Origin of the sequence: Gymnodinialimonas ulvae, assembly GCF_037543845.1 — a bacterium.
Taxonomy (GTDB): Bacteria; Pseudomonadota; Alphaproteobacteria; order Rhodobacterales; family Rhodobacteraceae; genus Gymnodinialimonas; species Gymnodinialimonas ulvae.
The window spans coordinates 503839-560083 of the sequence record NZ_JBBIFX010000002.1 but is presented as its reverse complement, the minus strand read 5'-3'; the positions used below and the strand labels follow the sequence as shown (position 1 = coordinate 560083).

The following is a 56245-nucleotide window of genomic DNA, read 5'->3' as shown; positions in this document are numbered from 1 at the left end:
GGATGCAGGCAAGGGAGCGATTGCGGTCGTCGCGGGGCGGATTTTGTTGGGCGAGGATGCGGCACAAGTGGCGGGCGTGGCGGCGTTTCTGGGCCATTGCTACCCTGTGTTCCTGCGCTTTCACGGCGGCAAGGGTGTGGCGACGTTTCTGGGCACATTGCTGGCGCTGGCCTGGCCGATCGGTCTTGCGGCCTGCGCGATCTGGGCGGTGACGGCGGGTGTGTTCCGGATCTCGTCACTGGCGGCACTTGTGGCGGCCGCACTCAGCCCGGCCGCAGCGCTTGCCCTCGGCCACGGGACGGCAACGTTGTTATGCCTTGCGCTGGCCGGGCTGATCTTCCTGCGTCACAAGCCCAATATCGCGCGGTTGTTGAGCGGGGACGAGCCGCGGATCGGTTCAAAAAGCTGACTGCATCCCGGGCGTAGGAGCGGCGTCGTCCGGGGCGACGGCGCGGATGCAATACCAATGGCACAGGACGCGCCGGGCGTCCCGCACACTTCGTTAATTTCGTTGATTTTGAAAAGATCGCACGCAAGGGTGCGGGGTAACGGGGCGCGCTCACGCCGTGCAGATCCGCGAATGCGCGCCGCGTCAAAAGCTCTATGACCGGATTTCAGAAAGGACACCGACCATGGATTTCATGACCGCCGTGAGGCATGTCTTCGCCAATTACGCCAACTTTTCGGGCCGCGCGCGCCGTTCGGAATTCTGGTGGTGGACCCTGTTCGCCTTCATCCTTGCCATTGTCGCGCAGATCATCGACGCGGCCATCGGTATTCCGATCCTGTACGTCGTGGTCAGCCTTGGCCTGTTGATCCCGAACATCGCGGTATCCGTGCGCCGGATGCACGACATTGGCCGCTCGGGGTGGTGGGTTTTGATCTTCCTGATCCCGATTGTGAACATCATCATGCTGCTGGTGTGGTTCACACAACGTGGCACCGTCGGCCCGAATGAATTTGGCGGGGATCCCTATGACGCCCCTGTTGGCGTCTGATCCACGGCACCTGTCATGATATATCAGACGGTCCGCCTTTGGGTGGGCCGTTTTTCAATCTCCGTCCCGGCGTCCCAGAGTTTGCCAAACCCGTGCCGCAAGATCGGCACAATGGCCGTGCACATAAGCTGAAATCTAACCCGGCACAATGTGAGGGACACGAGAGCTATGGGGCCAGTCAGAGCAATCGGTCGCGCCTATGCGCGCATGTTCAACTATTCCGCGCGCGCCAGCCGCAGCGAGTTCTGGTGGTTTTTCTTGTTCCAAACGCTCGTCAGCACGGGTCTGTCCTTTGCCTTTGGGCGGGCCATCCTGGACGATCCGGCCTTTCAAGCGGCGCTTGCCGATCCGGTGCTGATAGAGGCGTACATCTCCGGTTTGGAGACTCGCCTGGTGAATGACCCAGACGTCCTGGAATATGTCGGCTATGGAGCGCTCGCCTCCTTCTTCCTGTTCTTCTTGCCCTACCTGTCCCTGACCGTGCGGCGCCTGCATGACACAGACCGGCGCGGTTGGTTCATTTTCATGCCCCTCCTTGTCGCGATTGGGTCCGGCTTTGTCGGCGGCATCACTGCAGCTGCCTCTGGCGGGGCCGCCGGCGGTCTTATTGCGCTGACCACAACGCTCGTCATTCCGCTGCTGGCGCAGTTCTGGTTCTTCGTCGTGCTTTGCACGTCTGGAACGCGCGGACCCAATCGGTTCGGAGGCGATCCTTTGGACGGCACCAAATCCAGAGAACCCGCGCATCCGGCCTTCGCCCCCGCCATGGATGGGGAGGCCACCGACCGGTCAGAGGTCGCGCGCAAGGCTGCGGCAAGCGATTACTACAAACGCCACGTTCTGCCGAGCATTCAGAAGCCGCAGGCTCAGTAAGAGAAATCCGCGTAGATGCGACTGAGATCGCCTGCCCAATCGCCGTTGTAATGGGCGAGAAGTTCATCGGCGGGCACCATTCCGGTTTCGACCGAATCTTTGAGCGCGTTGAGGAAGTGCGTTTCGTCGGGCACCAACCCGCCGGCCCCCGGCATCGCACGCGCCTTCAGGCCAGCCTCGGCAATCGCCAGCGCCTCGCGCGCAAGGTCGCGCATCTTCACGCCGCCCACCTCGGCGGCGAGCCCGTCAACCGACGCCGCCACGCGCATCTCCTCGCGCGTTTGCGCATCGAACCCTTTGGCGAGGTCCCATGCGGCGTCCAGCGCGCCTTGATCATACATCAGCCCGACCCAGAACGCCGGAAGCGCACAGAGCCTGCGCCAAGGCCCGCCATCGGCGCCGCGCATTTCGATGAATTTCTTCACACGCGCCTCGGGGAACAATGTCGTCAGGTGATCGGCCCAATCGCTGAGCGTGGGAATTTCCCCTGGCAGCGCAGGCAATTCACCCTTCAGGAAATCGCGGAAACTCTGGCCAAGCGCGTCGACATATGCGCCGTCGCGATAGACGAAATACATCGGCACATCGAGGGCGTATTCGACCCAAGCCTCGAACCCGAAGCCCTCGTCAAAGACAAACGGCACCATGCCTGTCCGATCCGCGTCCAGATCGCGCCAGACCCGGCTGCGCCAGCTTTTGTGGCCATTCGGCGCACCGTCGAGAAACGGGGAATTTGCAAATAGCGCGGTCGCCACGGGTTGCAGCGCGATGGCCACGCGCATCTTCTGCACCATGTCCGCTTCGGATGAGAAATCGAGGTTGACCTGCACCGTGCAGGTGCGCCGCATCATGGTCCGGCCCATCGTGCCGACCTTCTGCATATACGCATCCATCAGCTTATAGCGCCCTTTCGGCATCAAAGGCATGTCCTCATGCCGCCAGACCGGCGCCGCGCCAAGGCCGATAAAGTCCACGCCGATGATGTCGGCCACTTCGCGGACCTGTCGCAGGTGTTCGTTGACCTCGTCGCAGGTCTGGTGGATTGACTCCAGCGGCGCGCCGGACAGTTCCAGCTGACCGCCGGGCTCAAGCGAGATATTCGCGCCATCCTTCGTCAGCCCGATGATGTTACCGCCTTCTTCCACCGGCTCCCAATCGAAGCTCTGGCTCAGCCCATCAAGCACGGCCTTGACCGAACGTTCCCCGGCGTAGGGGATCGGCTGTTGCGTGTCGCGGCAGAAGCCGAATTTCTCATGCTCCGTCCCGATGCGCCAATCGGCCTTGGGTTTGCAGCCCTCCGCGAGGTATTCTGCCAATTGCGCGTGCCGTTCGATCGGCCCGCCGCCTTGCTGGGGAATGGACATGCGTGTCTGCCTTTGCCGTCTGGGGCGCGATCCGAACCGGGACACTGGGTTTCGGAAGGGACGCCTGAAATCCGGATACAGGCGTGGCCCGACGCGGTCAGGGTGTCAAGGCCACCGGACGTTCGCGCGACCATACCTTTTGCGAGCCCTTTGTGCGGGACTGCACAGCCCGGATAAGCCTTTCGACATTCAGCCCCGGCAAGGCCGCGAACGCATCAAACAATGCATCGGCCCCCGCTGCATCGACCGGGATCACGAGAAGTTGCGCTTCATCCGCCAAGACCCAGGTCACCTGATCGTCGCCATCGCGCCGCACCGAGAGCACCCGCACATCATCCAGTGCCATCGTTCCCCCCGTCACCGGCCCCATGTACAGGATACGCCCTTCGTCCACCTGCACGGCCCCGGGACCGTCTTTGCCTGCGAAGAACCGCGCGCGGCGCAGGGCGGGCACCATGAACGCCGTCCCGAGCGCGATCAGCACGTAGCCAAAGCCCGTCACGATTACACCGCCCGGTCGCAGCGCGATCCATACGCCGATCAGGATCACCGCCGTCGCCATGCCCACCTCGCGCCAGCGGCCGAGCACAGCCATGGCCTCGGGACGAAAAAAACCGCTCATGTCCAATCTCCCGCATATGTCTGCCACAACGTCAACGCCGCCACCGCCGCCGTATCGGCCCGCAGTATTCTTGGCCCCAGCGCCATGGGTGTCACGCAATCCATGCCGCTGAGCCGCGTACGTTCGGCCTCGGAAAACCCGCCTTCCGGCCCGATCAGTATGGCTGCCGGGGCCGTCACGTCGGCGACGACAGCCGACAGGCTGGAGGAGGCACTGGCCAGCGCCTCGTCGGCGAACAAAATCGACCGGGTGTCCCAGCCGTCCAGCACCTTCGCAAGGGGTCGCAGGTCCGCCAGTTCGGGCACAAAAACCGCGCCACATTGTTCCGCCGCCTCGACCGCGTGCGCCTGTAGCCGGTCCTGTCGGATCCGCTCCGCATTGGTGAACGCCGTTTGTACCGGCACGATCCGACGCACGCCCAGCTCGACCGCCTTCTCCACGATGAAATGCGTGCGAGCCTTCTTGATCGGCGCGAACAGGAGCCACAGGTCGGGTGGGGTCACCTGCCCGGCGACCTGCGCCTGGCAGTCCAGCGCGCCGCCGCGTTTGCCTGCCGACGCGACCTCCGCGCGCCATTCGCCCGCCGTGCCGTTGAAAAGCGCCACCTCGGCCCCTTCGCGCAGGCGCATCACGTTGAACAGGTAATTGGCCTGCTCCCGCGACAGGGCGACACGCTCGCCCTCCTGCAACGGGTGGTCTACAAAGAGGCGGATTTTCGGGCGCAACGACATGGAGCGGACCCTATGAGCGAGACCGGGCAGGGACAAGTCGCTGACGCCGTGCGCGGCAATTGGGTGGATCGCCTCGCGCCCGCGGCCACGCGTCCCTACCTGCGGCTGAGCCGGGCGGACCGCCCCATCGGCACATGGCTGCTTCTTCTGCCCTGTTGGTGGGGCCTGTTGCTGGCGCTGTCGTCGACCGGGCGCGCGCCGACGTGGTATGATTCCTGGATATTCGTGGGCTGCGCCATCGGCGCGTTCCTGATGCGCGGTGCGGGATGTACATGGAATGACATCACCGACCGCGATTTCGACGGATCGGTGGCGCGCACTGCCTCGCGCCCGATCCCGTCAGGTCAGGTGAGCGTCAAACAGGCGCTGGCCTGGGCTGTCGTGCAATCGCTCCTGGCGTTTCTTATCCTGATCACGTTCAACTGGGCGGCCATCTTACTTGGCGTGATCGCCTTGATCCCGGTCGCGATCTACCCCTTTGCCAAGCGCATCACTTGGTGGCCGCAGGTGTTTTTGGGCATCGCCTTCAACTGGGGCGCGCTTCTGGCCTGGACCGCCCATACCGGCAGCCTCTCGCTCGCGCCCATCCTGCTGTATCTCGGCGGGATCGCCTGGACCTTGTTTTATGACACGATCTACGCCCACCAGGACCGCGAAGACGATGCGTTGATCGGCATCAAATCCACCGCTCGGTTGTTCGGCGAAGCCACCAAGACCTGGCTGCGCGGCTTTCTGGCTGCAACAATTGGCCTGATCGGCACCGCACTTCTTGTGGCCCTTGTGCCAGCCGAGAATTTCCTTGCGCTGATCATCGCACTGGCCGGGGTTTGGGCAATGGGGTGGCATTTGTCTTGGCAATTGGTGCGGCTCAAGATCGACGATCCGGATCTCTGCCTGAGACTTTTTCGTTCGAACCGCGATGCAGGTCTGATCCCCGTGCTGTTTTTCGCCGTCGCGCTGTTCGCCTGATTGAAAGCGCGCGCCGGACAGGCTAGGGCTAAGGGATAAAGGCCCCGAGCAGGGAAAACGGGTAACAACGCCCATGTCGACATCCGAACGCATATCCGCACTGGTCGGTCCAGCGTCCTTCGTGGTCGCGGGCCTGTTGTCGATCGCCGTCGCGATTTTCGCGGCGCTTGTGATCGAGCAGCGCACAACCGAAGACATTGGCACCGCGCTTGAAGCGGATGGCATCGAATGGGTCGAGGTTTCGGCCAATGGCCTGCAGGTGTTCCTCGACGGGACAGCGCCGGATGAGGCCGCGCGCTTTCGGGCGCAGACGCAGGCTTCCGCCTTGATCGACGCGGATCGCGTCATCAATCGCCTTGACGTCGCCGCGCAGGACTTTTCCACACCACCACGCTTCTCGCTCGACATGTTGCGCAACGGCGATGGAATCCAGCTGATCGGGTTGATCCCCGCGCCCGAGGGCGACGAAGCCTTCGCTGTGGCCGAAACCATTGCCGATATCGCCGGTGAAGCCGATGTCGTGAACATGATCGAAACCGCCGAACTGGCCGCGCCCGACACCTGGGACGCCGCACTGGCTTACGGGTTGCGCGCGCTTGAAACGCTGCCGCGCTCGAAAGTGACGGTTCTGGCGGACCGGGTCGAAATCGAAGCCGTCGGCGACACCCGCGAAGAACGTGCCGAATTCGTCGCGCGCCTGCAGCAGAACCAGCCTGAAGGTGTGCGTGTGATCCTTGATATCTCGGCGCCACGGCCGGTGATCACCCCCTATGCGCTCCGGTTCGTGCGGGACGATAGCGGCGGGCGGTTCGAGACCTGTACCGCCGATACGGTCGACGCCCGTGAGCAGATCGTGGCGGCGGGACGTGCGGCGGGCGCCAGCGGAGTTATCCCATGCACCATCGGCCTCGGCGTGCCGTCCCCATCCTGGGGCGACGCGGTGGAAATTGCCTTGGGCGCTCTGGCCGAACTGGGCTCGGGCAGCGTCACATTTTCCGACGCGGACGTGACCTTGATCGCGTCCGAAAACACCGAACAGGATGAATTCGACAATGTGGTCGGCGAATTGGATGCCGCCCTGCCCGACCTCTTTTCGCTTCAGGCCGTGCTGCAGGAGCCTGAAACCCTGGCCAGCGCCGGGCCAGCGCGTTTCACCGCCATCCTCGACCCGGACACCGGTGTGCGCCTGCGCGGGCGGCTACCGGATGGGGCGATCGGGGCCTCGGTTCAGACCTTTGCCGTCGCGCTTTACGGGGCCGAGCGCACCGATGTCGCGACGCGGTCAGTGACGGATTTGCCGCAAGGGTGGTCCGTGCGGGTGATGGCCGGGCTGCGTGCCCTGGCGGAATTGTCCTCGGGCCAATTGACGGTCGAGCCGGATACGCTGCGCCTGACCGGGGAGACGGGCGATCAGGACCTGGTGTCGCGCATCACCCGGATGCTCTCCGAGGATCTGGGGCAAGGTGCGGATTTCCAGCTTGATGTGCGCTACAACGACACTCTCGATCCGGTCGCCTCGCAACCTACCGACGAGGAATGCGTTGCCCGGATCCGCGCCATCCAGGACGACACCAAGATCACATTCGACCCTGCCTCGACCGAGATCAACGAGGCCGCTGGTGCGGTGTTGGACCAGATCGCAGAAGTGCTGCCCGATTGCCTGCAGGTCCGCATCGAGATTGGCGGCCATACCGATGCGCAGGGCGGTGAGACGATGAACCTCAACCTCAGCCAGGCGCGCGCGGATGCGGTGCTCAACGGCTTGCTGGCGCGCGGCATCCTGACCACCAACCTGACCGCGCAGGGCTATGGCGAAAGCCAACCCATTGCCGACAACGAGACCGAAAGTGGGCGCGAAGAGAACCGCCGGATCGAATTCCGGCTGCTGGCCTCGGCCGAGGTGGCCGGATTGGCCGCCAGCGCCGATGATCAACCCCGCACGCGCGGCGGCATTCTTGCGGAGGGGGCGATTGCCGATTGGCCGTTTGAAGCGCGCCCGCTTCCGCGCCCTGATGTGAACTAGACGATCCGACCGAACGACCCCGACCTAGGACGAAAGCAGACGCTCCATGAACCGCCTGGAATTCATCATCGCCATTGCCATCATTCTATTTGTGGCCTTCGTCCTGGGTTGGATCGCGCATTGGCTTGTGGCGCGGTTCAACCAGGTATCTTCCGCCGATCTCGGCGAGATGGAGAACCTTGCGCGAGCGCTTCACGATGCCGAAGAAACCCGTGATCAGGCGATTGCCTACCTGCAGCAGCGCGAAGGCGAGCTGACCAATCAGCTTAGTCAAGCGGAGGCCGAATTACGCGCCGCCATGGAAGGGTTGCGCGACGCACGGACCGAAGCGGAAGAGCTGCGCAGCTACGTGGAAAGCGTTAATCAAGGTACCTGAACCGGCCCGTTCAAGATGTTCGCGCTCGCTACCAGCGGCTGAGCGCGGTTTCGTCTTCGTCCTTGGCCGCCACCCAATCCGCACCACGCTCGGTGATTTCGCGTTTCCAGAACGGAGCCCGGGATTTCAGATAATCCATCAGGAAATCGGCGGCGTCAAAGGCATTGCGGCGATGCGGGGCAGCGGTGGCGACCATCATGATCGTCTCGCCCGGCGCAAGGCGGCCATGGCGATGGATGATCAGCGCGTCGGTCAAGGCAAAACGGTCCATGGCTTGCGCGCGGATCTCGGCCAGGGCGCGCTCGGTCATGCCGGGATAATGCTCGATCTCCATCGCCTTGAGATCGCCTTCGGCCACGTCGCGGGTGATGCCGGTGAAACTGACCACGGCGCCTGCACCGGGCGCGGTGGCCGTAAAGGCATTGAGTTCGGCACCCGGATCGAACGGCGCTTCGCGGACATGGATCGCCATGGCCTAGCCCCCGGTCATGGGCGGGAAGAACGCCACTTCAGTCGCGTCTTTCACGGGCGCATCGAACGTCACGAGGTCCTGATCAACGGCGGCGCGCAGGGCCGCGGTGTCGGAGAAGGCAAACGCGTGGGCGTCGGAGCGGGTCTTGAGCTCTTCTATCAGCTCGGCGACTGTTTCTGCGTCAGTCTCGACCTGTTCGTGGGCGATGCCAATGCGTTCACGGAGCCAAGCGAAATAGCGGATGTCCATCAGGTCGGCTCCTTGAGATAGGGGCGGGCCTTGTTGAAATAGTCCCAGCCGGTGATTGCTGTCAAAAGGGCGGAGAGCCACAGGAGCGCGATGCCCAGAAGCTCGCTCCATTGGTAGCCGAAAAGGATCCAGCGCAGGTTGAACTCGTCTTCGACGGTGCCGGCCATGACGGCTTCGATGAGGCTGGCGTCCATGCCGATGCTGAGCGCCCAAAGGTAGTGGGCGAACAGGCCCCAGCAGAACAGCAGGCCGATGGCGCACATCTGGACGGTGGTTTTCCACTTGGCGAGCTTGGTCACCTTGAGCTCTTTCGCCGAAGCGCCGAGGAATTCGCGCAGGCCGGAGACGAATATCTCTCGGAACAGGATCAGCAGGATCGGGATCAGGAAGATGGGCTTCAGCGCGAGGCTGCCGGAGGCGAAATCGACGCCGTAAAGCGCCAGAAGGACGGCGAGCGCGATCACGACCATGGCCTTGTCGGCGATGGGATCGAGCATGGCGCCGAACTTGGTCTCCTGCTTCCAGGCGCGGGCGAGCGCGCCGTCGACGTAGTCGGTGAAGGCGGCGGTCATGAAGAGGATCAGGGCGACCCAATCGGCGAAGGGGCGCGGCAGGAACAGGAAGACAAGCCCCACCATCGGCGCTGCGATGAGGCGCACGAGGGTCAGGACATTGGGCAGGTTCAGCCGCATGGGCCCTTGTTAGCCGGGATGCGGGGCCGGGGCCAGAGGGGGTGGTGTTTGGGGCGGGTTATCACGCGTGAGCAATGGGGTTAAGGGTTTGAAAGAGAACGGAATTGTGGATTCTGTTAAGGTTTTGTTAAGGGGTTGGGAGGGCTTAGGGCCAAAAAAACCCGAGATGGCCCGAGTGGGTTTGGCAGCCATATAGGACGATGGGTTGAATCCGCCCGACGCACGGGCGCGAACCGAAAGAGTCGGGCGAGAGGGGCTTTAGTCGGAAACGGCCCCGGGCCAAGGCCCGGTCTACCGCGTCGCGAGCGGAGGCGGTGAAGGCCGTTCGAACGGCCTTTCCGCGCGTTCGAACGCGCGGAGGACCCGTTTTCGAAAACGGGTTTGGGTGGGTTGGAGCCGCGCTAGGCTTGATAGGTCATGAGCGAAGGGTTCATTCGTTCAACGTGACGCACCTATGGAACGTCAGGTCCTTGGACTTTATCTTTGCTGCGTCGATCGCTTGCTTCAAAGGGTCGCTGAAAAACATGTGTCCGTCGAGGTTTCTGTAGCCCCATAAGTCTACACCGCCTGCATCCGATGCCGAAATCGCGATTGCGTCCCCCTCGGAAGGCCCACGGAATACCCACGGCCCATTCGGCAGCGGCTCACCAGTGAGTGGATTATTCATACGTGTGGCCCCTTTGGACTCTTCCGGGCGGAAGCCGTCCTTTGTCTCACACACGTGCAGCATAAAGTGAGGCGGCAGGTCCGTCGGCGTGCGATGCTCATCCCGATAGATGGGCAGCTCAATCAGTTGCGTCGCACCAAGGTTGAAACGGGTCAGAATGTCCCTGAGTTTCTGGGATACGATTATAAATCCACCTCCGATCTTCATCGCGTCAGCTACGCCAGATGCGGGCGGCTTGCCTTGAGTTCCCAAGGAAAGGAAGGCCGGTTCCTCCCCAGCTGGAACAGGCTCGAATAGTCTACGTGCGTTGGATAGCTGTGCCGTTACGTGTGATCCATCGGCCATGCGTGCGTCAATGAATTGGTGGTGCTTTGATCCAGTCGGGATCGGGGAACGCCAAAATACATCGCGTTGCGCTTCCATCGATTCACCCGCCCTCGTGGAAATGATCGTAGATCTTCTGCGCCAGCCCCTCGCTGACTCCCTCCACCGCTTTCAGGTCCGCGAGGTTCGCGCGCGTCACCGCCTTCGCTGAGCCGAAATGCGCGAGAAGTGCGCGTTTGCGGGACGCTCCGACACCCGGCACATCGTCCAGCGGCGTGGCGCTGACGGCCTTGGCGCGTTTGTTGCGGTGCGCGCCGATGGCGAAGCGGTGCGCCTCGTCGCGCATGCGTTGGATGAAGTAGAGCACCGGATCATTGCGTTTGAGCGCGAAGGCCTGCGCGCCGGGGCGGTGAAATTCTTCCTTGCCCTGATCGCGGTCGATGCCTTTGGCGACGCCGATAAAGGGCACGTCTTCGACGCCGAGGTCGTCCATGATTTCCTTCACGGCGCTGATCTGGCCCGCGCCGCCGTCGATCAGGAGAAGGTCGGGCCAGGCCTCGGTCTCACGATCAGGGTCTTCTTTCAGCAGGCGTTTGAAGCGGCGGTTCAGGACCTCTTTCATCATGCCGAAATCGTCGCCGGGGGTGAGGTCGTCACCGCGGATGTTGAATTTGCGGTATTGGCTTTTCATAAAGCCGTCGGGGCCCGCGACGATCATGCCGCCGACGGCATTCGTGCCCTGAATGTGGGAATTGTCGTAGACCTCGATCCGTTTGGGGGGCGCGTCGAGGTCGAAGGCGTCGGCGAGCCCGCGCAGGAGTTTGCCCTGCGCTTGGCTTTCGGCCATTTGGCGGCCCAGGCTTTCGCGGGCATTGCGCCGCGCGCCTTCGACGAGTTCGAGTTTCTCGCCGCGCTGGGGGACCAGGATTTCGACCTTTGTGCCACGCTTTTGGGAGAGCGCGTCGGCCATAAGGTCCATGTTTTCAACGGGATGGGACAGGATCACCTGCCGGGGCACGTCTTTGGTGTCGTAGAATTGGCCCACGAAGGCCTCCAGCACCTCGGGTTCGTCGATGTCGAGGCCGACGCGGGGGTAGTAATCCTTGTTGCCCCAGTTCTGGTTGGCGCGGATGAAGAACACCTGCACACAGGCCTGCCCGCCTTCCATATGGAGCGCGATCACGTCGGCCTCGCGCACGCCGCGCGGGTTGATGCCCTGGGCGGATTGCACGTTGGTGAGCGCGCGGATGCGGTCGCGCAGGGCGGCGGCGCGTTCGAATTCCATGTCCTTGGAGGCTTCGGCCATTTGGTCCGCGAGATTGGCTTGCAATTCCGTGCTGTCGCCCTTGAGGAAGCGGACGGCATCGGCGACGGAGGCGGCGTAATCGGCCTCGGAAATGTAGCCGACGCAGGGGCCGGAGCAGCGCTTGATCTGATACAGAAGGCACGGGCGGGTGCGGGCTTCGAAGGTGGCATCGGTGCAATTGCGCAAAAGGAAGACCTTTTGCAGTTGGTTCAGCGTGCGGTTGACGGCCCCGGCGGAGGCGAAAGGGCCGAAGTAATCGCCCTTTTCCGTCTTCGCGCCGCGATGTTTCTTGATCTGTGGGTAGCCGTGGGTGCGGCTCACGAGGATGTTCGGGAAGCTCTTGTCATCGCGCAGCAGGACGTTGAACTTTGGTTTGAGCTGCTTGATGAGGTTTTGTTCGAGTAGGAGCGCCTCGGTCTCCGTGCGGGTGGTGAGGAACATCATCGAGGCGGTTTCACGGATCATCCGCGCGATACGCGGGGAATGGCCGGACGGCTTGGCATAGTTCGAGACGCGACGCTTGAGCGCGCGCGCCTTGCCGACATAGAGAACCCGCGATTGAGCGTCGAGCATGCGATACACGCCAGGGCTGTTGTCGAGCGTCCTGAGGTAGTTCTGGATCACCTCATGGCCGGTTTCCGGCGGATGTTCAGTCTCATTTTCCATCGGATTCCAGAGTTTCTTGATTCTCTTTTCTGCTGCAACGGATGTCAGGGTTCATCAAGGGGTAACCTTTCCACCGTTTCTGTGGATAAGCTTGCGGAGAAGTCTTTGGCATGCGGAATTTTCCGTTGTTTTTGGCAGACTTCTACGATTTGCTTAATTATTAGGCATTATTGTAATTCATTGATTTACAACACTATTTTTGCCCTGTATACAGGATGTCATGAAAATTAGACATCGATGTCACGAAACCGTTAAATTTCGCGCTCCGGTGGAAAAGCGTGGCGCGATATTTCATTCGACCCCAACGACATCGGGCGTTTCCCAGGCCAGATGTTGGCCGCCATCGACGCAAATCAGCTGTCCGGTGACGGATTTCGCGGTCAGGAAATAGCGCAGAGCCTCGCAGATTGCCTGCGGATCGGCGCCGCGTTCGAGGATGGTGGCGGCGCGTTGCTTGGCGAAGTGTTCGGCGGATTGACGACCACCCTGCATCGTGGGGCCGGGCCCGATGGCATTGACGCGCGCCTTGGGGGCCAGTGCCTGCGCGGCGGTGCGGGTGAAGGCCCAGAGCCCCATCTTGGCGATGGTGTAGGTCATGAACTCCGGCGTGAGTTTATGGACGCGTTGGTCGAGCATGTTGATCACCAGACCGCGGGCGACGGGTTCGTTGTTGTCGTCGAGGTCGGGACCGGGAAGTTGCGCGGCCAACGCCTGCGTCAGGAGGAACGGCGCGCGCAGGTTCGAGCCGATGTGGCGGTCCCAGGAGCTGCGCGTGGCGGTTTCGATCGTGTCGTGTTCAAAGATCGAGGCGTTGTTGATGAGCACGTCAATGCCGCCAAGGGCGTCGGCTGCGCGGGGCAGAAGGGCTTGGGTGGCGTCCTCGTCCAGCAGGTCGGCCTGCAACGGCACGGCCTTCACACCAAGCGCCCGAATTTCGGCACAGGTGTCTTCGGCGGCCTCCACGCTGCCATTGTAGTGCACGGCGATGTCGTGGCCATGGGTGGCGAGTTCCAGGGCCATGGCGCGGCCCAGCCGTTTCGCGGCGCCGGTTATCAAAGCAGTCATACTGGTGTTCCCCTCAGGTCAGGAGGATCACGATATAGCCCGCATAGAGCGCGGAAAAGGCCAGACCGACACCGCGCCCCATCGGTAGCTTGCGAAACACGAAGGGCAGCAGCACCAAAGATGCGGCGAGCATGACCCAGAGGTCGAATTTGACGATCTCGGGATCGACGGGGATCGGGCCAACAAGCGTGGCAATGCCGATGATCGCAAGAAGGTTGAAGACGTTGGAGCCGATGACGTTGCCGATGGCAACGTCGGCCTGTTTGCGAAAGGCGGCCATGACGGTGGTGGCCAGCTCCGGCAGGGAGGTGCCGACCGCCACGAGTGTGAGGCCGATGACCGTGTCGGAGATGCCGTAGGCGGTCGCGATTTCCGTGGCGCTGTCGATCAGGAGGTTGGCCCCCAGTGGAAGGCCGATGAGCCCGAGAGCCAGGTAGGCGGCGATTTTCCACCATTCCATGTCGGGGTCGGCTTCTTCGAGGTCGCCGGTATCATCGGCATTGGCATTGCGGTGCGCCTTGGCGGAGCGGACGGCGTCGCCGAGCATGATGGCGAGGCCTGCCAGCAGGATCAGGCCATGCCACCAGGTGAGTGGGCCGAGGAAACACAAGGCGATGAAGAGCACCGAAGCGCCCAGCATGAAGACATATTCGCGGCGGGTGTCGGAGGTCGCCCCAAGGCCCGCCAAAAGCGCGGGCACGCCGAGCACCAGAAGGACGTTGGCGGTGTTGGAACCCACGACGTTGCCGAGCGCGAGCCCCGGTACGCCTTCGAGGATGGATTGGATGGAGATCAGCAATTCGGGCGCAGAGGTGCCGAAAGCGACGATGGTGAGCGAAACGATGAGGGCGGGGATGCCGAGGCGCAGGGCCAGGTTGACCGCGCCCTTCACCAGCACGTCACCGGCCAGCAGCAGGATCACCAGGCCGAGGATCGCAAAGCCAAACGCGTCAGCCATTCCCGTCCTCGCGGCACGCGCGGCAGGGGCCGCCACGCAGGTTCATCCGCCCGCAGGTCGGGCAGGTCTTGGGCTTGGGCAACGCGCCGCGTGGCTTGTCTCGGCCCACGCCCTTGGCTCCACCGGGCCAGCGCAACCGCCCGAGCATCGCAAGAACGGCCATGCCGATCAGAAAAAACGTGATGATCTTTATCATCACGAGAGGCCATAGCGCGCATAAAGCGCACGCTCTTGCAGGCCGAGGTCCATGTCTTCCATGACCCGTGTCCCGAACCGCGACAGCAGGCCCTTTTTGGGACCGTGCACCGCGAAACGCACCTTGTCGCCGTAAAGCTCTTTCATCTTGGGCACGACATGGCCGATGCCGTCGGCAAGGCCCAGATCGACGCCTTTCGCGCCGGTCCAGAACGCACCGGTGAAGAGGTCCACATCGGCGAGGCGGTCACCGCGCCGGGTTTTGACATGATCGATGAAGGCGGCGTGAATGTCGCGCTGGATATCCTTGAGGCGGTCGATGTCTTCGGCGCGCTCGGGGCGGAAGGGATCGAGGATCGACTTGTCCTCTCCGGCGGTATGCACGCGCCGTTCGACGCCGATTTTCTGCATCGCCTCAACGAAGCCGAAGCTGGCGGAGATCACGCCGATGGAGCCGACAATGGAGGAGGGATCGACCCAGATGTCATCGCCTGCGCAGGCCAGCCAATAGCCACCGGAGGCGGCGACGTCCTCGACAAAGGCGTGGACGGGGATCTCTTTTTCGGTGGCCAGCCGCCGGATGCGGGCGGCGACCAGTGCCGATTGCACGGGGCTTCCGCCGGGGGAATTGATGACGAGCGCGACGGCCTTGGGCTTGCCCTTGGCAAACGCCTTTTCGATGGCACCGGCCAGGCCCGCATCGCTGATGCCGGAGCGCGCATTGGCGGCAATCGCACCCTGCAGGCGGATCACCGACACCAACGGCTCGGATTTCAGGAAAGGGATGTAGCGTTTCATTGCCCACGCGATGTAGGCCTCTCGCGGGGGGGCAACAAGGCGAGGGGTAGCGATTTCTGCGCCCTGTTGCGGTTCTTACAATCTTTTTCGCAGCTCGGTCTTGAGAACCTTGCCGTAATTGTTCTTCGGCAGCTCGGGCAGCGCGATATAGGTCTTGGGCCGTTTGAAGCGCGCGATCGCGTCGAGACAGTGGGCGTCGAGGGCGGCTTCATCCAGATCGGTACAGACGACAAAGGCCACGACATCTTCGCCCCATTCGGCGCTGGGGCGGCCCACGACGGAGACTTCGATCACCGAAGGATGGGTCAAAAGCGCCTCTTCCACCTCGCGTGGGTAGATGTTGGTGCCCCCCGAGATGATCACATCCTTGGAGCGGTCTTGCAGGGTCAGGTAGCCGTCGGGATCCAGCCGCCCGACATCGCCGGTCAAGAGCCAGCCGTCTTTGAGGGTGGCGGCGGTGGCGGTGGGGTTTTGCCAATAGCCGGGCATGACGGGCGCACCTTTGACCATGATCTCGCCGATCTCGCCGGGCGGGGCATCAATGGCGACCTCGACCAGGGATTGCGCGCGTCCGACAGAGAGCAGGCGGTGGGCCCAGTTCGGATGGCTGCGGTCGGCGACATCGGCGCGGCTGAGCGCGGTGATGGCCATGGGGCATTCGCCCTGCCCGTAGATCTGCACGAATTTGGGGCCCATGACGCGGACCGCCTCTTCGATATCGGCGCGGTACATCGGGCCACCGCCGTAGACGATGGTCTTGATGCCTTCCCCGGTCTCGCCCCGGGCCTTGGCCGTATCGAGAAGACGGTGGACCATGGTGGGCGCGAGGAACATGGAGGTGGGGCCATGGGTTTTCGACAGGTCGAGGACCTCGCCCGCGTCGAACCCGCCCGAGCGCGGCGCGATATGGCGCGCGCCCATGCGCACGTGGATGGGCGCGTAGACGCCTGCGCCATGGCTCATGGGCGCGGCATAGAGAGCGGCGTCTTGCGGCGTGACCGGGTCGACGTCGATGGGATAGCAGGTGGAGGTGGCGGCGAGCATGCCATGGGTGATCTGCACGCCCTTGGGTTTGCCGGTGGTCCCGGAGGTGTAGAAAAGCCAAGCGAGATCAGAGGGATCGCGCGCGGCGCACGGGATCGGGTCGGCAGAGAGGCTGCCCATGGCGATGGCATTGGGGGCCTCCATCCCCTTGCCGGTGAAGCAGAGCGTTGCGCCCGCGTCGGACAGGATGAAGGCGGCTTCCTTGGGGTGGAGCTTGGCGTTGACCGGCACGGCGACGGCCCCCGCCCACCAGATGCCGAACATCGCAATCAGGTAATCGGGGGCGTTCTTGGCGAAAATGCCGACGCGCGCGCCCGGGGCGATGCCATGGGCCATAAGACCACCGGCCAGGCGCGCGGCCCGGTCGGCGAATTGCGCATAGGTGGCAACGTGGGTGTCACCCAGCATAAGTGCCGGAGTGTCTCCGCGCACCGCAGCGGTCCGGGCAAGCCAGACCGCGATATTCATGACGCGCGCACCGGTAGGATTTGTTCGCCAAGGCCGTCGATGCCAAGGCGCATTTCCTGCCCGTCGCGCAGGAAAACCTGCGGAGATTTGCCCATGCCGACACCCGGAGGCGTGCCGGTTGTGATCAGGTCGCCGGGCTCCAACGTCATGAAACGGCTGATGTATTCGACAAGGAAGGCGGGTTTGAAGATCATCGTGTCGGTATTGCCGTCCTGCATCCGGTCGCCATCCACGTCGAGCCAGATACCGCGGCCCGTGGGGTCGGTGATTTCATCCGCCGTGACCATCCAGGGCCCAATCGGCGCGAAGGTGTCGCAGCTTTTGCCCTTGGTCCATTGGCCGCCCATCTCTTGCTGATAGGCGCGCTCGGAGATGTCGTTGACGACGCAATAGCCCGCGATATGCGCGGCCCCGTCGGAGGTGTGTTTGGCGGCCCGGCCAATGATGATCCCAAGCTCGACCTCCCAATCGGTCCTTTGGCTGCCCGGCGGCAGGATAACCGGATCGGTGGGGCCGGAAATCGCGGTGGTGGCCTTCATGAACAGGACCGGTTCGGTGGGCACGTCCCAGCCACCTTCGGCCGCGTGATCGGCATAGTTGAGCCCGACGCAGACCAGCTTGCCGGGCCGCGCGATGCAGGGGCCAAGGCGCGTCTGGTGGGGCACTTCCGGCAACGCGTCGATGTCGAAGGCGGGGATATTGGCGAGCATGGCGCCGTCGATATCGGTGACGATCCCGCTGAGGTCGCGGATGGTTCCGCTTGCGTCGAGAACGCCGGGGTTTTCGGCCCCTGCTTCCCCCCATCTGACAAAGCGCATCTGTGTCTCCCTTGAATAGTTTGGCCGCATCATGCTTCGCTGCGCGGGTAAGGGAAAGAGGGGTCGTTATGGCGGATATCATCATCCTCGGGATCTTTGTGGCCGACGCCGCGTATCGCACGGAGAAGATGCCTGTGGTGGGCCAAACCCTGCTTGGGACCGGGTTTCAGCTTGGCCCCGGCGGCAAGGGGTCGAACCAGGCGGTCGCGGCGGCGAAGGCGGGGGGCGACGTGGGCTTTCTCAGCCGGATCGGGGCGGACACGTTCGGGCAAATGGGCCGCGACGTGTGGGCCAAGGCGGGGGTTCAGTCGATGGTGATTGAAGACGCGGCGCGGCCCACGGGATCGGCGGGCATCTTCATCGAAGAGGCGACGGGCCAGAACGCGATTGTGGTCGTGCCGGGCGCGGCGGACGCGTTGAGCGGCGCGGATGTGGAGGCGCGCGCGGCGGAGATTGCGGGGGCGAAGGTCGCCATGACGCAGTTGGAGCAACCGATGGACGCGGCGCTGCAGTTTCTGGAGATCGCGGCGGGGGCCGGGGTGACGACGATCCTGAACCCCGCACCGGCGGCGGACTTGCCGGACGGGATGTTGGCCCTGTGTGACTACGTGACACCGAATGAGACCGAGGCCAAGGAGTTGACCGGGTGCCGGGTCACGGGGCCAGACGATGCGATTGCGGCGGCCAAGGCGCTGCTGGCCAAAGGTGTGCGGAAGGGCGCGTTGATCACCTTGGGCGCGCACGGGTCGCTGTTCTGGGATGGGGCGCGGGCCATACACACGGCCCCGATGAAGGCCGGGCCGGTGGTGGACACGACCGGGGCGGGCGATGCGTTCAACGGCGGGTTCGCCACGGCGCTGGCGGCGGGGCAACCATTGGATGACGCTTTGCGGTTCGCAACCGCAACGGCGGCGCTTTCGGTGACAAAACACGGCACGGCGGCGTCCATGCCGTCGCGGGCGGAGATCAACGGCTTGCTCTGACGCGCTCTTTCATCTTGCCAGAAAAACCTCGGGGGGACGCGTTCTTTCCCTTGGGAAAGGGCGCGTAAGGGGGCAGCGCCCCCAACCGACCTATCCGTTTTCCGGAACGGCGTCTGGCGCAGAATCCACCTCAGCCACCCAATCGGCGATGCCGTCACGATGCGCGGCCGGCGTGGTCTCAAGCAGCATCTCGCGCAGGCCGGACCATTGCGGCGCCTGGGCGAGAAACCGCATGCGGTGGTAATGCAGGATCACCGCGTCGGGCGTGGTGGCGTAATCGCCGCGATGCGACAGCGAATAATTGTGCATCTCATCCAGAACCCGGACCTTGTAGCCAAAGCGTTTGACGGTCAGCGGCAGGCTGATCTGATCGAGCCAAGGGCGCTTGTTTGCAATCTTGCAGCCCCGGTCAAAGTCCAGCGCGGTGTCGCGCCAATGATCGGCGAAGCGGCGGCCATCCTCGGGATGCTGCGCCTCGGGAAAAGCGACGAACCCGGCGTTGAAATAGGGCGGATATTGCACCCGGCCGCCGCGCAGAAGCCGCACACGTTCCGTCGGTACGGGCATGTCGAAATGCGCGTAGGCCCGGGCCCAGCGATCATTCTTGTCACCCCATGTCGGGCGGCCCTCGGGTGCTGCGGCAATGGTGTCGGGGGCGAGATCCATGAACTCCGCCAGACTGCGGGTGCAGGCCATATCGGTATCGAGGAAGATCGAATGCGTGGTGCCGCGATCATCGCAGGCGGCGACGATCTTGTTGCCGTGCGGATAGGGTTTGTTCCATTGCGGTGGCTTGGGCAGCGCGCGCAATTCGACGCCGCAGACGTCGAACATGGCGTGGGTCATATCGCGGAACTCAGGGCGATGGGCGTCGGAGACATAGGCGAATTTCCGGACGCGCATATCGCCCGCATGCGCCGTGTGGAGGCTGGCGGCAAGAAGCCAGGATTGCTTTTCCAGGCGCAGCCCGTCGGCGACGAAGAAAAGCCCCAGCGATGATGTCGGATCGGCCATGGCGGTGTGTCCCGCGATTTGCGCTGCTCTGCAGGCACCCTGCCCCGGATCGGGCGGCTTCGCCAGTCAGACCGCGAGATCGGAGACGAAAATTCCATCCGCGCCGCCTTTGCAATGGGTCACGAGCAGTGCGCCCGCGCGTTGGTGGTCAGGGTTGGCGGCGTAAGCCTCCAAAGCGGCGCGGTCCGTGAAATGGCACGTGAAGCCGTAGGTATAGGCCTGCGATTTGGCTTCGAAGTCCCGGTTCGGGCCATGGTGGAAGGCGAGCATGCCAGGCAGCGTTTCGGCGAGCTGAGCGAGGATTTGCATCGCCGCGTCGAAGGCGGATTGCGATGCGTCGGAGGCGGGGTTCAGAAGGACGGTGTGGATCAGCATATCGGTCAATCCCGGGGTGTTTCCGGGCCGACGAAGATGGCGCGGAAATCGTTGACGTTGGTGAGGGTCGGGCCGGGCACGACCTGATCGTTGATGGCGGCGAAAAAGCTATGTGCGTCATTGCGGTCGAGGGCTGATTGCGGGTCGATCCCGGCGGCGCGGGCTTTGGCGAGCGTGTCGGGTCCGATCACGGCACCTGCCACCTCTGCCGCGCCGTCGACGCCGTCGGTGTCACAGGCCAGCGCGTGAATGCCCGGCGCACCGTCCAGTGCAATGGCAAGCGCCAGTGCATATTCCGCGTTGGGCCCGCCGATCCCGTCGCCGCGCCGCGTCACCGTCAATTCACCGCCCGACAGGATCAGCGTACCGGGGGCAGCGGAGCGGGCAAGGTCGGCATGGCCGGCGGCGATATCGCGGGCCTCGCCCTCCACGGCGTCGCCAAGGATTTGCGCGTCATAGCCCTGCGCCCGCGCCATGTCCGCCGCGGCGGCGAGCGATTGCGAGGGGGCGGCGTAGATCACGTTTTCAACCCGCGACAGGCGTGGATCATCGGGTAGGACCGGATCGCCGCCCTTTTCGAGATAGGCCTTGATCGACGCGGGCGGGACAACGCCCCAGTGATCCAACGCTTTGAGCGCGCGTTTGGCGGAACCGGTGTTGCCCACGGTTGGACCGCTGGCGATGTCGCCGGGGTGATCGCCGGGCACGTCGGAAATCATCAGCGCCAACATGCGGGCGGGGTAAGCGGCGGCGGCCAGCCGCCCGCCTTTGACGGCGGACAGTTCCTTTCGGATGCCGTTGATCTCGCCAATCGGCGCGCCGGAGGCCAGCAGCGCCTGCGTCAGGGATTGCTTTTCCTCCAACGTGATGTCGCCTGCGGGCGCGATCAGGAGTGCGGAGCCTCCGCCGGAAATCAGGGCGAGGACGAAGTCACCTTCGCCAACGCTTTCGAGACGGGCCAAAAGGCGTTTGGTGGCGACCTCGCCCGCCGCGTCGGGGACGGGATGGGCGGCTTCGACGATTTCGATACCCTGGCACGGGCGGGCGTAGCCATACCGGGTGATGACCAGCCCCTCGCACGGGCCCCATTCGGCCTCCACCGCTTCGGCCATGCGCGCGCTGGCCTTGCCCGCACCGATCACAAGGACCCGGCCCGCGGGTTTTGGCGGCAGGGCGGCGGCGAGCGATTGCATCGGGTCGGCGACTTCTACGGCACGGGCAAAGAGCGCGCGCAGGAACGTTTCAGGGGTCATGGCAGGCGTCCAGTGCTGGAGGTGCGGGCAACAAGATCGACGGGCGCGCGTTCCTCGGGCGGGGGCACCGTGCCGTCCTGCATCCACGCCAGAAGCCGGTCGGCGGTGGTGCGCGCAAAGCCGTCGATGTCGCAGGCCACGGAGCTGATCTGCGGCCAGACCAAAGCGCATTCTTCGATGTCGTCAAAGCCCACGATACGGAAATCCTGTCCAAGCGTCGTGCCCGCCCGCGCGAAACCCGCGTGCAGGCCCAGAGCCACGAGATCGTTGAAACAGACCGCAGCATCGGCGCCCGCGTCAAGAAGGGATTGGGCGGTTAGCATGCCGAACGCACGGCTTGACCGGCCATGGAAGGTCAGGGGCACGGTCTGAGCGCGCGTCATTTCGGCGAGGTAGCCGGATTTTCGCTCTGCGGTGATCGCGGCGCCGTCGATGCCGCCGACAAAGGCGATGCGTTGACTGCCCTGGTTGATCAGGTGCCGCGTGGCGCGGGCAGACCCGGCGGCATAGTCGAAGCTGGCGAAGGGAAAGCGGTCGGTGCGGGTGTCGGTCTGTCGCAGGACCTGTATCGTGGGCAGGTTGGCATGTGCGAGTTGATCGAACGTTGCCGCACCAGACCCGTAAGCGGGCGAGACGACCAGCGCCGAGACACCATGTTCGATCATCGAGCCCACGAGTTTGGCTTGCAAATCAGTATCTTCGTCAGAATTGGCGATGACGGTGGCGAAGCCTTTGGCGGCGAGTGTCATTTGCAGGACGGTGGCGAATTCGGTGAAGAACGGGTTGCGCAGGTCGTTGATGACAAGGCCCACGAGACCCGCGGACTGCGAGCGCATCTGCGCGGCGGCGCGGTTGTAGACATAGCCGATCTCGGCCATCGCATTGCGCACGGCCCGGCGGGTTTCGTCCTTCACCTGGGTGGAATTCTGCAGGACGAGGGAAACGGTGGACTTGGACACGCCCGCCTTGGCCGCAACATCGAGGATCGTCGGGCGGCGAGTCATGCGTCTATCCCGTGCAGCGCCAGAAGGTGCGACATGCGGTGGGTGGCGATGTCGGGGTTGATGAGCAGGCGGGCTTGGTCGGCAAGACGGAAGACCTGCGCGTAATGGGTGATCTCGCGCGCGGATTGGAACCCCGCGGGCATGATGAAATGCGGTTGGTGGCCATTGAGCCAGGCGAGGAACGCAATGCCCGCCTTGTAGAATTGCGTCGGCGCTTTGAAGATCTCGCGGCTCAGGGGCACGGTGGGGGCAAGCAGCGCATGATAGGTTTGCGTGTCGTTTCGGGCCAAGGCTTCGAGCGCCTGCGCAGCGGCGGGGGCGATGGCTGCGAAGATGCCGAGAAGCGCGTGGGAATAATGCGTGCCGTCTCCGATCATCAGCTCGGCGTAATTGAAATCGTCGCCGGTGTAGAGGCGGACGCCCTTGGGCAGTTGGGCGCGGAAGGCCTCTTCATGGGATTGATCCAGAAGTGAGATTTTGATGCCGTCGATCTTGGCGGCATTGCGGGTGATGAGATCGAGGACGGTGGCATTTGCCGCAGCAATATCGGAGGCGCCCCAATATCCCGTAAGCGCGGGGTCAAACATCGGCCCGAGCCAATGCAGGATCACAGGCGCGGAGGCCTGCGCGATGAGATCGTCGTAGAGATAGGCATAGGTGTCCGGGCTCGCGCCGATGACGGGCAGCGCGCGGGTGGCCATGAGGATGAGTTGGCCGCCCTCGGCCTCGATGGTCTCCATCTGCGTCAGGTAGGCCGCACGGATGGCGTCGGGCGTTGTTAGTTCTTCTACAGAAACATGATCCGTTCCTGCCCCACAAGCGACGCGGGGCTTGGCGGGATGGGCCTTGGCCGCGCGCATCGTACGGATGATCAATTCCTGCGCCGTTTCCCAGTCGACGCCCATGCCGCGCTGTGCGGTGTCCATGGCCTCGGCGAGACCAAGTCCCTGATCCCAGAGGGTTTCGCGGAAGCGTAGGGTGGCGTCCCAATCGACGGCGGGGCGACCGACCCATGGGTCCCATTCGGCCATTGGGTCGCTCACGATATGAGCGGCGGCGAAGGCGGTGCGGGTCAGCGGCACCTTCGGCGCGCGGGGCGTGAGCGGGTCGCTTTGCAGCGTGTAGTCTTCAAGCGTTCCGGTACTGGTGGGGAGTTTCATCGGTCAGATCCCATGATCTTCGCGGATCATGTCGGCGGCCTTTTCGCCGATCATGATCGTGGGCGCGTTTGTGTTGGAAGAAACGACACTGGGCATGATGGAGGCATCGGCGACGCGGAGTTTTTCGATCCCGTTGAAGGTCAGACGGGGCGTGACAACGGCGCTCTCGCCCGTCCCCATCGCGCAGGTTCCGGCGCAATGGTGCGAGGTCTTGGAATGTTGGCAGATGAAGTTGAAATAATCGTCGTCCGTCTGCACGTCCGGTCCGGGAAGGCGTTCGGCCTTGATGAAGGGCTTGAGAGGTTCTTGTGCAAGAATTAATTGCGTGAGTTTGAGACCCCGGATCGACATGGCGCGGTCCTGCGGATCGGCGCAGTAATTGGGATCGATCAAGGGGGGCATGGTGGGGTTTGCGGATTGCAGGCGGACAGTGCCGCGCGAGCGCGGGCGCAGGTAGCAGGAATTGAGCGTGACGCCGCCTTCGGGCATGGCAGCCACGCCCGCCTCGATCCCGGTGCCAAGACCAAGGTGGAGTTGCAGGTCGGGGGAGCGGGCATTTTCGTCGGCGTACCAGAAACCGCCGGTTTCAAAGAGACTTGAAGCGACAGGGCCTTTGCGGGTGAAGAGATATTGCAGGGCTGCCAGCGCGCTGAGGTGCGGTTTTGCGAAGCGGTCGTAGGTGTGGGGTCCGGAAACCTCGGCGATGCAATAGAGATCGAGGTGGTCTTGGAGGTTCGCGCCCACCTGCGCCTGGTCGAGCGTCACATCGATCCCGAGCGCGCGGAGGTCATCGGCGGGGCCGATGCCGGAGAGTTGCAGAAGGCGCGGCGAGCCGATGGCGCCGGAGGACAGGATCACCTCGGTCCCCGCGTGGATCAGGGACCGGTCGAGGAGTTCGACGCCCGTGGCGCGCCCCTTTTCCAAGATGAGACGCCGGACCTGCGCGCCGAGTTTCACGGTCAAGTTCGGGCGGCGTTTGTTGGGGTGCAGGAACGCCATCGCGGCGGAGGACCGGCGAGCGTTTTTCTGCGTCAGCTGATAGAAGGCGGCGCCCTCCTGCACCTCTCCGGTGACATCGGGATTCAAGGGAATGCCAAGCGCTTGCGCCGCCTCGAAATAGGCGTCGCAGATCGGCAGGGGGGCGGCCGGTCTTGAGACGCCCAATGGGCCTTCCTGGCCGTGATAGCGCCCTGAAAAGCTGTCGTTGCCCTCGGATTTGCGGAAATAGGGGAGCACATCTTCATAAGCCCACCCGGTGCAGCCCTGCTGCCGCCATTCGTCGTAATCAAGGGGGTGGCCGCGGGTGTAGATCTGCGCGTTGATCGCGGAGCCACCGCCGATCACCTTGGCCTGCGTATAGGTGAAAACCTTGTTTTGCATGTGTTTTTGCGGCGTCGTCGTCCAGCCCCACGACCCGATGCCCTTGGTCATCTTGGCAAAGCCCGCGGGCAGATGAAAGAACGGGTAGCGGTCGGAGCCTCCGGCCTCAAGCAGACATACGGAGACGTCGGGATTTTCCGACAGGCGCGACGCGATGACCGAGCCCGCCGAGCCGCCGCCGATGATCACGAAGTCGTAGGATTCGGACATGGCGGCCTAGAACCTTTCGATGGACATGCCGCCGTCGACCGGGATCACGGCCCCCGTCGAATAGGCGAAATCACCGCGTGCCAGCGGGACCATGACCGCGCCTATATCGGCGGGCTGTCCCCACCGGGCCTGCGGGATCAGGTCGGGGATGCGGGCGGTGTAGCGATCGGCGACGGGCGCGGTCATGGGCGATGCGATGATTCCGGGGCGGATGTCGTAGACGCCGATGCCGTCGGTCGCAAGGCGCAGTGCGAAGGCCTGCACCAGAGCGGCGGTGGCAGCTTTGGAGGCGTTGTATTCGGCGCGATCGGGGTTCGACATCGTGGCGCTGACGGAGGTGATGAAGGAGATCGAGCGGAACGGGTCGGCCGGTTGGATCAGCATGCGGCGCGCAACTTCTTGTGCAAGAAAGAAAGCGCCACGGGTGTTGATGTCGATGCAGCGGTCGAAGCTTTCGGGGGTCATATCGAGTAGGTCACCGCGACTGAGCGCGCCGACGCCCGCGTTGGAGACGAAGGTGGTGACCGGGCCGACTGCGTCGAGCAACGCGGGGATCGCGTCGAGGTAGCGGACGTCGTGTTGGTGGTAGGTGGCGTCGAACGGAAGATCGGCGGTGGGCGGCTCGGACGCGATGGCGATGCGCCAGCCCGCATCATGCAACGCCTGCGCGATGCCAAGGCCGATGCCCTGTTGGCCACCTGTGATGAGGGCTGTTTTCATGGCATATTCCTCAGGTGATCCGCTTGCCGCAACGCAAGGGCCGCAATGGTGAGGGACGGGTTCACCGCGGCAGAGGTCGGCAGCAGGGACGCATCGCAGATGTAGAGGTTGTCGAGATCGTGGGCCTTGCCGATAGGGTCGCAAACGGAGTGGGCGGGATCATCGCCCAACCGCGCGGTGCCACATTGGTGGGAGGGCGTACGACGGTCGAAGGCGCGCGACAGCACAACGGGAAAGCCCGCACGGCGCAGCCCTTCCTTGAGCTTGGCCACCAGCGACAGATGCGCGTCCCAATTGGAGCGTTTCCAGTCAAGCACGATATCGTCGCCGCGCAGAGTGATGCGGCTTTCGGGGTTAGGTCGGTCTTCGGACATGGCATAGAAATCGATGGCATGGTTGGCGATCAGGGCCGCAAACGGGCGCGGCAGGCCGGTCTGCGCGGCAAGGATCGGGGTAGAGACGCGACCCAGAAGCTGCACGTTGCCAAGGCCGTCGCCATACCAATCGTTGACCTGCAATGTCTTCTGGTAGATCGCACGATTACGCCGGTGGCTGAGCGCAAGAACGGCGCTCGTGTTGTGGTTCATGAAATTGCGCCCAACCTGATCGGAGCGGTTGGCAAGGCCGGTCGGGTGCGTGTCATTGGCCGAGCGGAGCAGGAGGGCTGCGGTGTGTACGGCGCCTGCGGCCAGGACGATGCGCGGTGCGGTCAGACGGCCTGCGGAGGTCAAGAGGCCTGTGATGCGGGCACCGTCGGCTTCGACCTGATGCACGGAAACGTTGGTGCGCAGCGTGATGTCCGGGTCGTCCAAAGCGCAGGCCAGCGCCGCGCTTTCCGCGTCAAGTTTACCGCCATTGGTGTCGGGATGGGCGTCCCATGGGGTCGACGCGCGGGCAAGCCAACGGTCAAGATCCACAGCCAACGGAAGCGGCGACGGTGTCAGGCCCGCGCGTTTCAGGCGGCGGGAAAGGTCAGCAATCTCGGGCTCGTGCGGGACGGGAGGATGGGGATAAGGCGCGTCATGGGGCGGTTCGGTCGGATCCGCCATGGCGTCGCCGCGCACCTGATAAAGCGCCTCGGCGCGGGTGTAGAAGGCCGCAAGCGTCGCGTGATCCAGCGGCCAGCGCGCGAAATCCGCCTCGCGGTAGCGGATCATCACCGCGCCGTAGAACTTCGAATTGCCGCCAACGCAGGCGTAGTTGCCCGGGTTGAAGCGGGTGCCTTCGGGGGTCAGCCAGGTCTCGTCGGGGCGGTAATGGCCATCGCGAAAGATCGCCTCGGGATCGCGGGCCTCGGGCGTGTCTTTCAGATGAACGCCGCCTTCAAGGATAAGTACGCGCAGGCCGGAGCCCTTGAGCCCCGCCGCAAGGGTCGCGCCGCCCATGCCGGAGCCGACGATGATGATATCCGCATCGCTCATGTCGCGCTTGATCAGCTCCCCGGAAACTCTGGTTTGCGCTTGTCTTTGAAGCTGGCCACGCCCTCGGCGCGGTCGCGTGTTGCGCCAATCATGCCGCCGCCAAGCGCTTCGATCAGGGCCGCACGGTCTTCGCCGACGGCGGCGTGGATCTGGTATTTGGCGACCTCATGGGCGCGCGGAGACGCCGTGGCGGCTTGCACAGCGATGTGCATGGCGGTCGCGAGCGTATCTTCGGCGATCTCGGCCACAAAGCCCAGGGACCAGGCCTTGTCGGCCGTGAGCTTGCGCCCGAAGAGGGCCATTTCTTTGACGGTCGGCTCGGGCAGAAGCCGCAGCAGGCGGTTGGTGCCGCCCCAGCCGGGTACGATGCCGACCTGCGCTTCGGGCAGGGCCAACGTGGCCATGGGGGCCATGACGCGGATATCGGCGCAGGCGGCAAGCTCCAACCCGCCGCCGATGGCAGGGGCGTGGATCGCCGCGATGGTCGGGATCGACAGACGCGCGAACCGATCAAAAATGCGGTGCCCTTCGCGGACCCAATTACGCGCGAAGTCCGTCGGGCTGAGCGCGCCCCAGGCCTTGATGTCGGCCCCGGCGCAGAAGGCGCGGTCGCCGTCGCCCGAAAGGATCACCGCGCTGATTTGCGGACTACGTTCGAGGATGGCGCAGGCCTGTTCCAGCTGCGCCAGCATGTCGATTGTGAGCGCGTTGAGTTTGGACGGATTGTCCAGTCGGAGGTGGGCGATGACCCCGTCGATATCAAGGTGAACAGCGCTCATAGGACGAGACCCATGGGCGCGTCGTTCAGGAGGGACAGCGGCATGGTGATGGCGTCGTCCGCGACGGCTACGCGACCTTCGGAGGCGTCGATGATATCGCGCTGCGGGTCGATGCCCGGCATTATTTCATGGGCGACGAGGCCCTTATCGCCCAACCGCATGACGCAGCGTTCGGTGATATAGAGCACATTCGCCCCACGGGCACGGGCGCGGCGACCGGGGAACGTGACGTGTTCGACGGCCTCGACCATCTTGGTGAATTTGCCGGGGCGGGTGACGCGAAGGCCAGTCTCGGTCAGGTCCAACTGCGCGGCGGCTTCGAAATAGCCGGAAAAGACGATCTTTTTGGCATGGGCCGTGATGTCGACAAAGCCGCCGCAGCCGGCGGTCAGGTAGGGCTTCTTGCCGAGCTTGGAGACATTGACGTTGCCGTCCACGTCGACCTCCATGAACGATAGGAACGACACGTCGAACCCACCGCCCTGGAAATAGGTGAACTGGTTCGGGCTTGGCACAAAGGCGTCCGCGTTCGAGGCGCAGCCAAAGGCGAAGCCGGTGAGCGGCATGCCCCCCACAGCGCCCTGTTCTATGGCCCATGTGACGGACTGTTCGGCGCCTTCTTCTAGCAGAATACGGGGCACCATGGCGGAGATGCCGAAGCCGAGGTTGGCGGTCATGCCGCGCTTGAGTTCCATCGCGGCGCGACGCGCGATGATTTTCTCGACGCCATGATCGGCGAGAGAGAAAGACGCCCAAGGCCGCATGACTTCGCCGGAGATGGCAGGGTCATAGGGGGTTTCGGTGGTCTGTTTCTGATCGGGGGCGAGCACGATCAGGTCCACGAGGTGGCCGGGCACGTGAACGTCGTGGGGGCGCAGCGACCCGGCGGCGGTCATGCGCTTGACCTGCGCGATGACAAGGCCGCCGTGGTTGCGGGTGGCGATGGCCTGATCCAATCCACCGAGATAGGCGCCCTCGTGTTCATAGGTGAGGTTACCGTTTTCATCGGCTGTGGTGGCGCGGATGATGGCCACGTTGGGGGTGATATTGGGGAAGTGCAGCCATGTGTCGCCGGCAAATTCGGTGCGGTGGACGATCGGGGACTCGGCGGCGCGCGCATTCATGGCGCAACCTTCGCGGATCGGGTCCACAAAGGTTTCCAATCCCACTTGTGTCAACACGCCGGGGCGGCGGGCGGCCACGTCGCGGTGCATGTCAAACAGAATGCCAGAGGGCACATTATAGGCCGCGACGCGGTCTTCGACGACCATCTGCCAGATCGCGGGCATCGGCAGCGACGAAGGCCCGGACGGGTAGGATCCGCCGATGATGCGCGCGAGCAGGCCGTCCTTGGCGATATGATCGACGCCTTTGACGCCATACATGTCACCCGCCGCGATGGGGTGGATCGTGGTAAGGTTTCGCGGCACGCCTTCCGTGTCGAAGCGGTCTCCGAGAGCTTGCAGAACAGCGTCGGGACAACCCAATGCGGAAGAACTTGAGACCGTAATCACCGCGTTGTCGGTGATGCGGGCGACGGCCTCGGCGGCGGTAACGAGCTTGGACATGTCACAAGCCGCCGTAATCGACGGCTGTGCGCTGTCCGGTTTTGGCGGCCTTGGTGACGGCTGCGGCGACGGCGAGGGATTTGACCCCATCGACGCCATCGGCAGACGGTCGACCGTCTCCGGCACAGGCTTTGGAGAAAAGGCCGACGGCGCGGGCATAGAGGGAATGGTCGGAATATTCGACCGCCTGTTCGCCGCCATCGAAGCGCAGGGTGATCTCGCCCACGGGCTGCTGCGTCATGACGTTGCGGGCGACGATCGAACCTTCGGTTCCGTGCACCTCGACCCCCGATCCGGCGAAGCGGTGGGTGAAGCTTTCATGGGTGTGGATCATGGCGCCGGAAGGCATGGACCAGACCGACATGGCGCTGTCTTCGACCCCCTGCCCGAGACCTGAGGCGGTTTTCATGGCAACAACGTCGAGGGGATCTTCGCCGAGGTGGAAGCGGACAGTGTCGGCATCATGGACGGTGATGTCGGGGATCACGCCGCCGCCCGCGCCCGGATTGTCGATGCGCCAGCCTTGCAGGTGCGGCGGCAGGTGGACGGCATGGAAGACCCGCATCGAGAGAACCTTGCCGATGCGGTCCGACGCGATCAGCTCCCGGATGGCGAGGTGCGTGCCCGCGTTGCGCAGATGGTGGTTGGTGCCGAAGGTCACGCCCTTTTCCTGTGCGGCAGTCACCATGGTGATCGCATCGGCCACCGTCATGGCGAGCGGCTTTTCACACAGCACATGTTTGCCGGCGTCGATGGCAGCCATGGCCTGCGGCAAGTGCTTTTCGTTGGTGGTGGAGATATAGACGGCATCGACCCCGTCGAGCGCAGCGTCGAGGTCCGTGACGCCCTGGTCGATGCCGTGCTGCGCGGCGTAGCTTCTGGCGCGGTCGGGGTCGGCGGACAGGACGCTCGCGATATGGCCGCCAGAGGTGCGGATGGCCCCGATCACGTGCTCGGCCGCGATTGTGCTGGCCCCGATCAATCCCCAACGCATGGCTGTCTCCGATTTTTTGGAACGTTCCTATAGCCCTGTTTTGGAACGTTCCACGGCTCGCGTCAAGGCATCGACGCAAGGTCGGCGGGTTGCGCCGCTGCGCAAGGGGCCGGAAGTGTTGACGCGGTCGGGAAGCAGCGCGAGGGATTGCGCGCGCCGGTGCCCTACTGCGCGCAGGAAAGGCCGGTGTCGAGGTCGAACAGGTGGGCGGCGGCGGCGTCGATGGCGACGTGCTGCACGGTGTCGGGTTGAATGTTGACCTGACCGGCGAGCTGCATGGCAAATTCTTCGGCCCCATCGACCGCGCCATAGACGAAGGTTTCTGTGCCCAATTGTTCCACGGCGCGGACCTTCAGCGGGATGCCGCCATCCGACGGCGATGTATGGCTGGGGCGAACGCCCAGTTCGACGGCCTGGTTCGGGCGCGTTTTGAAACGGGCGGTGTCCATCTGCACTTCGGCGCCGCCATCGCTGATGAAGCGCCCCCCCTCTCCCATCGTGCCTTTCACGAAGTTCATCTTGGGCGACCCGATGAAACCCGCGACAAAGCGGTTGGCGGGGGCGTTGAAGAGGTCAAGCGGCGGGCCGAATTGTTCCAACCGCCCGGCGCGCAGAACGGCAATTTTGTCGGCCATGGTCATCGCCTCGACCTGATCGTGGGTGACGTAGACCATCGTATTGCCCAGGCGTTTGTGAAGCGCGGAGATCTCACCCCGTGTGGCCACACGCAGTTCGGCATCGAGGTTCGACAGCGGCTCATCAAAGAGGAACACGCGCGGCTCGCGGACGACGGCGCGGCCGATGGCGACGCGCTGCCGTTGACCACCCGAAAGTTGGCCGGGCTTGCGATCGAGGTAGTCCTCGATCTGCAACATGCGCGCGGCCTCGTTCACGCGTTGATCAATCTCGGGCTTGGGGGTGGAGATGTTTTCCAGACCGAAGCTGAGGTTGTTGCGCACCGACATGTGCGGGTAGAGCGCGTAGGATTGGAACACCATGGCCAGGCCACGCTCGGACGCGGCAACCTCATTGAGGCGTTCGTCATCAATCGCGATCTCACCATCGGTGATCTGTTCGAGCCCGGCGATCATGCGCAGAAGCGTGGATTTCCCACAGCCCGAGGGGCCGACGAAGACGCAGAATTCACCCGATTGCACCGTGATATCGATGCCGTGGATCACATCCACCGGCCCGTAGGATTTCTTGACGTTGCGAAGTTCGAGAAGGGCCATAGCGGGTTACTTCATTCCAGTGTTGGCAATGCCGGTGGTGATGTATTTTTGCAGGAAAACGAAAACGAGCGTCGTCGGGATCAGTGACACGACCGTCATGGCAAGGCGGTAGTGTTCCTGGCTGACGTGTTCGCCACGGAATTCCAGAAGGCAAAGCTGGATCGTGTAGGCTTCGGTCGCCGTGGCGATGGCGACCATGGGGATGATCAGGTCATTCCAGCGCCAGATGATCGACAGGATTCCCAGCGCCGCGATAGCCGGAAGCGCCAGCGGCAGGACGATGCGCCAGAAGACTTTCCATTCCGACGCGCTGTCCATGCGGGCGGCTTCCAGCAGCTCGTCGGGGATTGTCAGCATATACTGACGCAACAGGAAGACCCCCGCAGGTGTCGCGGCGCCGGGGATGATCACCCCCCAGATGGAGCCCGACAGCCCGGTCGCGTTGATCGCCTTGAACACGCCCACAAGGGTGATCGTGGCGGGCACCATGAGGGTGGCGAGGATGACCACAAGGAACAGGGTCTGGCCGCGAAACGTGTATTTCGACAGGGCGAAGGCGGCCATGGAGTTGATCAGAAGCGTGATGAAGGTCGCGATCACGGTCACGAGGACGGAGTTGGTGATGCAGGTCACGAAATTGACATTCACCCCGTAGGCGGAGTTCGTCAGGGGTTCGATGTAATTGTCCCATTCGGGGGCGATATTGCGGGTGGCTGTCACGGTGTCGGCGGGCAGGCGCACGACCCCGTCTGCCGATCCATTGACGGCGCGACCGGGAAAGAATTCGGAGGTCGCGTTGGGGTTCGGGATCGCCCATTGCATAATCTCGCCGGTCTCGGGATGCGGTGCGGTGACAAGGGCCTGGGTGACGATGCGGTTGGGCTCAAAGGGCGGTTGGCCGAGGTATTCGAGCAGCAGGCGCTGTTGATCGGCATCAAGCGTGGCGACGACGGAGTCGAGGTCGAAGGCCTCGCGCGCGGTGGGGGTCAAAGCGCCGTAGCGGTTAAGCCAATCGGGCAGGCCTTGGTCGGCGATGAGTTGGCGGGCGGCGTTACTGACCTGCCCCAGATGCGAGCGGAGGGCGTAGAGTTGATTGCCCTCGTATCCGGCAAGAAATCCTGCAATGTCCTGATCCGCGCGTTCTTCATCGGAGATGTCGGACCAGTTGAGCACCCAATCGGGCAGATCCGCGATCACGAAGATTTCGCGCCCATCAGGGCCGTTGACGGTGGCGCGCGCCACGCGGTCGAAATCGCCGGGCAGCAGGGAGAGGTCTTGGCTCTCGATCTGGAACTGCGTCTTGATGGAGTTCAGGCCAAGCCAAAGCACGGGCAACAGGATCACGAGAAAGCCTAGGATCAGGTAGCCGTAGCTGAACCAATCGGTCCACGTCAGGCGCCCGCCACGGCCTTGCGTGCGGGTGAGAAAGCCCCAGACCGCGCTCATCTTGCGTTCCTTCCGCTAAGGAAAATCTGAACGATGGACAGGATCGCGAGGCCGCCCGCGATGATCAGCGACGCCGTAGCCGCAATGCCCAGGCCGTTTGGCGTGGGATTGCCGCGCAAACCGGCGGTCTCGAAGATATAGGCGACGATGGAGATCCAGCCGACCTGCATTGCGTAGAGCTCTTCAAAGGCCTGAAACGCCTTGATCAGCGACAGGACAGTCACGACCAGAAGCGTGGGCATCAAAAGCGGCAAGGTGATCTTGGTCAACACGCGCCACGGCGAGGCCCCGTCCATTTCCGCCGCCTCGTAGAGGTCGCCGGGGATCGCCTGCAATCCCGCCAGAAGGATCAGCATGTAAAAGCCCAGATGCGCCCATGTGTAGACGAAGATCGACCAGAACATCGTCCACGCCGGATCAACCAGCCATTGGATCGGTTCGTCGATCCAGCCCCAGTTCATCAGGGTGATGGACAAGAGCCCTTGCCGCTTGAGGATCAGGGTCCACAGGAAGCCCACCACGACGGGCGACAGCATGACCGGGTAGAAGAAGATCGATCGCCAGAAGCCGCGCGCGATGATCGGGCGGTTCAGCACCAGCGCCGTGATCAACGCAAACAGCACCATGATCGGCACCTGAAAGACCACGAACACGGAGGTGTCCATCACCGCCTGGCGGAATTGGTCGTCTTCCAGGTTGGACTGGCCGGTGTCGATCTGCGTCTCGGCCAGAAGGCGTTGCCAATTGTCGGTGCCCGCATAGGGGCGGTCGGCGAAGTTGATGGATTGGCCTTCGGTGACGGAGAAGCCCACGTTGATGAACAGCGGCGCGAAGGTGAAGATCCCGAAGATCAGGAGGTTGGGCAAAAGGAATACGTAAGGCAGCGGCCCGTGACCGCGCATCTTCTGTGCCAGCTCGACCGGCCAGCCCAGCACGGCCATGGCGCGGGAGCCGAAGGTGCCGGTGGGGCGGGCGACGACCCCCCCAACGACGAGGTATATCAGAAAGCCAAGCGGCCAGGCGGAGCCGGCAAAGGCATTGTGGATCGCGTCCCACATGGCCTTGGCCCCGCCTGCCCTGCTTTACTCGGCGATCTGTGCCGCGACATCCGCGTCAATGGCGGCCAGCGCGTCGTCCATGCTCATCTCGCCGGTGATGACCTGCGTGATATAGTCCGGCACAACCCCGTAGATCACGAAGTTCTTGGCGTAGCCCTGGAAGGTGAAGGCCTGCGGCGTGCTTTCAGCGGATTCGCCGATCGAAGCGGCGAAGGTAGAGAGTGCCGCGGCAACCGCCGGATCGGTATCGCCGTAATCGACACCCGAGGCCTGCAGGCCCTGATGCGCGGTGATCGAGCGGGTCTGAGCGGCGAAGGTTGCGGCATTTTCCTCGCGGGCGAGGTATTCGATGAACGCAGCCGCGGCTTCTGGCACATCGGTCGATTCAAACGCCACGATCCCTGCGCCGCCTGGCATTGCACCGCAACCACCCGGGCCGCAGGGCGCGGGCACCGCACGCCATTCGAAATTGGTGATGTTCTCGGCGTAGTTGCCGATCATCCACGACCCCGACATGTGCATCGCGACAGAGCCATCCAGGAACAACGGCGCTGCGTTACGGTAGGCCGTGCCGGTGCCTGCAGGCCAACCGTCGGCAGGCATGAGACCGGATTCGTGCCAGCCCACGAAGGTTTCGGCATAGTTGCGGAAGCCCTCGTCGACCAGGATCGGCTCACCCGCATCGTTGAAGAAGGCCGCGCCGTAAGAGAACGCAGGGCCTGCCCAGCGGTGGGCGGTGCGGTCCATCGCCAAAGCCGCATCGAGGCCGAGGGTTTCCTGCACCTCGCCAAGGGCAGCGGCCCAGTCATCCCAGGTCGCGCCTGTGCCGGGCATGTCGACACCGGCGTCGTCGAACATGGTGACGTTCACATAGGGCCCGGTCACGGTCAGCTCGGTCGGCCAGCCATAGATGCCGGTATCCTCACCACCCGGCGCACGGTACCACGGCAGAACGGCGCCGTAGGAGGCTTCCATGTAGTCGGCGTCCACATAAGGCGTCAGGTCGAGGTAGTATTGGTTCAAACCGCCAAGGTTGGTCACGCGCGCCACATCAGGGGCCGCGTCGGTTTGCAGTTGGTTCTCCAACTGATCGCGGACGATTTCATAGCCCACGACCTCCATCGCGACGGTATGGCCCGTCTCGGCCTCAAAGCCCGCGGCCAACTCGCCAAGAACGTCGCATTCGTTGCCGTTCTGGTAGCACAGGAAAGTCACTTCATCCGCCGATACGGCGCCGGCGGCGACAAGGGCGGTGGCGGCACAAGAGAGCCGCAGAGTCTGCAGTTTGGTCATAAGATCCTCCCATCGGATTTTTGCTTTTGGGTGAAACGATAAAAACAAGTGGGGAAGACGTCCAATCATAATTGCACCCGGCGTGACACGCCGCTGCGGCAACCGCGCAAACAATTTTTGCCAAGGTGAAGCAATCGCGCCCATGACGATCGCGTGCGCAAGCAGCGATGCAGGATTGGGTATATCAATTATAGATCAATTTTCCGAGCTTGCGACGGGGCGGAAAAGGGTCTTGGCCCCATGCAAGGGGCGTTCCGCGTGACGAATGCTGAAAAATGCGCGGTTCGCGAATCACGGGCCGCGCTGATCCAGACCCGAAAGCTTCAGCAATGCCGCGCGCAAGTGCCTGACTTCATCGCGCGGCAGGCCTTCAAGCAAAGCGGTTTCGAACCGATGCGCCGCACGGGACAGGTCATCGAAAACCTGCTGTCCCTTCGGGGTCAGCGACAGGCGTTCGACACGGCGATCAGCCTCCGTCTCGGTGCGGGTCACGAAGCGCTTTTGATCGAGGGCCGCAACCGCGCGGCTGACCTTCGTCTTGTGGATCGAAGCCAGGTCACAGACCCGCTTGGCCGACATATCGCCGTAGCAACCGAGGTGAAACAGAACCCGCCATTCGGTGCGCAGCATGCCGTAGCGGGTTCGGTAATAGGTCTGAAACTCGTGGCTGGCCGCCTCCGCTGCCTGGTTGAGCAGGTAGGGCAGAAAATGCGGCAGGTGAAAGTCGGATTGGTCCATATGGGAAGCGCTACTTGTTTTCGGTTACATATGGAACCATTGCTCTGCGGTGCTCATCATCAGACGGCGGTAAAGCCGCCATCAATCGGCAGGGCCGCGCCCGAGATCATCGACGCGCCGTCGCTGAGCAAGAACACGACCGGGGCCGCGATTTCCTCTTCGGTGGCCCACCGACCCAAAGGCATGGTCTCAAGGAAGGGGCCTTCGATTTCGGGGCGGCCCCAATACCAGGCCGACATCGGCGTCATCACGACGGTCGGATGCACGGAATTCACACGGATGCCATGCGGGCCGAGCTCCATCGCGGAGACCCGCGTGATGTTGTCGAGCGCCGCTTTGGACGAGCCGTAGGAAATATGCCCCTTCAGGGCCACAAGCGACGCTTGGCTTGAAACGTTGAGGATAACACCGCCTTGGCCGACGCGGATCATCTCGCGGCTGGCGTATTTCGTGACCAATAGCGCGCCGCGGGCGTTGATCGAGATGACCTTGTCGAAAACGTCGATATCGGTCTCCATCGGGGTGGCGATCTCGCCGCCGAAGCCGCCGCAATTGACGACGCCGTAGATATTGCGGCCCTCGATGGCGGCGCGCACGCTGTCCTCGGAGGTCAGGTCGAAGGCAACGGTGTCACATCCGGTGTCTTTGGCCAATGCGTCGAGCTTTTCGGCATCGCGGCCACTGGCCAAAACGGTGGCGCCTTCTGCCAAAAGCTGGCGCACGACGGCGCCGCCGATGCCGCCCGTTGCGCCGGTGACGAGGATGATCCCCTTGTCGAGTCCCTTCATCAGGTGTGCTCCATCTGCAGTTTTATTGCGCCATCATCGACTTGCCGGTTTCGGCATCGAAGATGACCGCCTTCAACATGTCGACGTGAAGCTCGATCTCGCCGGGGCCGCCGATGTCGGCCCGCGCCGGGAGGCGTGCGGTCAGTGTCTGACCTGCCGCTTCAATCACGGTGTAGAGGTCGGGGCCGGTGGGCTCGACCAGATCCAACTCGCCTTTCATCGGCACGGTATCGGGGCCGGGTTCGGTGCCAAACCATTCGGGGCGCAGGCCAAGTTCGACCTTATGCCCCTCCGAAAGCCCTTTGGCCGCCGCTGGAACCGGCAGATGGAGACCGCCGAGATCAATCATGTCGCCGGAAACCGTACCCTTGAGCAAGTTCATCGCGGGCGAGCCCATGAAGGTCGCCACAAAGCGGTTGGCCGGATGATCGTAGATTTCGGCCGGGGTGCCGAATTGCTGCACGGCACCGCCTTCCATGACGGCGATCTTGGTGGCCATCGTCATCGCTTCGACCTGATCGTGGGTCACGTAGACGATGGTTGTGCCAAGACGCTGATGCAGGCGCTTGATCTCGGTGCGCATGTCAACGCGCAGCTTGGCGTCGAGGTTCGACAGCGGCTCATCAAAGAGGAACAACTTGGGGTCCCGCACAAGGGCGCGGCCCATCGCGACGCGCTGCCGCTGACCGCCGGAAAGGGCGGCGGGCTTGCGTTTCAGGAGGTGGCCGATTTGCAGAAGGTCCGCCACTTCGCCGACCTTGGCCGCCTGCCCGGCCTTATCGACACCGGCCATCCGCAGCGGGAAGGCGATGTTCTTTTCGACCGTCATGGCGGGGTAGAGCGCGTAGGATTGAAACACCATCGCGATGTTGCGTTCCTTGGGTTCCAGCCCGTCGATGCGGCGCTCTTCCAGCCGGATCTCGCCGCCGGACAGGTCGGTCAGACCGGCGATCATGTTCAGAAGTGTGGATTTGCCACAGCCCGAGGGGCCCACAAGTACGAGGAAATCGCCGGGCTCAATACCGATGGAGACCTCACTCAGAACCTCGGTGGTGCCGAACCGCTTGGTGACCTTGTCAATGCTGAGGGAGGCCATATTTATCCTTTCACAGCGCCAGACGTCAGACCGCGCAGGAAATAGCGGCCGCCGACGATGTAGACGAGCATGGTCGGCAGGGCGGCGATCATCGCACCGGCCATGTCGACGTTGTAGGCTTTGGTCCCCGTCGATGTGTTAACGAGGTTGTTGAGCGCGACCATCAGAGGGCGCGTGTCGGGACCCGCGAAGGACGCCCCGAACAGGAAATCGTTCCACACGTTGGTGAATTGCCAGATGATCGCGACCACGAAAATCGGCCAGCTGATCGGGACCAGGATTATCGTGAAGATCTGCCAAAAGCCCGCACCATCCATCCGCCCGGCAGAGATCAGCTCATCGGGAATCGTGACATAGAAGTTGCGAAAGAAGAGCGTGGTAAAGGGTATGCCGTAGCAAACATGAACCAGCACCAGCCCCCCGAGCGTGCCAGCAAGATCGAGGATCCCCAGCACGCGCGCCATCGGGATCAGGACGATCTGGAACGGGATGAAGCAGCCAAACAGCAACATTCCGAAGATGATGTTGTCGCCCCGAAAGCGCCACTTCGACAGGACGTAGCCGTTGACCGCCCCGAGGGCGACCGAGATCGAGACGGCAAAGATGACCAGAAGGATCGAGTTCCAGAAATAGCTGCGCAGGCCTTCGCAGGCCACGGCGATGCAGGCCGAGGACCAGGCGAGTCCCCAGGCCTCCAAGGAAAGAAGGCTTGGTGGCGACAGGATCGTGGCGTCTTCGAAGCCCGCGCCGCCGGTGATCTCGGGCATGGTCTTTAGCGAGGTGAAGACCATTGCGACAAGGGGCAGAAGGAAGAAACAGGCCGCGAGCAGAAGGACCAGGTAGACGACGACCCGGCTGAAATCGAAACGGCGACGTGCATCAACGGTCATCGCGCAACTCCGAGTAGAGGTAAGGCACGATCAGGACGGTCAGCAGCACCAGCATCATGACGGCGCTGGCCGCACCCATGGCCATCTCGTTCCGAGAGAAGGTGAATTCATACATGAAGGTCGAAGGAAGCTCGGTCGCGAAGCCCGGTCCGCCGCGGGTTAACGCCACGACAAGGTCGTAGCTTTTGATCGCGAGGTGACCTTGCACGACGATCGCGGTCAGGAAGGCCGGGCGCAGGGCGGGGATGATGATATGCCAATAAATCGCAGGGCCCGAGGCGCCGTCGATGCGGGCGGCAGAGATGATCTCGGAATTGATCCCCCTGAGCGCCGCCAGAAACAGAGCCATAACAAAGCCGCTGGCCTGCCAGGCCCCGGCGATCACGATACAGTAGATCGCCAACTCGGATTGCGTGATCCAGTCAAAGTTGAAACTTTCCCAGCCCCACGTCCGGAACGCATGTTCAAGCCCCAGATCCGGCGTCATCAGCCATTGCCAGGCCACGCCGGTCACGATGAAGCTAAGCGCCATGGGATAGAGGTAGATGGTCCGCAAAAGGCCCTCGGCGCGGATCTTCTGATCCAGTAGGATCGCAAGTGTCAGGCCAATGACCAGCGTACCGCCGATGTAGAGGATGCCGAAGATGGCAAAATTGTCCATCGCCACGTCCCAGCGCGGATGGTTCCACACGCGGGCGTAGTTGTCGAACCCCTCCCAACGGTCAAACCGCGGAAGCATCCGCGAACGGGTCAGGGATATGACGAACGTCAGCGCAATGAAGCCATAGACCGACACCGCGATCAGCACGAGGCTTGGCAGCAGTGTCAATTGCGGGAGGTAGGATCTGAGGGTGCGCATGGGTCCGGTCGGCGGGGGTTGAGCCAACGGATGTTACCCATTCGGGCAAGCGGTCAGTCGGGGTCAAACGGTAGGAATGGGTTGGTCTGGAGGCGTGGGCGGCGCAATATCCAGCGCCGCCCAACCCTAAATTGCAAAGCCGCGATTAGAGGGCGCTGCCGACCGATGCGACGAGGGCCTCAACAGCGTCTTCTGCCGACATGTCGGAGTTTGCGAACTGCGTCACCACGTCGATGTAGGCAGCCTGCACGGAGGCGGGCTGACCATGGCCGTGTGCAAGCGAGCCAAAGAGCGTCTCGGATTCCGTCGCTTCGACGATGTCGGCCATCGAGGTCTGGCCACAGGCATCGAAGTTATCCGACGGAACGTCCGTACGCGCGGGGATCGAGCCCTTTGCGAGGTTGAAGGTCTCCTGGAAGCTGACCGACATAGCGGCGGCTGCCATGTTGCGCTGTGCGGCGGCCGCATCGTCACCCACATCGAACATCGCGAAGAAGTCGGTGTTGAAGAGGAACGAACCGTCAGTACCCGGAACCACGGCGCAAAGGATTTCTTCGCCCGGTGTGAGACCTGCGGCGATCACTTCGCCTTTGGCCCAGTCGCCCATGATCTGCATCCCGGCTTCGCCGTTGATGACCATGGCCGTGGTCAGGTTCCAGTCGCGGCCTGCATATCCATCATCGGCATAGCTGAGAATGCGGCGATAGATTTCGAAGCTTTCCGCCATCTCGGCAGAGCCGAGCGCGTCCATGTCGGCATTGATGAGCGCCGATTCATAGAGGTCGGGCGAAATCGAAAGCACAACGGCTTCCCAAATGGTGGCTTCCTGCCAGGCTTGTCCGCCCTGTGCGACGGGGATGTAGCCGGCAGCTTGCATCGCGTCCGCAGCAGCGAAGAACTCGTCCCAGTTGGTGGGCATCTCCATGCCGATTTCAGCGAAAATCTCTGCGTTGCCCCAGACCCAATGCGGGCGGTGAATGTTCACCGGAGCGGCGACCCATTCGCCCTCGTAGGTGCCAAACGCCTGGACCGCGGGCGGAATGACATCGTTCCAACCTTCGGCTTCGGCCACATCGTTCAGGTTGCCGAGGAAGCCTTCTTCGGCCCATTCCCGAACGCTCATCCCGAGCATTTGGGCGGCAGTCGGCGGGTTGCCAGCCACGACGCGGGCGCGCAGGGCGGTCATCGCGGCATCGCCGCCGCCCCCTGCGATGGCCATGTCGGTCCAGCCGGTGCCGCGCTCTGCCAGATCTTCTTGCAGAACTGCGATGGCCGCAGCTTCGCCACCGGACGTCCACCAGTGCATCACCTCCACGTCATCGGCAAACGCCGGCGCGGTCAGGGCAGTCATTGAAAGTAGGGCTGTAACCCCTTTGATACGGAACATCGCCATTTCTCCTCCATGTTGACGAAACGTTTTTTTATTTTGTAGTGAGGAAATACAAAAGCAGAGGCTTGTCAACATTTTTCCTGAGATCGAGTCTCTCAAGGCGGGGGTGGTCCGACCATGTTAACGCTTCGCAATGAGACGGAAGCGACGGTTTTGCAGGTGCTCTCGGACGGGGTGCCGCGCAGTCGTGCAGAGCTTTCGCGCGAGATGGGCGTGACCCGGTCGACGGTCGGCGCCCCGACTGCGCGGCTCCTAGAGGTTGGTGTCTTGCGATTTGCAAGCAATGCCGACGGCGCCCATGAAGCCTCAACACCCAGGTTCGGGCGCCCTGGCGAGCGGCTGGAATTGACACCGGGCTTTTGTACTTTTGTCGGCGTCGAGATTTCCTTCGGCTTCGTGCGCGTTGGGTTGATGGATCTGTGCGGCGCATTGATCGCATTTCGCGAAGTGGCGATTTCGCCAAGTGACCAGACCCCCGAAGCCGTCATATCGGTGATGGAAAACCAAGTTACGGAGGTGATCCACGGTCGCGGCGATGTGGCCGGATTGGCGGTTTCCGTACCGGGAGTTGTCACCGATACCGGTGTGGTTCTGCGCGCACCGACCTTGGAATGGCGCGACGTTCCCCTGACAGCCCGCCTGCAAGTGCGTTTTCCGGACATCACACTTCAGCACGTGTCCAATGATGCGTCTCTTTACGCAGCCGCCTTTTCGTTTCGCTTCCCCGACCGGCTCGGGCGCAACGCTATCGTCGCATGGTTGGACACCGGGATCGGGGGTGGGCTGGTGGCCAACGGATCCGTGATCGCCGGGAATTCCGGGCTTGCCGGCGAGATTGGCCATATGGTGCGGCCGGGAAACCGCGCGGACGACATCCAACGGCTCGAAGATATCGCCGGGTCATGGGCGTTGCTGTCGCGCAATGCAGAACTTGGGGGAAACGCAAGAACGCTCAAAGAGTTGCTGGATGAGCATCGCGCCGGACTCCCTCCCGCTCGCCGATCGCTAAGAGAGTGGAGCGATGTCATCGCCGAGACGCTGACCAATATGGCAAGTCTGGTCGACCCGGGCGTGATGCTGTTTTCGGGGCCGATGGCGTCTGTCTTACAGCATTTGGAAGCCGACACGTTCGCAAGCTACAAAGCGATGCTGCAATACGGAACTCCACCCGCGCAATGGCGGATCGAGATTTCCAATGAACATACCTTGGTGCGCGCGGGCGCCGTCCTTTTGCGGCATGATTTCCTGTCTTACAACGAAGCGCAGAGCGGGAGAACCGGGGCTCGTGGCCAGACGGAGGCGTCGGTTTTGGGCGGCGGCGTTTCGGGAAACTGAGCAGCGGATGGGCCGCGAACGAATGCGAGACTGGCAAAGTGATTCATTTGAGCCTGTCGGTAAAATGCGTCTACTGAGATAAGAGGTCGTGGATGGTTTTGTGCGGAAGCGAACATGTCGAAGCTTCTGTTCCGGTCGGCGGGCTTTCGGCGGCGGATGATTGTTGTCCCAATGGCTTCGGCACTACAAGTCTTCGGGCCTGTCGAGTCAGAAACGGCTTATTCGAATTCGCGAGCAAGTCGGGGTCGGGCGTTTAGGAAGTGTCGTTGCTGCATTGACGGACCTGATCTAGAATACAGTCTGAGGGTCATATTTTCAGCATACATCGCGTCCGAATTTTGGATTAACTGGGTGAAATTAATTGGGAGGAAGACGAGTAAACATGTCCGGTTTCACGAGTGAGGTATTGGAGCAAGTCACACCAGGCCGCCCTAAAGACGTGGCAACGGTCGCATGTGTAACGGTATGCCATAACGAAGCGGTCATTCTACCTCATTTCTTGCACCATTATAGAGGTATCGGCTGTAATCATTTTTTCATCGTCGACGATCACTCGACAGACGGCACATTCGAGATCCTGTCCGAACAGTCCGACATTACCTTGTTCCGGCCAGCAAAGAATACTTCTTACCGCGAAAATCTTGGAAAGTGGCGTGAAGACATCTTGGATTATTATTGCACCGATAGATGGGTTACATTGCCGGATCTTGACGAATTTCTCTACTACAAGGAAATGCCGATGAAGCTGTGCGATTTGGCGCAGGCGTTGGAGGATAAGGGAGAGCGGGCTCTCTTAAGTGTAATGATTGACATGTACGCAGATATGCCACTTGATCAGCACCACTTTGATGGTCGGTCCGCGCCACATGAAGCCTTTCCTTATTTCGATGATCAAGGCGCGCCTCCGTTCGGTATTCGTATCATGTCTCAGCCAACACGCTTCCTTAAGCGTTTTCCAACGCCACATGTGTGTTTCATGGGGGGTGTGAGAGATCGGCTTTTCTTTTGGCGAAAGAAGCCGACCGCATTACAGACTTGGTTTCTGGGCAGCTTTGCCCATATAAAGCGACCATTGAATCCGTCACTCTTTGAAAACCTTCAGAATAGACTCACGCGACTAGTGATGAAGAATGCTCTCACCTCTGCGCCTTCAGTCTTGAACAAATTTGCACTCCTTAAGTGGCCGAAAGGCGCAAAATTTGCCAGAGGCCCCCACTCAATTGACAAAAAGGTTGCAGTGTCTGAACACCTTGCTGCATCGTTGCATTACAAATTTTATAAAGGTCGCGAAGGATTGAGTTATAGTGTGGGACGTGGACAACACGCTGGTAAGTCTGCTCTCTCAAAGCTTATCCTTGCGGACAATTGTGAGAACGGACAGTCACCGGTTTTTGAAGGTTCGAAGAGGTTTGAAGGCGTAAAGTCACTTTCGAAATTACTAAAGTAGGCGGCACGCTTGGAGATCATACTTTTGGCGGGACCTCTTCTCTCCGCGGTACTTTTTCCTGCGAGCGCTGCGCCCAATAGCTGGACTGACGTAGTGCGCACCGTCATACTAGTGGAAAATCCAAGGCCTTCAGGCTCTGTTCAGGCACATCGTCCAAAGATGTAAGAAGGCTATTGCAGCGGTCAAATCGTCCGCTGATAAAACATGAGCCAACCTCTCGAAAGAGCCACGCAATACTGGTGTTTCTTATTTCAATTTCATCAGGCTGTCTGGTCGCAATCCAATCTTCCCAAAAAACTTCACGAGAGGATCGGTCTAGGGATTTGGCACAATTGCAAGCATCAAGAAGCGGGAGCTTCCCCGACGAGAGGAGTTCGTTATCGATTGATACGAGGTTTTTACGACTGTACACGACATTGGCCAAAGTCAGATCAGGATGAGATAGCTGTCTTGGGGCAGAATGATTTATAACCTCATAGATATGTGATTGGTATTTATCAGCCTTCCCAGCAAGTGTCGCAGCCTCGAGAAATCTCGGAATGATGTAGTCTTCCAGATAATCAAAGCCTGTGGCTGGCAAGTGTTTTAGGTCGACGGCGTGCAGCTGCGAGAAAAGGTTAAGGCTGCTTTCATAAGTTACACCTTTATGAGTTCCCTCTGCCCATTCTGCAAAGATCCATCGCCCGTAAATACCATGAACGTGAGGAAAGATTTCGGGTAATAAACTAGACGCATCAGATATAAAAATTGCATGCTGTACACTGTGTGCCTGGAACGCCTTTACTCTGACGCCATTATAAAGCCCGGTTATCACTGCTCGGCCGGCTTTGTTTCTCAGATACCGCCCATTTTCGGGTCTGGTGATCTCAATCGCTGACAAATGGCCTAAAGTTTCATGCGTTACCTTTCTGGTTCTCCCATTTTTCCAGCCTCGCAAAAATTTATTTGGCATGGTCCAGACACCTAATGACCGTTACGGCGCGCATGAAGAGTAAAGTACTCACCTGGCTTTTCGTCGGCGTAGCCTTTTTCCCATACTGGCTCAAAATCATTTGCCGCTAATGCTTCGTCGAATCTGGCACGGGAGTGGATGTGAATTTTATTTTGAAATACCGACCCAGATTCTTCATGGCTTTCGCTCAGCCTTATCGTCATAATAAGATTTCTACGACTAGAATGGCACAAGTTGGCAAGGATCTTTTCGATAGTATTAAAATCAAATAGATTTAGGAACCGATAAGAAATTACGGTATCAGAAACAATTGGTGTGCCTTCATCGATCATGTCGCATCTTGAGTAAAAGAACTTGCTACTGGTTCTCATCATACTCTCAATAAGCATATCAACAGAGTTATCGATGCAATGTACAATCTTAATCTCAGGGTCGTCGTCTAGAAATTGGTAGAAACGGTTTGTTCCCACTGGGATATCCGCAACGATTCTTTTTTCACTAGGATCGATTGCATTCATGACGGTCCGCAATGTGTCTTCCTCAAACGCCCATTTCGGGTTGTTTTTGCGCGACTTTTCGTAAGACTTAACCAACGATCCACGGTAAGCAGTGGCCATAGTTGAAGATGTGCCGCTTGCGGTTTTTCCGACCCGGAATTTTGGAAATCTCATGCATTCCTCTTGTGCTTGCAGCCAGGTGGCCGGTGGGACCACGTTCGACAGGGGCGTTCTTGCAGTAGCTGTATTGAAGGCTTAGTGCGTACCTTAACGCTCGGCTCAAGTCTATGGCGACAGTTCCGCGGTATTTGGGCTTCCTCATCGTCGTCAGTAATCGGTTACCGCTTAAACAAGCTCGGGTGGCCCCACAGGTTCACAAAGCACCTAAGCTGCTGGTTTCGATCTATCGAAATACCGGTGCGTCGCGAAGTCAATGGTTGTCGGCGTTCGATTTTCGTAACGCTATGGTGAGTAGTTCTTGGTATGCTCAACGCGCTCAAGCGGGAACGCATCCTTGCGTACAATTGTATTACGAGGCCACAAACCCGAGGTCCGTCCGGAGGATTTCTAGCTCCACCTGGTAAACAGACAGTCCATGTGATTTGGCGATTTCTCCTGTGTGCCTCCGTTCAGCGACAAGATATCACGGAGCTCGAGACCTGCATTTCGGAGAAGGTCAATACTCAGCGATGGGGGCGCCACATCGTCGAAGCGCTTTCGGAGAGATAGCTCCAGGACCACGAAGTCGCATTGCATGAGCGTTCTGTGGGCACCTTGGAGAACGGAGGCTTCGGCGCCTTCAGGGTCGATTTTTAATCCAAAGCGCCCTTCTTTTGGCGTCAAAGTATCAAGTGTTCTGACGTCAACTGAGCGAGTGTCCCAAGTTGTGACAAGCGGTGTGAAGTGGTCGGACCGTTGCAGAGTGCTGGCTTTCGAGCCATGGGTATGGTCTCCAACGATTGGGATATTGAGGTCAATAGTGCCCTCTTGCTTTCCAAGCGCTGTCTAATGGAACAGGAACCGCAGGTTGGGAAATCTGGAAGCGACTTGGTCTTCGCACTCATCCATGGGATCGATGAGAATAAATTCTGTTTGTGGGAAAGCATCGTATAACCACGGCGTTCCATTCGCGACGCCGACATCAATGATCAAGTCCGGTGTTGCCACTAGCTCTCGAAAGCGCTCGGCCTGCATGCGATTATCATATACCAGCTCCCCGTTCCGGCTCAGCGAACGGCGCATGGCTCGTTTTAGAAAGTTCGGAAGCAGCATGGATTTCCTCGGTGTCTGCGGTCCCCGCCTGCTTGCCTAAGCTATGGTGTGGATGTCGACGAGTTGGGATTGTTTATTGCGCTTGCTGCGAGCAAGTAATGGCCCAATGAACACAGCCAGTCATCCGTGTTGCCTATCCGCCTCTTATGAAAGAGGCGCACGAAGAAGTCTTTTTGCTGATTTTGGTTGCGGGGGTAGGATTTGAACCTACGACCTTCAGGTTATGAGCCTGACGAGCTACCGGGCTGCTCCACCCCGCGCCAATATGGCCATTCCACATAAATCCAAATGCATATGGAATGGCATCGTAAGAGAGATACGGCGATGTTTCTTATTAGGTTTGGCGGTGACCTACTCTCCCACGCCTGAAGACGCAGTACCATCGGCGCAAAGGCACTTAACGGCCGGGTTCGGAATGGAGCCGGGTGTTTTGCTCTCGCTATGACCACCAAACCAAAAAAGAAACATCGCATGACACCAAATGGTGCCTATCCAAGTCGCATACACTGATGGTTTGGTGTGTGACGCTTTCAGGTCCAAGGCATTCCTGCCTTTCACTGGATCAAATCAAGCCTATCGAACAATTAGTACCGGTCAACTGAACGCATTGCTGCGCTTACATCTCCGGCCTATCGACGAGGTGGTCTACCTCGGTTCTCAGGGATACCTTGTTTTGAGGGGGGCTTCCCGCTTAGATGCCTTCAGCGGTTATCCTTTCCGATCATAGCTACCCAGCACTGCCATTGGCATGACAACTGGTCCACCAGTGGATCGTTCACCCCGGTCCTCTCGTACTAGGGGCAACTCCTCTCAAGTATCCTACACCCACGGCAGATAGGGACCGAACTGTCTCACGACGTTCTAAACCCAGCTCACGTACCTCTTTAAACGGCGAACAGCCGTACCCTTGGGACCTGCTCCAGCCCCAGGATGAGATGAGCCGACATCGAGGTGCCAAACGGTGCCGTCGATATGGACTCTTGGGCACCATCAGCCTGTTATCCCCGGCGTACCTTTTATCCGTTGAGCGATGGCCCTTCCACTCGGGACCACCGGATCACTATGGCCGTCTTTCGACTCTGCTCGACTTGTCAGTCTCGCAGTCAGGCTGGCTTCTGCCATTGCACTCAACGAGCGATTTCCGACCGCTCTGAGCCAACCTTCGCGCGCCTCCGTTACTCTTTAGGAGGCGACCGCCCCAGTCAAACTACCCGCCACAGAGGGTCCCGGATCCGGATAACGGACCGCGGTTAGACAACAAGAATGCGAAGGGTGGTATCTCAAGGATGGCTCCACAGAAACTGGCGTTCCTGCTTCAAAGCCTACCACCTATCCTGCACATCCCAGTCCTGTTGCCAGTCTGAAGCTGTAGTAAAGGTGCACGGGGTCTTTCCGTCTAACCGCGGGAAGCCTGCATCTTGACAGGCAATTCAATTTCGCTGAGTCGATGTTGGAGACAGCGGGGAAGTCGTTACGCCATTCGTGCAGGTCGGAACTTACCCGACAAGGAATTTCGCTACCTTAGGACCGTTATAGTTACGGCCGCCGTTTACCTGGGCTTCAATTCAGAGCTTGCACTCCTCCTTTTAACCTTCAGGCACCGGGCAGGCGTCAGACCCTATACGTCGTCTTGCGACTTCGCAGAGCCCTGTGTTTTTAGTAAACAGTCGCCACCCCCTGGTTTGTGCCCCCAGTCAATACTTGCGTAGAAACTGGGCCTCCTTCTCGCGAACTTACGGAGGTATTTTGCCGAGTTCCTTCAACATCGTTCTCTCAAGCGCCTTGGTATTCTCTACCAGTCCACCTGTGTCGGTTTAGGGTACGATCTTATGGAAGAGCTATTTCCAGGAACCGATTAGCGGCCCACCCAATCCGATAAGGGTGAACAACCTTCACGATCCGTCACTACTTCCTGGCCCAGGAATATTAACCTGGTTCCCATCGACTACGCCTTTCGGCCTCGCCTTAGGGGTCGGCTTACCCTGCTCAGATTAACTTTAAGCAGGAACCCTTGGACTTTCGGCGACAGGGTCTCTCACCCTGTTTGTCGCTACTCATGTCATCATTCTCGCTAGTGATCTCTCCACCGGATCCCTCACAGGCCGGCTTCACAGAAAACTCCTTGTGTCCAATATCCCCGAAGGGAGTAAGGACACATGGAGTTATGTCACACTACGCTCCGCTACCATGCACTATGTGCATCCTCAGCTTCGGCTCATGGCTTGAGCCCCGATACATCTTCGCCGCAGGACAACTTATTTAGACCAGTGAGCTGTTACGCTATCTTTAAAGGATGGCTGCTTCTAAGCCAACCTCCTGGTTGTTTTGGTCGTCCCACCTGCTTTCCCACTTAGCCATGAATTAGGGGCCTTAGCTGGAGGTCAGGGTTGTTTCCCTCTCCACGACGGACGTTAGCATCCGCCGTGTGTCTGCCATCTAGTACTCCCGGGTATTCGGAGTTTGGTTAGGATCAGTAAGCCTGTGGGGCCCCATTACCCATCCAGTGCTCTACCCCCCGGGGTATTCGGATGACGCTCTACCTAAATAGATTTCGCGGAGAACCAGCTATCTCCGAGTTTGATTGGCCTTTCACCCCTAGTCACACCTCATCCCGACCTTTTTCAACAGGTGTGGGTTCGGACCTCCAGTAAGTGTTACCTTACCTTCATCCTGGACATGACTAGATCACTCGGTTTCGGGTCTGATCCATCTAACTCGACGCCCTATTAAGACTCGCTTTCGCTGCGCCTACACCTAACGGCTTAAGCTTGCTAGATAGACCAAGTCGATGACCCATTATACAAAAGGTACGCCGTCAGCTCGCAAGGAGCCTCCGACTGCTTGTAGGCGTTCGGTTTCAGGTACTGTTTCACTCCCCTCGTCGGGGTGCTTTTCACCTTTCCCTCACGGTACTGGTTCACTATCGGTCAGTAAGGAGTACTTAGCCTTCGAAGGTGGTCCTCCGATCTTCAGACAGGATTTCACGTGTCCCGCCCTACTTGATACGTCCAATCATGCTTCCCATACGGGACTATCACCCACTATGGTCAACCTTTCCAGGTTGTTCTGGTCACATTCATGGCTCGGCTGGTCCCCGTTCGCTCGCCGCTACTAGGGGAGTAGCTATTGCTGTCCTTTCCTCCGGGTACTTAGATGTTTCAGTTCCCCGGGTTTGCTTTTTTAAGCCTATATATTCAGCCTAAAAATACCTGGTTCAGCGACCTATTGATTATCCGAAGATAACAATAGGAAACTGTCAGGTGGGTTGCCCCATTCGGAAATTCGTGGGTCAAAGCCTATTCTCGGCTCACCACGACTTATCGCAGAGTATCACGTCCTTCATCGCCTCTTACTGCCAAGGCATTCACCAAACGCCCTTCTCGCGCTTGATTTGATCCAGAGAAAGACAGGCCTAAGCCCACCGCGGATCCCTGCTGGTTCGTCAGGGACCCTTTACTCTGAACCAAAAGCATCACATTTCCCGCTCTTTCCTCTGGATCCCACATTGCCGGAGGTCTCCGGCCCCATGCAGGGAAGAAAGAACTTAGTGTCAGGCTTTGTAGGCCTGACGGGTTAGTGTACTTGACTTGGATAGAATTATGCCCTGCTTCACTGATCCGAAGATCAGATCTGCTGTCCTAAGGCGCACTGCCCGGACAAGCATAAAACTGATGTTTTGTATCTCTCTATACGATATCAATTCGTCCGATTGGACGGTTAAGACGCCAGAGCGGCTTAACGATCAAATCGAATGGTTGGTGGAGCCTAGCGGGATCGAACCGCTGACCTCCTGAATGCAAATCAGGCGCTCTCCCAGCTGAGCTAAGGCCCCATATTCTCTACTGAGAATGGTGGGTCGAGGAGGACTTGAACCTCCGACCTCACGCTTATCAGGCGTGCGCTCTAACCACCTGAGCTACCGACCCAAACACGGGCGGTAACCCGTATGACTACTAGTTTCGAAGAGATATGAGGACGGTTCGGCCCGATGTGTCCTTAAAGGACTATGCTCTTGCGAGCTGCTAAGTGCTTCACGATCCAGGCAAGCCTGAATTCTAGAAACATCCTTAGAAAGGAGGTGATCCAGCCGCAGGTTCCCCTACGGCTACCTTGTTACGACTTCACCCCAGTCGCTGATCCTACCGTGGTCCGCTGCCTCCCGAAGGTTAGCGCACGGCCGTCAGGTAGAACCAACTCCCATGGTGTGACGGGCGGTGTGTACAAGGCCCGGGAACGTATTCACCGCGTCATGCTGTTACGCGATTACTAGCGATTCCGACTTCATGGGGTCGAGTTGCAGACCCCAATCCGAACTGAGACATCTTTTGGAGATTAACTCACTGTAGATGCCATTGTAGCACGTGTGTAGCCCAACCCGTAAGGGCCATGAGGACTTGACGTCATCCACACCTTCCTCCCGCTTATCACGGGCAGTTTCCTTAGAGTGCCCAGCCGAACTGCTGGCAACTAAGGACGTGGGTTGCGCTCGTTGCCGGACTTAACCGAACATCTCACGACACGAGCTGACGACAGCCATGCAGCACCTGTCACTGATCCAGCCGAACTGAAGGAAACCATCTCTGGTAACCGCGATCAGGATGTCAAGGGTTGGTAAGGTTCTGCGCGTTGCTTCGAATTAAACCACATGCTCCACCGCTTGTGCGGGCCCCCGTCAATTCCTTTGAGTTTTAATCTTGCGACCGTACTCCCCAGGCGGAATGCTTAATCCGTTAGGTGTGACACCAAGCTGCAAGCAGCCTGACGTCTGGCATTCATCGTTTACGGTGTGGACTACCAGGGTATCTAATCCTGTTTGCTCCCCACACTTTCGTACCTCAGCGTCAGTATCGAGCCAGTGAGCCGCCTTCGCCACTGGTGTTCCTCCGAATATCTACGAATTTCACCTCTACACTCGGAATTCCACTCACCTCTCTCGAACTCTAGACTACCAGTATTAAAGGCAGTTCCACGGTTGAGCCGTGGGATTTCACCTCTAACTTAATAATCCGCCTACGTACGCTTTACGCCCAGTAATTCCGAACAACGCTAACCCCCTCCGTATTACCGCGGCTGCTGGCACGGAGTTAGCCGGGGTTTCTTTACCAGATACTGTCATTATCATCTCTGGCGAAAGAGCTTTACGATCCTAAGACCTTCATCACTCACGCGGCATCGCTAGATCAGGGTTTCCCCCATTGTCTAAGATTCCCCACTGCTGCCTCCCGTAGGAGTCTGGGCCGTGTCTCAGTCCCAGTGTTGCTGATCATCCTCTCAAACCAGCTATGGATCGTCGTCTTGGTAGGCCGTTACCCCACCAACTAACTAATCCAACGCGGGCCAATCCTTCTCCGATAAATCTTTCCCCCGAAGGGCGTATACGGTATTACTCTCAGTTTCCCGAGGCTATTCCGTAGAAAAGGGTATGTTCCCACGCGTTACTAACCCGTCCGCCGCTCACCCGAAGGTGCGCTCGACTTGCATGTGTTAGGCGTGCCGCCAGCGTTCGTTCTGAGCCAGGATCAAACTCTCAAGTTGAAAGATCGTTGCCGATCTAACCTTGACGTTCGAACCTCTGCACATCGTTTCATCTGGGCTTACTGAACCCAAACGAAACAGTCTTTCTGTTTGTTGTGCTTCGGGTTTCATCAGAAACCGAAAGCCGTCCAAACAGTGAAGCTGACCTTCCATAATCGGCCCGAAAGCCTAGGAAGTCGATATGAAGAGGTTGATCCATCGAATGAACCAAACCGCCCACATATCTCTTCGAAATCTATCAATGTCAAAGAGCGAGAGACAAAAATCCACCGACTGCGCTGTAACTTTCTAGCGCGGCCCGCTTCAATCTACCTCAATGTTTTTTGCCTCCCGCACCGTCTACCTGTTGGCGTCTGGCCCGTTTGGCGTCCCGTTGGAGCATCTCTGCGCCGCCGGTGAGGGGGGTATCTACGGTTTGGTGCTGGGACCCGCAAGTGGTTTTTTTCATAAAGATGCCATTTTTTGTGCTCTGGGCCGGATGCCCCTTATTTTACAGGCGAATTTAGATGAAAAAACTTGTCCAGAAGGTCAGAAATCATGGTTCTGAGGAACTGAGCGCGCGACTCAACGTGGCCTGATAACGGGTCTGTGAGCGGTGTCTTGTAGTTATCCACCAACCTATCCCCAGATATAGCCTATTCGGGGGTCTGAACGCCGGGACTCACCCCCGATTCAGGCGACTCGCGGCCGAGTCGGGCGCAATCGAGTCGCCAAAAGCGCCAAAGTGATGGCCAGATACACCAAGGGCTCGATCTGGAAGCCCTTGGCCAGCCAGATCCAGTGCACTGCCGCCAGAACGGCCGCCGGATACACGAGCTTATGCAACTTGCGCCACGCAGCGGCCCCCATCTTGCGGACACTGAAATTGTTCGACGTCAGCCCCAGTGGCAGCAGGAGTAGAAATCCGGCCATGCCGATGGTCACGTAGGGCCGCTCCACGATGTCCGCCCATATGCGGGTCACGGACTGCACGTCGAGCACGGCCCAGACAAGGAAGTGCGCCAGCACGAAAAAGAAGGCGAGCACGCCGATCGCCCGTCTCAGGCACGTGAGGTTCAACCCGACATGTTTCTTGAGCGGCGTCACCGCCAGCCCGAGCAGGATCAGCTGAAACGCAAACTTGCCGTAGCGATGCTCAAGGACTTCGATCGGCTCCACACCGAGCCCGCCGGTGGCGCCCAAATAGAAGAGCCAGCCGCCATAGGCCGCCCCTGCCAAATAGAGCGTCCAGCCAGGAAGCTTCCGAAGAGCGCCGTTGATCGTGGCGAGCATCCTAACGCAGCTCCCGCGAACATACGGCCAGATCGAAGTCGGTTGGGTTGCCTGCATAGAGCGTGTCGATGACAAGCCGCGCCATGCAGCGCGCGTGCACGACCTCTCCATCCGCTTCATTGAGAACCGTGAAGGTCACAACATCTATACTGCCGAAGATTTGGGATTGCTCGATCAGCACCGATTGATCCGCGACCATATCATGGGCGATGACCGACAAGGGATGCAGCGGGGTATCTTGATAAACCTCCGCCGCCTCGGGCCAATCGTCCACGCGCGCAATGATAATGTCGGCTTGGGTTAGGGGCGGCTGCCCGGGCATCAGCGTGTCGAACACGCCCGCGGTATCACGGGCCAAAAGCTCTTCCCGAAAGCCCCGGCCGGCCTCGAACACCGCGATCCGGGCACCGGTGTCGGGAAAGGTCCGTACATAAGTGTCCGCAACAACATCTTCGGCGGGCCATGCGCTTTGCGCCATAACCCCTCCGGGCAGAAGCCCGAAGCACAGAAATAGACCCGCCAGACCGCGCATCAGAAATCTACCGACAGGTCCATGCCTTCATAAAGGCTGGCCACTTCTTCTTCGTATCCGTTGAACATCAACGTCGGGATCCGTTGTGAAAACAATCCCCCACCGATGGCCCGTTCCGTGGCCTGCGACCAGCGCGGATGATCCACGTTCGGGTTCACGTTGGAATAGAATCCATATTCACGCGCGTTCGCCTGGTTCCAGCTGGCGACCGGCTCCTCATCGGTCAGCGTGATGCGCACAATCGATTTGATCGACTTGAACCCATACTTCCACGGCACGACCAGCCGGATTGGCGCGCCGTTCTGGTTCGGGATATCGCGGCCGTAGATGCCGGTCGCCATCAACGTCAGCGGGTGGCGCGCCTCATCAAGGCGCAGGCCCTCGCGGTACGGCCAGTCAAGCACGGGCACACGCACGCCCGGCATCTCATCGGGGCGGTTCGCCGTCTCGAAGGCGACATAACGCGCGCCGTCCTGCACACCGATCCGGTCCAGCAGGTCGGCCAGTTCGAACCCGTTCCACGGGATCACCATCGACCACGCCTCGACACAGCGGAAACGATAGATACGTTCCTCCACCGTCATGCCGGCCATGATGTCGTCGAACGAATAGGTGCCGGGATTATCGACCATCCCGTCCACTTCGATCGACCACGGCGATGTCGTCAGCGTATGGGCATTGCGCGCCGGGTCGTCCTTGCCGGTGCCGAATTCATAATAGTTGTTGTAGGTCGTGATCTCTTCCCACGTGTTGGGTTCAAGATCTTCGGCCTGTGCATGGCCCTGCCCCCCGATCAGCCCCGCCCCCAGAAGCGCACCCGTACCCGCCATGATCTGACGACGGTTCAGGAAAAGATGTTCCGGCGTGACGTCGTTCCACGTCAGCTTGGATTGGTAGCGGCGGGCCATATGGCTGTCTCCTAGACGATTGCTTAGTGCGTATATGCGTTATCCGACCCGGATTTCCCAAGCTCTGACATCATATATCACGAAACGGTTAGGGGCGCGTGAAGCCGCTGCGCTACTCTGCCGCCACTGGAAACAACCGGTCCATTGGCAAGCTGCTGCCATCGGGCTGCACCAGGCGCACATGTCTGCGCCGCATCAACCTCGGCTCGCTCACGCCCACCGAATGCGCGATCACTTCGACTTCTTTCACCAGGTTGCGGACGTAATTCGCCACGCGCTTGTCCTTGTCTTCCACCACGAGACCTTCCTGAAACCTCCGATCATGGGTGGTGATCCCCGTCGGACAGGTGTTCTTGTGACACTTCAGCGCCTGAATACAGCCAAGCGCAAACATGAAGCCGCGCGCCGACACGACAAAATCCGCACCCGCCGCCAGGGCCCAGGCCACATCGCCGGGGTTCACCAACTTGCCGCTCGCCACGATCCGGATCCGATCCTTCAGGCCCGCTCGGTTGCGCAAGTCGGTCAGGATCGGCAACGCCTCTCGGATCGACATGCCCACAAGATCCATCAACGGCATCGGCGCCGCCCCGGTGCCGCCTTCGCCCCCGTCAAGTGTGATGAAGTCCGGCGCGCTTTGCTCGCCGCGCGCGTTTACCGCCGTGAACAGCTCGGTGAATACCTCCGGGTCGCCCATCACGGTCTTGATACCAACGGGTTTACCCGTGACTTCGCGGATGTGGCTGATCAGGTCGAGCAATTCATTCGCGTTTCCCGCCTCGCGGTGGCGGTTAGGACTGATCCCATCGCTGCCTTTTGGCAAGCCGCGGATCGCTGCAATCTCATCGGTGATCTTTGCTGCGGGCAGGATACCCCCCTTCCCCGGCTTCGCGCCCTGCGCCAGCTTCAGCTCGAACATCCGCACCACGTCAAGCGCCGCCATCTCGCGCAGCTTATCATCGCTCAGGTTGCCCTCCGCATCGCGCACACCGTATTTGGCCGTGCCGATCTGAAAGATCACATCGCAGCCGCCCTCCAGGTGATAGGGGCTCAGCCCGCCTTCACCGGTATTCATCCACGACCCCGCCATCCGACAGCCGCGCGACAGCGCCCGAACCGCAGGTTTTGAAATCGCACCGTAGCTCATGCCGGACAGGTTGAAGAAA

51 protein-coding genes, 3 tRNA genes, 3 rRNA genes and 1 pseudogene (2 of these 58 running past the window's edge) are annotated in these 56245 nt (G+C 60.9%); 9 read left to right on the top strand and 49 right to left on the bottom strand.

Translation table 11 applies throughout. The features are described 5' to 3' along the window. The 3 genes from plsY to V8J83_RS12635 all read left to right on the top strand — a co-directional run. Positions 1-409, top strand: partial view of a glycerol-3-phosphate 1-O-acyltransferase PlsY gene (gene plsY, locus V8J83_RS12645; protein ID WP_339986748.1) — the 3' portion only. It extends 203 nt beyond the left edge of the window; only the last 409 of its 612 coding nucleotides appear in the window; the start codon falls outside the window, past its left edge; it ends in the stop codon at positions 407-409. A gap of 223 nt (positions 410-632) precedes the next feature. Next, a complete protein-coding gene (locus V8J83_RS12640; protein ID WP_339986747.1) occupies positions 633-998 on the top strand; it encodes a DUF805 domain-containing protein in 366 nt (121 codons plus the stop codon). A gap of 168 nt (positions 999-1166) precedes the next feature. Then, entirely contained in the window at positions 1167-1871 is a 705-nt protein-coding gene (locus V8J83_RS12635; protein ID WP_339986746.1) for a DUF805 domain-containing protein, read from the top strand. Here V8J83_RS12635 and V8J83_RS12630 read toward each other — a convergent pair. The 3 genes from V8J83_RS12630 to V8J83_RS12620 all read right to left on the bottom strand — a co-directional run bounded on the left by V8J83_RS12630 (position 1865) and on the right by V8J83_RS12620 (position 4588). Next, a complete protein-coding gene (locus V8J83_RS12630; protein WP_339986745.1) occupies positions 1865-3235 on the bottom strand; it encodes a glutamate--cysteine ligase in 1371 nt (456 codons plus the stop codon). The two genes, V8J83_RS12635 and V8J83_RS12630, sit on opposite strands and share 7 nt — an antisense overlap. A gap of 97 nt (positions 3236-3332) precedes the next feature. Then, a complete protein-coding gene (locus V8J83_RS12625; RefSeq protein ID WP_339986744.1) occupies positions 3333-3857 on the bottom strand; it encodes a hypothetical protein in 525 nt (174 codons plus the stop codon). After that, positions 3854-4588, bottom strand: a complete 735-nt coding sequence (locus tag V8J83_RS12620; RefSeq protein ID WP_339986743.1) for a 16S rRNA (uracil(1498)-N(3))-methyltransferase — start codon at positions 4586-4588, stop codon at positions 3854-3856. The genes V8J83_RS12625 and V8J83_RS12620 overlap by 4 nt, the downstream gene beginning before the upstream one ends. A 12-nt stretch (positions 4589-4600) precedes the next feature. Between V8J83_RS12620 and ubiA the strand changes: the two genes are divergently transcribed. The 3 genes from ubiA to V8J83_RS12605 all read left to right on the top strand — a co-directional run bounded on the left by ubiA (position 4601) and on the right by V8J83_RS12605 (position 7956). Next, positions 4601-5557 carry a 4-hydroxybenzoate octaprenyltransferase gene (gene ubiA, locus V8J83_RS12615; RefSeq protein WP_339986742.1) on the top strand — a complete coding sequence of 319 codons (957 nt, stop codon included), beginning with the start codon at positions 4601-4603 and terminating at the stop codon, positions 5555-5557. Positions 5558-5630: 73 nt separating this feature from the next. Then, positions 5631-7580: an OmpA family protein gene (locus V8J83_RS12610; protein WP_339986741.1), complete on the top strand. Its 1950-nt coding sequence runs from the start codon at positions 5631-5633 to the stop codon at positions 7578-7580. 46 nt (positions 7581-7626) lie between these two features. Continuing rightward, positions 7627-7956 carry a hypothetical protein gene (locus V8J83_RS12605; RefSeq protein ID WP_339986740.1) on the top strand — a complete coding sequence of 110 codons (330 nt, stop codon included), beginning with the start codon at positions 7627-7629 and terminating at the stop codon, positions 7954-7956. Between the two features lie 28 nt (positions 7957-7984). Here the strand turns inward: V8J83_RS12605 and V8J83_RS12600 are convergent, their stop codons facing one another. The 11 genes from V8J83_RS12600 to V8J83_RS12550 form a co-directional block, all read right to left on the bottom strand. Continuing rightward, positions 7985-8428 (bottom strand): molybdenum cofactor biosynthesis protein MoaE, encoded by a 444-nt coding sequence (locus tag V8J83_RS12600; protein WP_339986739.1) that lies wholly within the window; start codon positions 8426-8428, stop codon positions 7985-7987. 3 nt (positions 8429-8431) lie between these two features. Then, positions 8432-8677 carry a molybdopterin converting factor subunit 1 gene (gene moaD, locus V8J83_RS12595; RefSeq protein ID WP_339986738.1) on the bottom strand — a complete coding sequence of 82 codons (246 nt, stop codon included), beginning with the start codon at positions 8675-8677 and terminating at the stop codon, positions 8432-8434. Beyond that, entirely contained in the window at positions 8677-9369 is a 693-nt protein-coding gene (gene pgsA / locus V8J83_RS12590) for a CDP-diacylglycerol--glycerol-3-phosphate 3-phosphatidyltransferase (RefSeq protein WP_339986737.1), read from the bottom strand. Before pgsA ends, moaD begins: the two co-directional genes overlap by 1 nt. A gap of 430 nt (positions 9370-9799) precedes the next feature. Continuing rightward, on the bottom strand, positions 9800-10381 hold the full coding sequence (locus tag V8J83_RS12585; protein WP_339986736.1) for an imm11 family protein: 582 nt from the start codon (positions 10379-10381) through the stop codon (positions 9800-9802). A gap of 82 nt (positions 10382-10463) precedes the next feature. After that, a complete protein-coding gene (gene uvrC / locus V8J83_RS12580) occupies positions 10464-12332 on the bottom strand; it encodes an excinuclease ABC subunit UvrC (protein ID WP_339986735.1) in 1869 nt (622 codons plus the stop codon). A gap of 291 nt (positions 12333-12623) precedes the next feature. After that, a complete protein-coding gene (locus tag V8J83_RS12575) occupies positions 12624-13397 on the bottom strand; it encodes an SDR family oxidoreductase (protein ID WP_339986734.1) in 774 nt (257 codons plus the stop codon). A 13-nt stretch (positions 13398-13410) separates the two neighbouring features. Then, positions 13411-14355: a calcium/sodium antiporter gene (locus tag V8J83_RS12570; RefSeq protein WP_339986733.1), complete on the bottom strand. Its 945-nt coding sequence runs from the start codon at positions 14353-14355 to the stop codon at positions 13411-13413. Beyond that, complete coding sequence (locus V8J83_RS12565) at positions 14348-14551, bottom strand: hypothetical protein (protein ID WP_339986732.1); 204 nt, start codon at positions 14549-14551, stop codon at positions 14348-14350. Before V8J83_RS12565 ends, V8J83_RS12570 begins: the two co-directional genes overlap by 8 nt. After that, on the bottom strand, positions 14551-15348 hold the full coding sequence (locus V8J83_RS12560; RefSeq protein ID WP_339986731.1) for a S49 family peptidase: 798 nt from the start codon (positions 15346-15348) through the stop codon (positions 14551-14553). The genes V8J83_RS12565 and V8J83_RS12560 overlap by 1 nt, the downstream gene beginning before the upstream one ends. Before the next feature lie 75 nt (positions 15349-15423). Further along, positions 15424-16860, bottom strand: a complete 1437-nt coding sequence (locus V8J83_RS12555; protein WP_339986730.1) for a class I adenylate-forming enzyme family protein — start codon at positions 16858-16860, stop codon at positions 15424-15426. Then, on the bottom strand, positions 16857-17678 hold the full coding sequence (locus tag V8J83_RS12550; protein ID WP_339986729.1) for a fumarylacetoacetate hydrolase family protein: 822 nt from the start codon (positions 17676-17678) through the stop codon (positions 16857-16859). The genes V8J83_RS12555 and V8J83_RS12550 overlap by 4 nt, the downstream gene beginning before the upstream one ends. 68 nt (positions 17679-17746) lie before the next feature. Between V8J83_RS12550 and V8J83_RS12545 the strand changes: the two genes are divergently transcribed. Continuing rightward, complete coding sequence (locus V8J83_RS12545) at positions 17747-18661, top strand: ribokinase (protein ID WP_339986728.1); 915 nt, start codon at positions 17747-17749, stop codon at positions 18659-18661. 90 nt (positions 18662-18751) lie between these two features. Here V8J83_RS12545 and V8J83_RS12540 read toward each other — a convergent pair whose 3' ends face one another. The 21 genes from V8J83_RS12540 to V8J83_RS12440 all read right to left on the bottom strand — a co-directional run bounded on the left by V8J83_RS12540 (position 18752) and on the right by V8J83_RS12440 (position 41326). Next, entirely contained in the window at positions 18752-19675 is a 924-nt protein-coding gene (locus V8J83_RS12540) for a GT-B fold glycosyltransferase domain-containing protein (RefSeq protein ID WP_339986727.1), read from the bottom strand. Between the two features lie 66 nt (positions 19676-19741). Then, positions 19742-20050 (bottom strand): Dabb family protein, encoded by a 309-nt coding sequence (locus V8J83_RS12535; RefSeq protein ID WP_339986726.1) that lies wholly within the window; start codon positions 20048-20050, stop codon positions 19742-19744. A 5-nt stretch (positions 20051-20055) separates the two neighbouring features. Next, complete coding sequence (locus tag V8J83_RS12530; protein WP_339986725.1) at positions 20056-21303, bottom strand: glycerate kinase type-2 family protein; 1248 nt, start codon at positions 21301-21303, stop codon at positions 20056-20058. Continuing rightward, the gene (locus V8J83_RS12525) at positions 21300-22307 is read right to left on the bottom strand and encodes a LacI family DNA-binding transcriptional regulator (RefSeq protein WP_339986724.1); all 1008 of its coding nucleotides are present in this window, start codon (positions 22305-22307) and stop codon (positions 21300-21302) included. The genes V8J83_RS12530 and V8J83_RS12525 overlap by 4 nt, the downstream gene beginning before the upstream one ends. Continuing rightward, on the bottom strand, positions 22304-23467 hold the full coding sequence (locus tag V8J83_RS12520; RefSeq protein WP_339986723.1) for a dihydrodipicolinate synthase family protein: 1164 nt from the start codon (positions 23465-23467) through the stop codon (positions 22304-22306). The genes V8J83_RS12525 and V8J83_RS12520 overlap by 4 nt, the downstream gene beginning before the upstream one ends. Before the next feature lie 3 nt (positions 23468-23470). Continuing rightward, complete coding sequence (locus V8J83_RS12515) at positions 23471-25057, bottom strand: GMC family oxidoreductase (RefSeq protein ID WP_339986722.1); 1587 nt, start codon at positions 25055-25057, stop codon at positions 23471-23473. 6 nt (positions 25058-25063) lie between these two features. Further along, positions 25064-25777, bottom strand: coding sequence for a 3-ketoacyl-ACP reductase (locus tag V8J83_RS12510; RefSeq protein ID WP_339986721.1), 714 nt, complete (start codon positions 25775-25777; stop codon positions 25064-25066). Continuing rightward, positions 25774-27198, bottom strand: a complete 1425-nt coding sequence (locus tag V8J83_RS12505) for a GMC oxidoreductase (protein ID WP_339986720.1) — start codon at positions 27196-27198, stop codon at positions 25774-25776. Before V8J83_RS12505 ends, V8J83_RS12510 begins: the two co-directional genes overlap by 4 nt. Positions 27199-27209: 11 nt before the next feature. Then, on the bottom strand, positions 27210-27977 hold the full coding sequence (locus V8J83_RS12500; RefSeq protein WP_339986719.1) for an enoyl-CoA hydratase/isomerase family protein: 768 nt from the start codon (positions 27975-27977) through the stop codon (positions 27210-27212). Beyond that, a complete protein-coding gene (locus V8J83_RS12495; protein WP_339986718.1) occupies positions 27974-29545 on the bottom strand; it encodes an acyl CoA:acetate/3-ketoacid CoA transferase in 1572 nt (523 codons plus the stop codon). Before V8J83_RS12495 ends, V8J83_RS12500 begins: the two co-directional genes overlap by 4 nt. A gap of 1 nt (position 29546) precedes the next feature. Further along, complete coding sequence (locus V8J83_RS12490; protein ID WP_339986717.1) at positions 29547-30539, bottom strand: Gfo/Idh/MocA family protein; 993 nt, start codon at positions 30537-30539, stop codon at positions 29547-29549. Between the two features lie 164 nt (positions 30540-30703). Then, entirely contained in the window at positions 30704-31771 is a 1068-nt protein-coding gene (locus V8J83_RS12485; protein ID WP_339986716.1) for an ABC transporter ATP-binding protein, read from the bottom strand. 6 nt (positions 31772-31777) lie between these two features. Further along, complete coding sequence (locus V8J83_RS12480; protein ID WP_339986715.1) at positions 31778-33217, bottom strand: carbohydrate ABC transporter permease; 1440 nt, start codon at positions 33215-33217, stop codon at positions 31778-31780. Further along, on the bottom strand, positions 33214-34275 hold the full coding sequence (locus V8J83_RS12475; RefSeq protein WP_339986714.1) for a carbohydrate ABC transporter permease: 1062 nt from the start codon (positions 34273-34275) through the stop codon (positions 33214-33216). The genes V8J83_RS12480 and V8J83_RS12475 overlap by 4 nt, the downstream gene beginning before the upstream one ends. Positions 34276-34299: 24 nt before the next feature. After that, entirely contained in the window at positions 34300-35568 is a 1269-nt protein-coding gene (locus tag V8J83_RS12470) for an ABC transporter substrate-binding protein (protein ID WP_339986713.1), read from the bottom strand. A gap of 291 nt (positions 35569-35859) precedes the next feature. After that, positions 35860-36306, bottom strand: coding sequence for a MarR family winged helix-turn-helix transcriptional regulator (locus tag V8J83_RS12465; RefSeq protein ID WP_339986712.1), 447 nt, complete (start codon positions 36304-36306; stop codon positions 35860-35862). Positions 36307-36365: 59 nt separating this feature from the next. Further along, positions 36366-37094, bottom strand: coding sequence for an SDR family oxidoreductase (locus tag V8J83_RS12460; protein WP_339986711.1), 729 nt, complete (start codon positions 37092-37094; stop codon positions 36366-36368). A 22-nt stretch (positions 37095-37116) separates the two neighbouring features. Further along, on the bottom strand, positions 37117-38190 hold the full coding sequence (locus V8J83_RS12455) for an ABC transporter ATP-binding protein (RefSeq protein ID WP_339986710.1): 1074 nt from the start codon (positions 38188-38190) through the stop codon (positions 37117-37119). A gap of 2 nt (positions 38191-38192) precedes the next feature. After that, the gene (locus V8J83_RS12450) at positions 38193-39080 is read right to left on the bottom strand and encodes a carbohydrate ABC transporter permease (RefSeq protein WP_339986709.1); all 888 of its coding nucleotides are present in this window, start codon (positions 39078-39080) and stop codon (positions 38193-38195) included. Next, positions 39070-39939: a carbohydrate ABC transporter permease gene (locus tag V8J83_RS12445; RefSeq protein WP_339986708.1), complete on the bottom strand. Its 870-nt coding sequence runs from the start codon at positions 39937-39939 to the stop codon at positions 39070-39072. Before V8J83_RS12445 ends, V8J83_RS12450 begins: the two co-directional genes overlap by 11 nt. A 145-nt stretch (positions 39940-40084) precedes the next feature. Continuing rightward, positions 40085-41326, bottom strand: coding sequence for an ABC transporter substrate-binding protein (locus V8J83_RS12440; RefSeq protein WP_339986707.1), 1242 nt, complete (start codon positions 41324-41326; stop codon positions 40085-40087). Between the two features lie 120 nt (positions 41327-41446). Here V8J83_RS12440 and V8J83_RS12435 point away from each other — a divergent pair, with 120 nt between their 5' ends. Continuing rightward, positions 41447-42664 carry an ROK family protein gene (locus V8J83_RS12435; RefSeq protein ID WP_439649787.1) on the top strand — a complete coding sequence of 406 codons (1218 nt, stop codon included), beginning with the start codon at positions 41447-41449 and terminating at the stop codon, positions 42662-42664. Between the two features lie 382 nt (positions 42665-43046). After that, positions 43047-44111: a glycosyltransferase family 2 protein gene (locus V8J83_RS12430; protein WP_339986705.1), complete on the top strand. Its 1065-nt coding sequence runs from the start codon at positions 43047-43049 to the stop codon at positions 44109-44111. 103 nt (positions 44112-44214) lie between these two features. Here V8J83_RS12430 and V8J83_RS12425 read toward each other — a convergent pair whose 3' ends face one another. The 14 genes and pseudogenes from V8J83_RS12425 to V8J83_RS12365 form a co-directional block, all read right to left on the bottom strand. Beyond that, complete coding sequence (locus tag V8J83_RS12425; RefSeq protein ID WP_339986704.1) at positions 44215-45063, bottom strand: hypothetical protein; 849 nt, start codon at positions 45061-45063, stop codon at positions 44215-44217. 11 nt (positions 45064-45074) lie between these two features. After that, the gene (locus V8J83_RS12420) at positions 45075-45734 is read right to left on the bottom strand and encodes a hypothetical protein (RefSeq protein ID WP_339986703.1); all 660 of its coding nucleotides are present in this window, start codon (positions 45732-45734) and stop codon (positions 45075-45077) included. A gap of 393 nt (positions 45735-46127) precedes the next feature. Beyond that, positions 46128-46550, bottom strand: a pseudogene (locus V8J83_RS19060) (FkbM family methyltransferase); the annotation flags it as partial. Positions 46551-46565: 15 nt separating this feature from the next. After that, the gene (locus V8J83_RS12415; RefSeq protein WP_339986702.1) at positions 46566-46832 is read right to left on the bottom strand and encodes a class I SAM-dependent methyltransferase; all 267 of its coding nucleotides are present in this window, start codon (positions 46830-46832) and stop codon (positions 46566-46568) included. Between the two features lie 183 nt (positions 46833-47015). After that, positions 47016-47092, bottom strand: a tRNA-Met gene (locus V8J83_RS12410). 78 nt (positions 47093-47170) lie between these two features. Then, a 5S ribosomal RNA gene (gene rrf / locus V8J83_RS12405) occupies positions 47171-47285 on the bottom strand. A 110-nt stretch (positions 47286-47395) separates the two neighbouring features. Beyond that, positions 47396-50224: ribosomal RNA gene (locus V8J83_RS12400) — 23S ribosomal RNA — on the bottom strand. A 364-nt stretch (positions 50225-50588) separates the two neighbouring features. Then, a tRNA-Ala gene (locus V8J83_RS12395) sits at positions 50589-50664 on the bottom strand. Between the two features lie 17 nt (positions 50665-50681). Further along, positions 50682-50758: transfer RNA gene (locus V8J83_RS12390), tRNA-Ile, on the bottom strand. 145 nt (positions 50759-50903) lie between these two features. After that, positions 50904-52367: ribosomal RNA gene (locus tag V8J83_RS12385) — 16S ribosomal RNA — on the bottom strand. The 16S, 23S and 5S rRNA genes sit together here with 3 tRNA genes alongside, the layout of an rRNA operon. A 672-nt stretch (positions 52368-53039) precedes the next feature. Continuing rightward, positions 53040-53639 carry a protein-methionine-sulfoxide reductase heme-binding subunit MsrQ gene (msrQ, locus tag V8J83_RS12380; RefSeq protein WP_339986700.1) on the bottom strand — a complete coding sequence of 200 codons (600 nt, stop codon included), beginning with the start codon at positions 53637-53639 and terminating at the stop codon, positions 53040-53042. A gap of 1 nt (position 53640) precedes the next feature. After that, the gene (locus tag V8J83_RS12375) at positions 53641-54117 is read right to left on the bottom strand and encodes a hypothetical protein (RefSeq protein WP_339986698.1); all 477 of its coding nucleotides are present in this window, start codon (positions 54115-54117) and stop codon (positions 53641-53643) included. A gap of 53 nt (positions 54118-54170) precedes the next feature. Beyond that, a complete protein-coding gene (gene msrP, locus V8J83_RS12370; RefSeq protein ID WP_339986697.1) occupies positions 54171-55079 on the bottom strand; it encodes a protein-methionine-sulfoxide reductase catalytic subunit MsrP in 909 nt (302 codons plus the stop codon). 112 nt (positions 55080-55191) lie between these two features. Next, positions 55192-56245: the 3' portion of an FMN-binding glutamate synthase family protein gene (locus V8J83_RS12365; protein ID WP_339987008.1), read on the bottom strand. It continues 434 nt past the right edge of the window; the window shows 1054 of its 1488 coding nt (coding positions 435-1488); its start codon lies beyond the right edge, outside the window; its stop codon occupies positions 55192-55194.

Bases quoted from the DNA above. Each gene is read 5' to 3' on its own strand.
- V8J83_RS12640 (WP_339986747.1), top strand. From the start codon at position 633: ATGGATTTCATGACCGCCGTGAGGCATGTCTTCGCCAATTACGCCAAC.
- V8J83_RS12635 (WP_339986746.1), top strand. From the start codon at position 1,167: ATGGGGCCAGTCAGAGCAATCGGTCGCGCCTATGCGCGCATGTTCAAC.
- V8J83_RS12630 (WP_339986745.1), bottom strand. From the start codon at position 3,235: ATGTCCATTCCCCAGCAAGGCGGCGGGCCGATCGAACGGCACGCGCAA.
- V8J83_RS12625 (WP_339986744.1), bottom strand. From the start codon at position 3,857: ATGAGCGGTTTTTTTCGTCCCGAGGCCATGGCTGTGCTCGGCCGCTGG.
- V8J83_RS12620 (WP_339986743.1), bottom strand. From the start codon at position 4,588: ATGTCGTTGCGCCCGAAAATCCGCCTCTTTGTAGACCACCCGTTGCAG.
- ubiA (WP_339986742.1), top strand. From the start codon at position 4,601: ATGAGCGAGACCGGGCAGGGACAAGTCGCTGACGCCGTGCGCGGCAAT.
- V8J83_RS12610 (WP_339986741.1), top strand. From the start codon at position 5,631: ATGTCGACATCCGAACGCATATCCGCACTGGTCGGTCCAGCGTCCTTC.
- V8J83_RS12605 (WP_339986740.1), top strand. From the start codon at position 7,627: ATGAACCGCCTGGAATTCATCATCGCCATTGCCATCATTCTATTTGTG.
- V8J83_RS12600 (WP_339986739.1), bottom strand. From the start codon at position 8,428: ATGGCGATCCATGTCCGCGAAGCGCCGTTCGATCCGGGTGCCGAACTC.
- moaD (WP_339986738.1), bottom strand. From the start codon at position 8,677: ATGGACATCCGCTATTTCGCTTGGCTCCGTGAACGCATTGGCATCGCC.
- pgsA (WP_339986737.1), bottom strand. From the start codon at position 9,369: ATGCGGCTGAACCTGCCCAATGTCCTGACCCTCGTGCGCCTCATCGCA.
- V8J83_RS12585 (WP_339986736.1), bottom strand. From the start codon at position 10,381: ATGGCCGATGGATCACACGTAACGGCACAGCTATCCAACGCACGTAGA.
- uvrC (WP_339986735.1), bottom strand. From the start codon at position 12,332: ATGGAAAATGAGACTGAACATCCGCCGGAAACCGGCCATGAGGTGATC.
- V8J83_RS12575 (WP_339986734.1), bottom strand. From the start codon at position 13,397: ATGACTGCTTTGATAACCGGCGCCGCGAAACGGCTGGGCCGCGCCATG.
- V8J83_RS12570 (WP_339986733.1), bottom strand. From the start codon at position 14,355: ATGGCTGACGCGTTTGGCTTTGCGATCCTCGGCCTGGTGATCCTGCTG.
- V8J83_RS12565 (WP_339986732.1), bottom strand. From the start codon at position 14,551: ATGATAAAGATCATCACGTTTTTTCTGATCGGCATGGCCGTTCTTGCG.
- V8J83_RS12560 (WP_339986731.1), bottom strand. From the start codon at position 15,348: ATGAAACGCTACATCCCTTTCCTGAAATCCGAGCCGTTGGTGTCGGTG.
- V8J83_RS12555 (WP_339986730.1), bottom strand. From the start codon at position 16,860: ATGAATATCGCGGTCTGGCTTGCCCGGACCGCTGCGGTGCGCGGAGAC.
- V8J83_RS12550 (WP_339986729.1), bottom strand. From the start codon at position 17,678: ATGCGCTTTGTCAGATGGGGGGAAGCAGGGGCCGAAAACCCCGGCGTT.
- V8J83_RS12545 (WP_339986728.1), top strand. From the start codon at position 17,747: ATGGCGGATATCATCATCCTCGGGATCTTTGTGGCCGACGCCGCGTAT.
- V8J83_RS12540 (WP_339986727.1), bottom strand. From the start codon at position 19,675: ATGGCCGATCCGACATCATCGCTGGGGCTTTTCTTCGTCGCCGACGGG.
- V8J83_RS12535 (WP_339986726.1), bottom strand. From the start codon at position 20,050: ATGCTGATCCACACCGTCCTTCTGAACCCCGCCTCCGACGCATCGCAA.
- V8J83_RS12530 (WP_339986725.1), bottom strand. From the start codon at position 21,303: ATGACCCCTGAAACGTTCCTGCGCGCGCTCTTTGCCCGTGCCGTAGAA.
- V8J83_RS12525 (WP_339986724.1), bottom strand. From the start codon at position 22,307: ATGACTCGCCGCCCGACGATCCTCGATGTTGCGGCCAAGGCGGGCGTG.
- V8J83_RS12520 (WP_339986723.1), bottom strand. From the start codon at position 23,467: ATGAAACTCCCCACCAGTACCGGAACGCTTGAAGACTACACGCTGCAA.
- V8J83_RS12515 (WP_339986722.1), bottom strand. From the start codon at position 25,057: ATGTCCGAATCCTACGACTTCGTGATCATCGGCGGCGGCTCGGCGGGC.
- V8J83_RS12510 (WP_339986721.1), bottom strand. From the start codon at position 25,777: ATGAAAACAGCCCTCATCACAGGTGGCCAACAGGGCATCGGCCTTGGC.
- V8J83_RS12505 (WP_339986720.1), bottom strand. From the start codon at position 27,198: ATGAGCGATGCGGATATCATCATCGTCGGCTCCGGCATGGGCGGCGCG.
- V8J83_RS12500 (WP_339986719.1), bottom strand. From the start codon at position 27,977: ATGAGCGCTGTTCACCTTGATATCGACGGGGTCATCGCCCACCTCCGA.
- V8J83_RS12495 (WP_339986718.1), bottom strand. From the start codon at position 29,545: ATGTCCAAGCTCGTTACCGCCGCCGAGGCCGTCGCCCGCATCACCGAC.
- V8J83_RS12490 (WP_339986717.1), bottom strand. From the start codon at position 30,539: ATGCGTTGGGGATTGATCGGGGCCAGCACAATCGCGGCCGAGCACGTG.
- V8J83_RS12485 (WP_339986716.1), bottom strand. From the start codon at position 31,771: ATGGCCCTTCTCGAACTTCGCAACGTCAAGAAATCCTACGGGCCGGTG.
- V8J83_RS12480 (WP_339986715.1), bottom strand. From the start codon at position 33,217: ATGAGCGCGGTCTGGGGCTTTCTCACCCGCACGCAAGGCCGTGGCGGG.
- V8J83_RS12475 (WP_339986714.1), bottom strand. From the start codon at position 34,275: ATGTGGGACGCGATCCACAATGCCTTTGCCGGCTCCGCCTGGCCGCTT.
- V8J83_RS12470 (WP_339986713.1), bottom strand. From the start codon at position 35,568: ATGACCAAACTGCAGACTCTGCGGCTCTCTTGTGCCGCCACCGCCCTT.
- V8J83_RS12465 (WP_339986712.1), bottom strand. From the start codon at position 36,306: ATGGACCAATCCGACTTTCACCTGCCGCATTTTCTGCCCTACCTGCTC.
- V8J83_RS12460 (WP_339986711.1), bottom strand. From the start codon at position 37,094: ATGAAGGGACTCGACAAGGGGATCATCCTCGTCACCGGCGCAACGGGC.
- V8J83_RS12455 (WP_339986710.1), bottom strand. From the start codon at position 38,190: ATGGCCTCCCTCAGCATTGACAAGGTCACCAAGCGGTTCGGCACCACC.
- V8J83_RS12450 (WP_339986709.1), bottom strand. From the start codon at position 39,080: ATGACCGTTGATGCACGTCGCCGTTTCGATTTCAGCCGGGTCGTCGTC.
- V8J83_RS12445 (WP_339986708.1), bottom strand. From the start codon at position 39,939: ATGCGCACCCTCAGATCCTACCTCCCGCAATTGACACTGCTGCCAAGC.
- V8J83_RS12440 (WP_339986707.1), bottom strand. From the start codon at position 41,326: ATGTTCCGTATCAAAGGGGTTACAGCCCTACTTTCAATGACTGCCCTG.
- V8J83_RS12435 (WP_439649787.1), top strand. From the start codon at position 41,447: ATGTTAACGCTTCGCAATGAGACGGAAGCGACGGTTTTGCAGGTGCTC.
- V8J83_RS12430 (WP_339986705.1), top strand. From the start codon at position 43,047: ATGTCCGGTTTCACGAGTGAGGTATTGGAGCAAGTCACACCAGGCCGC.
- V8J83_RS12425 (WP_339986704.1), bottom strand. From the start codon at position 45,063: ATGCCAAATAAATTTTTGCGAGGCTGGAAAAATGGGAGAACCAGAAAG.
- V8J83_RS12420 (WP_339986703.1), bottom strand. From the start codon at position 45,734: ATGAGATTTCCAAAATTCCGGGTCGGAAAAACCGCAAGCGGCACATCT.
- V8J83_RS12415 (WP_339986702.1), bottom strand. From the start codon at position 46,832: ATGCTGCTTCCGAACTTTCTAAAACGAGCCATGCGCCGTTCGCTGAGC.
- msrQ (WP_339986700.1), bottom strand. From the start codon at position 53,639: ATGCTCGCCACGATCAACGGCGCTCTTCGGAAGCTTCCTGGCTGGACG.
- V8J83_RS12375 (WP_339986698.1), bottom strand. From the start codon at position 54,117: ATGGCGCAAAGCGCATGGCCCGCCGAAGATGTTGTTGCGGACACTTAT.
- msrP (WP_339986697.1), bottom strand. From the start codon at position 55,079: ATGGCCCGCCGCTACCAATCCAAGCTGACGTGGAACGACGTCACGCCG.